A 45374-nucleotide genomic window follows, 5' to 3' on the forward strand; every position below is an offset into this window, starting at 1 on the left:
ACCCGGTGCGAGGTGATCGACACGGCGGTTTCGGTGGGGCCGTATAGATTGAACAACGTTGCGCCGCTGCGGCTTGCGAACTGCCGCGCCGTCGACTGCGGCAGCGCCTCACCGATCGCGAGAACCGCTCGCAGTGTCTGCGGCAGGGCGGTCTCGTCGGCCAGCAGCATGCCCAGCAGCGAGGGCACCGTGAACAGCACGCTGATCCGATGCCGCCGCATGAGCTCGCGCAGGTGGTCGGGATCGCGTTCGCTGCCCGGCTCGCTGATCACCAGGGCTCCGCCGCTGACCAGCACGGACCAGAACTCCCAGACCGAGAGGTCGAAGGTCGCGGGCGTCTTGAGCAGCGTTCGATCGGCACCGTCGATACCGAATTCGGCACGCAGCCAGAGCAATTGGTTGACGATAGCGCCGTGCGAGACCGCCACGCCCTTGGGGCGTCCGGTGGATCCGGAGGTGAACACGACATACGCGGTGTTCGACGGCCGCAGCGGCGCGAGCCGATCGGCAGCGGTGACCGGCGTTCCCGGCTGGTCCGACAGATCCGTACCGGGATCCACCACCGCGATGTCGTCGCCTACCCCCGGCACCGCACCGCTGCCCAGCACGCACACCGGCCGCGCGGTCTCGACGATATGCGCGATCCGGTCGGCCGGATGGTCGGGATCGATCGGCACGTAGGCGCCGCCGGCCTTGGCGACCGCGAACATGGCGATCACCAGCTCGGCCGAACGGCTCAGCGCCAGCACCACATTCGTCTCCGGGCGCACACCGAGGCCGATGAGGTGGCGGGCCAGCCGGTTGACCCGGGCGTCGAAATCTCGATAACTCAGTTCGGCGCCGCCCTCGTCGATCAGCGCCACCGCCGCGGGGTTCGCGGCGACCCGGGCGTCGACCAGATCCACCAGCGTCGCCTCGGGAACCTCCCGCGCCGTCCGGTTGCAGTCCTCGATCAGGAACCGGTACTGCTGCTCGCCGAGCAGATCCAGATCGCGGATCCGGGTCGCGGGGGCGGCGGCCACCGCGTGCAGGACGCGGCTCACCTGGGCGGCGATCCGCTCGGCGGTCTCGGCGGTGAACAGATCGGTCGCGTAGCCGAGTGCCAGCTCGATGCCCGCCGGTGTCCCGGTCTCGGTGTGGTGGTCGACGGCGAACAGGTGCAGATCGAATTGCGCGATCTCGCTGTCGGATTCGACCTCGGTGACGGCCAGGCCCGGTAGTCGCAGGGTGGCGCGATCGTGGTTCTGGAACGACAGGCCCACCTGCACCAGCGGATGCCGGGCGGTCGAGCGGCGCGGATTCAACACCTCGACGAGGCGTTCGAACGGCACATCGGTATGCGAGAGGGCGGCGATATCGGCCGCCCGCACGGCGTCGAGCAGGGTGTCGAAGGAGGCGTCCACGTCGACCGCGGTCCGCAACACGACGGTATTGACGAACATGCCGATGACCTCGTCCAGTGCGGCGTCGTTGCGTCCCGCGACGGGCGTGCCCACCGCGATGTCGCCGGTGTCGCACAGCCGGGCCAGCACCGCCGCGAAGGCCGCGTGCACGACCATGAACACCGTGGCGCCGGCGCCACGGCCCAATCCGGCCAGCCGCCGGTGCAATTCGGCGTCGACGGCGAATGCGACGCGGCGGCCGCGCAGGCTCTGGCGGGCCGGACGGGGCCGGTCGGTCGGCAGATCGAGCTGATCGGGCAGGCCGGCCAAGGTTGCGCGCCAGAACGCGAGCTGCCGGGCGGCCACCGATTCGGCATCGTCCTCGGCCCCCAGCAGGCGCTTCTGCCACAGGGCGTAATCGGCGTACTGCACCGGCAGCGGCGACCAGCCGGGCCGGTCGCAGCGGACCCGGGCCTCGTAGGCGCGCATCAGATCGGCGGCGAACGGCACGATCGAGGAGCCGTCGGCGCAGATGTGATGCAGTACCGCCGCCAGCACATGCTCGTCCGGGGCGAGTTCGAAGACCCGAACCCGCACGGGCACGTCGGCGGTGACGTCGAATCCGGTGCCGAACAACTCCCGGATGCGTTGCGGCAGAGCGTCTTCGGTGACCGGTTCGGCCGTCGCGTCGATGTGGACCCGTTCCGCCGGCAGGATCACCTGGGCCGGTTCGCCGCCGATCTCGGGGTAGACGGTACGCAGCGATTCGTGCCGCGCCACCACATCGTGCAGCGCCGCGCCGAGAGCCTGCCGGTCGAGGTCGCCGGACAGGCGCAGTGCCAGCGGAATGTTGTAGGCGGCCGACGTGCGGTCGAACCGGTTGAGGAACCACATCCGCTGCTGGGCCGGCGAGAGCGGCAGCCGGGCCGGACGCTCACCGGCGGCCAGGGCGGGCCGGGCGCCGCCGGACAGCGCCGCCACCGCGAGGTCGGCGACCCGCGGATTCTCGAACAGCGTGCGTACCGGGACGCTCACGCCGAGCGCCGCGCCGATGCGGGCGACGGCCTTGGCCGCCGAGAGCGAGCTACCGCCGAGGGCGAAGAAGTCGTCGTCGGCACCCACCGCGCGCTCGGTGTCGAGATCGCCGAGCACCTCGGTGAACACATCGGCCACGATCTGCTCGGCGGCGCTCGCCGGCCGGCGGTAACCCACCGTCTCGAACACCGGCGCCGGCAGGGCGCGCACATCGAGTTTCCCGTTGACGGTCAACGGAATTCGATCCACCGCGACCACCGCCGCGGGAACCATGTGCTCGGGCAGCCGCTCGGCCACCGTGCGGCGCACCGCCGGCACGTCGAGGCCGGCACCGACCACATATCCGACGATCCGGGCTTCGGCCCCGTCGTCCGCGCGCACCACCACCGCGGCCTGGGCCACCGAATCCGCGGCCAGCAGGGCGGCCTCGATCTCGCCGAGTTCCACCCGGAAGCCACGCAGGTTCACCTGCTGGTCGGCGCGACCCAGATATTCGAGGTCACCGGTCGCGGTCCACCGCGCCAGGTCGCCGGAGCGGTAGGCGAGCGAACCCGCCGTCCCGTAGGGGTCGGCCACGAATCGCCCGGCGGTCAGGCCGGGCCGCCGCAGATATCCGCGGGCGAGCTGTCCACCGGAGACGTAGATCTCGCCCGGCACGCCCACCGGAACCGGCCGCAGCCGCGAATCCAGCAGTCGCACGGTCAAACCCGGTAGGGCGCCACCGATCACGCCGGCCGCGCCGGTGCGCGCGTCGATCGGCCGGAACGACACATGCACCGTGGTCTCGGTGATGCCGTACATGTTGATCAGCCGCGGTGTGTGCGGATACCGCGCGAGCCAGTCCCGCAGCCGCGCCGGCTCCAGCGCTTCGCCGCCGAAGATCACACAGCGCAGCCGGTAGTCGGCCGGAGCGTCGGCGAGATCCGCGCTCATCAGCTGGTAGAACGCCGAAGGGGTCTGGTTGAGGACCGTCACGCCCTCGGCGATCAACAGCTCCCGGAACTGCTGCGGCGACCGGGAGGTGAAGTAGTCGACGACGACGATCCGGCCGCCGTGCAGCAGCGCACCCCACAGCTCCCACACCGAGAAGTCGAAAGCGTAGGAGTGGAACAGCGTCCACACGTCGGAGCGGTCGAAGTCGAAGCGCTCGCGGGTATTGTCCAGCAGCCGAATCACATTGGCGTGCGGCACCTGCACGCCCTTGGGACGGCCGGTGGAACCGGAAGTGTAGATGACGTAGGCGGTGTTGTCCGGGCGCAGCGGCGAGCGGCGCTCGGCATCGGTGATCGGCGCGGTGTCCAGCTCCTCCCAGGACACGGTGCCCAGGTCGATCACCGGTCCGTCGAACCAGCCCCGGGCCGCGCCGTCCACATCGGTGATCGCGCACACCGGCCGGGCGTCGGCGAGGATGTACTCGATCCGGTCGGCGGGGTAATCGGGATCGATGGGCAGATAACCGGCGCCGGATTCGACGACCGCGAGGAGTGCGACGATCAGGTCCGCCGAACGCGGAAGCGCCACGGCCACCAGCGTTTCCGGGCCGGCGCCGGCCGCGATCAGCCGCCGGGCGAGGCCGCGGGCCCGATCCGCGAGTTCGCCGTAGGTGAGGGTGGCATCGCCGGCGCGCACCGCGACCGCCGTGCGGTCCGCGTGCGCGGCCGCCGCGAAACGCTCGGCGATGGTGGTCGTTTCGGCGCGGCCGGCGCCGCTGACGGACCATTCGTACAGCGCGCGCTGCTGTTCCTCGGCACTGAGCAACTGGATGTCGCCGACCACGACGGTGTGATCGTGGCTGACCGCCGCCAGCACCTGCTCGAAGCGCCGCGCCAGCTCCGCGATCGTGGACGCGTCGAAAAGGTCGGTGGCATAGGTGATCTCGACCGACATTCCGCCCGCGCGGCCGTCGTCGTCGATGGACTCGACCAGCGTGAACTGCAGGTCGAACGCGACCGCCGCCGCGTCGACCGCCTCCGGCGTGACATGCAGTCCCGGCAGCTCGACCTCGGGCAGGGTGAAATTCTGGAAGGTCAGCGCCACCTGGAACAGCGGATGGCGGCTCGCGGTGCGGGCCGGCGCCAGCATCTCCACCACCTGCTCGAACGGCACGTCGACCTGCGATAGAGCTGAAATGTCTTGGGCGCGAACGGTATCGAGCACGGTGTGGAAGTGCTCGCGACTGTCGATCTCGCTGCGCAACACGATGGTGTTGACGAACATGCCGACCATCGGGTCCAGCGCGGCCTCGCCGCGCCCGGCCACCGGGGTGCCGATCGCGATGTCGGAGGTGCCCGACATGCGCGACAGCAGCACCGCCAGCGCGGCATGCACCGTGCTGAACAGGGTGGTCTCGTGTTTGCGGGCGAGCTCACCCAGTTCGCTGTGCAGATCGGAGTCGATCTGGAAGCGGTGGCTGCCGCCGCGATACGACGGCGTCGCCGGACGCGGACGGTCGGTGGGCAGTTCCAGCTGTTCCGGCAGTCCGGCGAGGCGGGTGCGCCAGAATTCGCGCTGGCGGGACAGTTCGGATTCCGGATCGGCCGGATCGCCGAGAACCTCCGCCTGCCACAGCGTGTAGTCGCGGTACCGCACCGGCAGGTCCCGCCAGTCGGGTGCGTGCCCGGCGCGGCGTGCGGCGTATGCGGTCGTCACATCGGCGGCCAGCGGACCGAGGGACATGCCGTCTGCGCAGATGTGGTGCAGGACCAGCAGCAGCACGTGGTGCTCGCCGGACAGCGCGAAAAGCTCAGCGCGCAAGCCGGTCTCGGCGGTGAGGTCGTATTCGGTGGCGCAGATCCCGGCGATGCGCTCGGCCAGCGTCTGCTCGCTCACCGCGGCCACGCGCAGCGCCGGGATGTGCGCCGCGGCGGGCTCGACGACCTGCACCGGTCCGTCCGCGGTATCGGGGTAGCGGGTGCGCAGCGTCTCGTGCCGCTCGACGACATCGGCCAGGGCCGCGCGCAGGGCATCGACATCCAGATCGCCGCGCAACCGCAGTGCCAGCGGGATGACGTCGACCGCGGCCGCCGTCCGTTCATCGGCGCGATAGCGATTGAGGAACCAGATCCGCCGCTGCGCCGCCGAGAGCGGCACCTGCTCCGGGAGAGCGCGCGCGGTCAGCGGGGCGCGTGCCCCGGTACCGGCGCGCAGCTCGGCGCGCGCCGCCAGCTCGGCCACCGTGGTGGCCTCGAACAGCAGGCGCACCGGCAGCTGGGTGTCCAGGGCGGCGCCGATGCGGGCCAGCACCTGGGTGGCGAGCAGCGAATTGCCGCCGAGCTCGAAGAAATCGTCGTCGCGGCCCACCCGCTCGGCGCCGAGCACCTCCGCGAAGACCTCGGCGACCACGGCTTCGGCCGCCGTCGCCGGGGCGTGGTATTCGCGCGCCTGCCAGACCGGATCGGGCAGGGCGCCGCGGTCCAGCTTGCCGGAGCCGTTGAGCGGGAACGCGTCGAGGACGACGTACGCCGCCGGGAGCATATAGGCCGGTAGTCGCCGCGCCAGTGCGGCTTTCACCGCGTCGACATCGATTCCGGCACCGTCGGCGGGCAGCAGGTACGCGACCAGCCGATCGCCGATCTGCGGGTCGTGGCGGACGACCACCACGGCCCGATCGACCTCGGGCACGGCGGTGAGCGCCGCTTCGATCTCCCCCAGTTCGATGCGCAGGCCGCGCACCTTGATCTGAAAGTCCGTGCGGCCCAGATACTCCAGTTCACCGCGAGCGTTCCACGCGACCAGGTCGCCGGTGCGGTACAGCCGCTCCCCGGCGCCGAACGGATCGGCCACGAAACGTTGCGCGGTGATGTCGGGGCGGCCGAGATATCCCTCGGCCAGTTGCGTACCGGCCAGGTACAGCTCTCCGGCGACGCCGACCGGCACCGGACGCAACCGCCCGTCCAGCACGTACAGCCTCGTGTTGAACACCGGGCGGCCGATCGGCACGGTCGTGGTGTCGGTGTCGACGACCTCGTGGTGGGTGACGTCGACCGCGGCCTCGGTCGGCCCGTAGAGATTGTGCAGTCGCGCACCGGTGGCAGCCCGCACGCGCTGCGCGACCTCCGCCGGCAGCGCCTCACCGGAGGCGAACACCGTCCGCAGCGAACCCGGCCGCGCGTGCGCGAGGAATACCGCGAGCATCGAGGGGACGAAATGCGCCACCGAAACGTGTTCGGCGCGAATCACTTCGGCGAGGTAGGCGGGGTCGCGATGACCGTCGGGCCGGGCCACCACGAGCCGGGCGCCGACCTGCAACGGCCAGAAGAACTCCCACACCGACACGTCGAAGGTCGCCGGAGTCTTCTGCAGGACGACATCGCCGGCGCCCAGTTCGTATTCGGATTGCATCCACACCAGCCGGTTGACGATCGCCCGGTGGCTCACCGCCACACCCTTGGGCCGGCCCGTCGACCCGGAGGTGAACAGGACATAGGCGGGATGTCCCGGCAGTAGCGGTCGCAGCCGGTCGGCGTCGGTGAGCGGCGCCGACGAGTAGTCACCGGTATCGAACAGGTCGATGTCGAGGACGGCGCAGTGACTGACCAGACCGCTCGTATCGAGGTCGAGTCCGTCGGTGGAGCGGGTCAGGACGCACACCGGCCGCGCGGTGCGCAGCACGTCACCGGTGCGGCGGGCCGGGTGGTCGGGATCGAGCGGCACGTAGGCCGCACCCGCCGCGACCACCGCGTACATGGCGACGACCAGGTCGTCGCTGCGGCGGATACCCAGTGCCACGCTGCGCCCGGGGCCGACGCCGATGGACACCAGCAGCCGCGCCAGTCGATTCACCCGCGCCGCGATCTCGGCATAGGTCCATTCGGCGCCCTCGAAACGCAGCGCGACGGCGTCGGGGCTGCGGCGTGCCTGCTCGGCGAACAGATCGGCCAGCGTGGTCGCGGGCACCTCGTGTCCGGTGTCGTTCCACGTCACCAGGGTCTGTTCGCGTTCGGCGGCCGACATCGGTTCGATATCGCCGACCGGCCGTTCCGGCTGCGCGACCAGGGCTTCGAGTACCAGGCGGAACCGCCGCGCGAATCCCGCGATCGTGGGTTCGTCGAACAGGTCCGTCGCGTATTCGAAGACCGCGGTCAGGCTGCCGTCCGCCTGTTCCTCGGCGGTCAGTTGCAGGTCGAATTTGGCTGTGCCGGAATCGAGTTCGAGCGTCGTCGCGCGCAGACCCGGCAGCCGTGGTGCCCCGGCGGCGGCTTGGCGCAGATCCAGCATCACCTGGAACAGCGGATGCCGGGCCGCCGAGCGGATCGGGTTCAGCACCTCGACCAGACGCTCGAACGGGACGTCGCGGTGGGCGAAGGCGCGCAGGTCGCCGTCGCGCACGGAGTCGAGCAGCGCGGTGAACGAGGACTCGGGCGCGACGTCGGCGCGCAGCACCAGCGTATTGACGAACATGCCGACCAGATCGTCGAGCGCGGCCTCACCCCGGCCGGCGATCGGCGTACCGATCGCGATATCGCGCTGCCCGGACAGTTTCGCCAGTACCACCGCGAAGGCGGCGTGCAGCGCCATGAAGAAGGTGGCGCCGGTCCGCTCGGCGTGGGTACGCAGCGCGGAGACGGTCTCGGCGGGCAGCGCGAAGCGGTACCGGGCACCGCGGCCCGTCGCCGTCGCCGGCCGCGGCCGATCGCCGGGCAGGGCCAGCACATCGGGCAGGCCCGCCAGCTCGCCTGCCCAGAACCGGATCTGTTCGGCGATGGGCGAATGCGGATCGTCTTCGGAGCCCAGCACGGCCCGCTGCCAGAGCGCGTAGTCGGCGTACTGCACCGGCAGCGGCAGCCACTGCGGCGCGCGACCGGCCGTCCGCGCGGCATAGGCCTGCATCAGGTCTCGCGTCAGCGGCGCGATCGACCAGCCGTCCGCCGCGATGTGGTGAACAGAAACAACGAGCACGTGCACGTCGGGGGCGCAGCGCAGCAGTGCCGTCCGGATCGGCGCCTGGTCGCGCACCACGAAGGCGACGGCCGCCTCGGCCCGCAGCCGCCGCGGCAGTTCGTCCTCGTGCACCGGTCGCGGCGTCAGGTCGACCACCACGTCCGCCGGATCGAGCACGTCCTGGTAGGGCACCCCGTCGACGGCGGGATAGCGGGTTCGCAGGGCCTCGTGCCGTGCCAGCACATCGCGGACCGCCGCGGCGAGGGCGGTGATGTCCAGCGCCCCCTGCAGCCGGATGGCGGTGGTCAGATTGTCGACCGCGGACTCGGTGTCGAACTGGTTGCGGAACCACATCCGCTGCTGTGCGTAGGACAGCGGCAGCGATTGCGGCCGCGGCCCGGCGGTCAGCGCACGGTGGCGGCGCGGGGCCGAATCACCCAGTCGCCGGGCGAGATTCGCGACGCCGGAATTCTCGAACAGCAGGCGCACCGGAACCTCGCGGTCCAGCGCCTCGGCCAGCCGTGCCGAAACCTGGGTCGCCACCAGCGAATTGCCGCCGAGGGCGAAGAAGTCGTCGTCGAGTCCGACCTGTTCGACACCCAGTACACCGGCGAAGACCGCCGCGACCGCCTTCTCCTCGGCGCTCTCCGGCGCCCGGAACCGTTCGGCGGCCCACACGGGGTCGGGCAGCGCCGCGCGATCGAGTTTGCCGGAGGCCGTGAGCGGCATGGCCGCCAGCGCGACGTACGCGCTCGGCACCATGTACGAGGGCAGCCGATCCCGCAGCCGGCTCTCGGCGAGGGTCTGCGGATCTCCGTCGCACACCACATACGCCACCAGCAGATCACCGGCCCGATGCCGGTACACCCGCACCGCGGCGGCGTCGATGCCCGGCGTGGCGAGCAGTGCCGCCTCGATCTCACCCAGTTCGATGCGCTGGCCCCGCACCTTCACCTGGAAGTCGCTGCGCCCCAGGTATTCCAGATCGCCGTTACGCAAGCGGCGTACGAGGTCGCCGGTGCGGTACATGCGCGCGCCGGCGGCACCGAACGGATCGGCCACGAATCGCTGGGCGGTCGCGCCGGTCCGCCCCTGGTAACCGCGGGCGATCTGCGCTCCGGACAGGTACAGCTCGCCGACCACCAGATCGGGGACCGGCCGCAGCTGCCGGTCGAGCACCAGAACATGACTGTCGCGCACCGGTTTACCGATCGGCGCCGGGCCGGCGTGGTCGGGCGCGATCGGTGCGTGGGTGGCGTGCACGGTGAATTCCGTGGGCCCGTACAGATTGTGCACCGCGGCATCGCTCACCGCGGCGAACGCGCGCACCGCCGCACCGTTGAGCGCCTCGCCGGCGACGAGAACACAACGCAGCGTGTGGATATCGGCCGGTGCCACGCTGTTCGCGAAGGTCGCCAGCATCGACGGTACGAACGAGGTCATGGTCACGGCGTGCCGGGCGATCGTCGCGGCCAGATAGGCGGTGTCGCGGTGCCCGTCCGGGGTGGCCACCACGAGCCGCGCTCCGCTGGTCAGCGGCGCGAACAGCTCCCATACCGAGACGTCGAAGGTGGCCGGGGTCTTGAACAGCACCACGTCCCGCTCGTCGATCCCGTACTCGCCGGTGATCCAGGCGATCTGGTTGTCGAGCGACGCACGCTGGACGGCAACACCTTTCGGCGTGCCGGTCGATCCGGAGGTGAAGATGACGTACGCGGTGCCGGCCGGGCGCACCGGGGCGAGCCGGTCGGCGTCGGTGAGCGGGCGTCCGGACAGGCCGTCCAAGTCGAGCGCATCGATCGCGATCTGCCGGACGTCGAGATCGGGCGCGTCCCCGGCGGTCAGCATGCACACCGGCGCGGCGGTGTCGGCCATCTGCCGCAATCGGGCGGTGGGCTGATCCGGGTCGACCGGCACGTACGCACCACCGGCGGCCAGTACGGCGTAGGCGCCGATCACCAGCTCGGCGGAGCGGCGCATACCCAGGACGACCAGCGATTCCGGGCCGACGCCCGCGCCGACGAGATGCCGCGCCAGGCGGTTGATCCGGGCCGACAGCTCGGCATAGGTGTAGTGCCGCTCGCCGTCGACCACGGCGACCGCGCCGGGCCGCAGCAGCACCTGCCGCTCGAACGCGGCGAGCACGCCGGGGGCGGATTCCTCGGCGGCGCGACGGCCGGATTCGATCGCGCGCCGCAGCTCGGCCGCATCGAGCAGCGGCAGCTGCCCCACCGCGCGGGTGGGCTCGGCGACCACATGGGCGAGCAGTTGCCGCCACCACCGCGCATAGCCCGCGATGGTGTCCGGCTCGAAAAGATCTGTGGCGTAGGTGAATTCCGCCGTGATCCCCGCCGGTGCCGGACCTTCCCCGGGACCGGCACCGGCGAAGCTTTCGGTGACCGTCAGTTGAAGGTCGAACTTGGTCACCGCCGTGTCCAGGGTACTCGTCCGCACGGACAATCCGGGTAACTCGACGGCGATGTCCTGAGTGTCGGCCACACCCAGCATCACCTGGAACAACGGATGCCGGGCCTGCGATCGGACCGGGTTGAGCGCCTCCACCAACTGTTCGAAGGGCAGATCGGCGTGGGCGAAGGCACCCAGATCCGCAGCCCGGACCCGTTGCAGCAGAGCGGTGAACGGTTCGTCGGCCGCCACTCGGGTGCGCAGCACCAGCGTGTTGACGAACATGCCGATCAGATCGTCGAGTTCGCGGTGGCCGCGACCGGCGACCGGGGTGCCGATCACGATGTCCTCGCCACCCGAGATGCGCGCGAGCAGTGCGGCCAGCGCGCCGTGCAGCACCATGAAGGTCGAAACACCCTGGGCGCGCGCGAGTTCGGCGATCGCCGTGTGCAGGTGCGCGGGAAGGTCGAAGCGGTAGGTGGCGCCCCGGCCGGCGGCCACCGCGGGCCGCGGCCGATCGGCGGGCAGGTCCAGTTGGTCGGGAATTCCCGCCAGCGTGTGCGACCAGTAGCCGAGCTGCTGCGCGGCCAGGGAATCGGGATCTTCGGAATTGCCCAGCCGATCCCGTTGCCACAGCGCGTAATCGGCGTACTGCACCGCCGGCGGCGCCTCGACGGCGTCGACTCCCGATCGGCGCAGGGTGTAGGCCGCGGCCACATCCCGTGCCAGCACCGGCAGCGACAGTCCGTCCGCGGCGATGTGGTGCAGCACGATCGCCAACGCGACATCGTCGGCAGCGAGCTCGAAAATGACCGCGCGCAACGGGATTTCGGCGGTCACGTCGAAGCCACGTGCGGCCAGCCGGGCCAGCTCGGCGTCGAGTCCCTCCGCGGCAACGGTTTCCACCGCGAAGGTTTCCGGACCCACCTGCTCGGCGGGAAGAATCTGCTGGCGCGCCACGAGGTCGTCGTCCGCGGGGAAGACCGTGCGCAGCACCTCGTGCCGGGCCACCACATCGGCGAGGGCCGAGCGCAGGGCGTCGGTATCGACCGCACCGGTCATCCGGACCACGAACGGCATGTTGTAGCCGGCGCTGTCCTGCTCGAAGCGGTTGAGGAACCAGATGCGCTGCTGCGTGGGCGACAGCGGCAGCACCCGCGGACGCGGCCCCGCGACCGGACCCGCGCTCTCGTGCATGTCCTCGGTTTCGAAGGCGCGGTCGATCAGCTCGGCCAGCGCCTCGACCGTGGTGGCCTCGAACAGTTCCCGCACCCCGAGCGCGCAGCCGAGATCGGCGTTCAGTCGCGCCGCCACCTGCGTCGCGACCAGCGAATTGCCGCCCAGGGCGAAGAAGTCGTCGTCGAGTCCGATGCGCTGACGGCCGAGCACCTCACCGAACACCTCGGCGACGGCCCGCTCCGAGACCGACTGCGGCCGACGGTACCGTCCGGCGGTCCGTTCGGGCGCGGGCAGCGCGGCCCGATCGAGTTTGCCGGAGGCGTTGACCGGCAGCGATGCGAGCAGCACGTAGGCCGCCGGCGCCATATAACCGGGCAGCTCGCGCGCGGCCGCGCTGCGCACCCGCGCCACGTCGACCGCGCCGGCGGTGGTTTCGACCAGATAGGCGACCAGTTGCGCACCGGTCCCGGCATCGTCGCGCACCACGACCACCGCGCGCGCGACCCCGGGCACCGCGCCGAGCACCGCTTCGATCTCGCCGAGTTCGATCCGCAGTCCCCGCAGCTTGACCTGGAAATCGGTGCGGCCCAGATAGTCGATCTCGCCGTCGGCCGTCCAGCGGACCAGGTCCCCGGTGCGATACATCCGCGCCCCGGGGCCGGCCTCCGATTCACTGTCCGCGAACGGATCGGCGACGAACCGTTCGGCGGTCAGCTCCGGCCTCCCGACGTAGCCCCGGGCGAGCTGAACCCCCGACAGATACAGCTCACCCGGAACGCCGACGGGCACCGGCCGTAACCGTGCGTCGAGCACGTACAGCCGGGTGTTGAAGACCGGTGCGCCGATCGGCACACCGGTGGTATCGAGCGGGCCCACCTGATGCGCGGTGACATCGACCGCCGCCTCGGTGGGACCGTACAGATTGTGCAGCCGCGCGCGCGGCGCGACGGCGAGCAGTCGCTGCGCCAGCGGCCCGGGCAACGCCTCACCCGATGCGAACACCGCGCGCAGCGAACCCAACGCGGAGCCGTCGACCACACCGCCGAGGAATGCGGCGAGCATCGAGGGCACGAAATGCGCGACGGTGACCCCGAATTCGGCGATCACCGCACGCAGATAGGCCGGATCGCGATGCCCGTCGGGCGTGGCCAGCACCAGGCTCGCACCGGCCTGCAACGGCCAGAAGAACTCCCACACCGATACGTCGAAGGTGGCGGGGGTCTTCTGCAACACGACGTCGGCGGCGGTGAGCCGGTAGGCGCTCTGCATCCAGACCAGCCGGTTGACGATCGCGGCATGCGTGACCGCGACGCCCTTCGGCCGCCCGGTGGAGCCCGAGGTGAAGAGGACGTAGGCGGGATGCCCCGGCCGCAACGGCGAGATGCGCTCGGCATCGGCGACCGGCCGATCGGACAGTGCCGACAGGTCCAGTTCATCGATATCGATCCATCGGGTGTCGCCGTCACCGTGATCGGCGACGGTGGTCAGCACGCAGACCGGCTTCGCGGTCTCGAGCACGTACCCGGTGCGTTCGGCGGGATGGTCGGGGTCCAGCGGCACATACGCCGCACCGGCCGCCAGCACCGCGTACATCGCGACGACGAGTTCCGGCGAACGCCGAATATGCAGTGCCACCGTGGTTTCCGGCCCGGCGCCGAGCGCGATCAGGTGGCGCGCGAGCCGGTTGACCTCGGCCGCGAATCCGGCGTAGCCGAGGGTCCGCGAGCCGCGCAGTGCGACGGCCTCCGGAGTACGCGCGACCTGACGCTCGAACATCGACACCAGGGTCGCGTCCGCCCCCGCCAGCTCGGCGATGTCCACCTCGGTGGCATTCCAGATCCGGAGGCTGACCTCGCGCTCCAGATCGGTGGTGACCGCCACCGAGGACAGCGGCCGCTCGGGATCGAGGTCGACCAGCCGCTCGAGGAACCGGACGAAACGCGCGTGATGGCGGGCGATGTCGTCGGCGCCGTACAGATTCGGGTTGGCCTCGAAGTCCACGTGCACCCGGTCGCTGTCGCCGTAGTAGACATTGAGGCTCATATCCTCGACCGGACCGGTCGAGAGCACGTGATAGCGGCCGACGGTATCGCCCAGGGTCAGATCGCTGCGGAACAGCATGATGTTGGCCAGCGGCCCGAACAGCGCGCGCCGGGTGGCCCGGCCTTCCATGCCGGCGTCGCGGCGGATGTCCTCGTGCCGATAGCGCTGATGCCGCAAGGCCCCGGCGACCTCGACCCGGGTCTGCTGCAGTAGTTGCGCCCAGGTGGCGTCACCGACCCGCAGTCGCAGCGGGACGATATTGGAGAGCATGCCGGCCGAGCGCCGCATCACGGCGGTCGTGCGGGCGGTGACCGGCAGGCTCAGCACCGCCTCGTCGCGACCGGTGAGCCGGGCCAGATAGGTCGCGAAGGCGGCGAGCAACACCACCGCGGCACTCGAATCATGCGCCGCCGCAAGGTCGTTCATCCGGGTGACGACCTTGTCCGGCAGGCGGCGGCCGTGCACCAGATTTCCGGCCGCACGGGGTGCGGTGCGGCCGTTGAGGGTGGTCGCGCCGTCCAGGTCGCATACCCGCTCACCCCAGTACTGCCGGTCCGAGCCGAATCGGGTGCTGTCGCGGTAGCCGCGTTCGCCCTCCACCAGCGCTTCGAGGCTGCCCGCCTTGGCCGGTTCGGGTTCGCTGCCGCGCAGCTCGGCGGTGTAGCGCTCGGCGACGCGCATGGTGTTGGTCAGGGCGCCGAATCCGTCGAGAACGATGTGGTGGGCGCGCAGATACCAGAACCATCGCCGCTCGCCGACCCGCAGCACGGCCCCGGCGAACAGCCGGTCCGTCAGCAGATCCACCGGACGCGTGTAGTCCGCGCGCATCCACTCGTGGGCGGCGGCGACCGGATCGGGAGCATCCCGCAGATCGACCGGCACGATGTCGACGGGGAGGCGCGGGTCCACGCACTGATACGGCTCGCCGTCGGTTTCGCCGAGCCGCACCACCGTGGACCCGAACTCGCGCGCCGCGTCGACCGAGACCTTTTGCAGGACTTCGACATCGAGGTCGCCGTGCACGTCGACGTACTGGGCGATATTGATCGGAGTCCCGGGGTCGAGCAGCTGGGCGTACCAGACTCCGAGCTGCGCCGGTGTCAACGGGAACGGCGACGGATCCGACGTGGTCTCGGCACCGTGACATTCCCCCGGACCGAATCCGCTCAACTCCGAACCCTGCACCAGAGCCTCCTCGATTGACGAAATACCCAGCGACCGAACGCTTTTCGGGCAGCACGAACTAAGCCCCGGGCACCGCGCGACGACGCGGACCCTGGCTTTGCCACGGTTGGTTCGGCGAATACACCTCACGCGATCGCGAAGGCGTGAAAGAGCGAAATGGTTTGTGTCTCAGTAATTTCGGTGAACCGGCGCGGTCACCAACTCATCCTCGAACTCGACTTCCTCCAACATCGCGGCCCCGAGCTCCCGCGGCCTCTCTCCTGCATCGGCCGGTGGCGACTCGCGCCACCGATGCAGCGAACACTAGGCCGAAGACTAATAAAAAGGAACGAGATCCTTCAAAAAAACTCGGACTAGCGTCCAATTCGGTCGATATCCGGGCAGAGATGTGCCCGAAACCACACTGTGACCTGTTTGTGTGAGTCAGGACACTTTCAGACGCGGAGCCTACGAGCCGAAACGTTGCATCTGCGTTGCATCGGCGCCCATCCGCCGGTCGAGCACCCGAATTTTGGCTTCGATCTGGGCATACAGAGCGGAATCGCGATCCGCGGTGGCTCGATAGGCCACCCACGCGGCGGCATCGTCACGGCCCTCGGCGCCCGAGGTCCACCGGCTCAGCACGGCGGCGTCACCGGAACGTAACACCGCGGTCCGCAGCCGCACCCGCAATTCATCGCGGATGTCTATAACTCCGGGAGCGGTCGAACGGGGCAGCACCGGCCCGGTGTAATGGCGGACCGCACTGTGCACATCCCCCGAATCCAGCGCCGCGCGCAGCGCCTCCACATCCGTGGACACCGGCACCCGCAGCCGATACGGCCGCGAGCCGAAGACGTCCGGGCCGACCACCGAACGCAGCCGCGACATGGCGGCCCGGATGGTCGCGTTGTCGAGATCGGTGTCGTCGAGCAGCAGCGCGAGATGATCGGCCGACAGACCTTCGGCGTGTTCGGCCAGCAACAGCAGGATCTCGGCATGCCGCTGCGACAACGCGATGCGCTCCCCGTCGACCGACAGCTGCGGCTGGCCCAGCCCCAGCACCTCGAGCGCCAGCCGGCCGGCGGTCCGCGGCGGCGACGAATGATCCACGGGCGCACGACGATCCGCGCCGCGCTGTTCCGTGCGCACGGCCGCGAGCACCAGGTCCATCTCCGCCGCGGTCGCGGCAGCCTTCACCAGCGCCAGAATCTCCGGACGGGCGACGCGCACGCCGCCGGCGATCATCAGCACGCCGACCAACCGGCCGTCCGGATCGTGCACGGGCGCGGCCGCCCCCGTGAGCTGATGCATCCGGTGCAGGAAATGTTCCGGGCCGTGGATCCAGGTGGCGCGGCCGGTGCGGACCACCAGTCCGACCGCATTCGTACCGATCCGGCGTTCGGACAGATCGTCGCCCTCGCGCAGGCCGACCTCGGCGGCGGCCTCGACCCGGTCGGGATTGCCGTGTACCGAGAGCACCCGGCCGAACTGGTCGGCGACGACCACGATCAGCCCGATGCCGGTGGCGTCCTGCAGCAGCAACTTGTCGACCAGTGGCATCACCGCGGCAATCGGATGGTTGTCGCGGTAGCGCTGCAGATCGGCGCCGCGCAGACCGCGGCCGTCGAGTACGTCCATGGGATCGACCCCGCCGCGCACACTGCGCAGCCAGGACTCCAGAACCAGCGGACGCAGCAATCCGGGCAGCTGATTGAGCTGATCGCCCCCGACACTGAGGTAACCGTGGGCCTGAGCGGCATAGGCTTCCAGCGCACCGAGCTGTGTCCCGGGTTCGACCCTGCCCTCGGGACGGTTATCGCCTGTGAGATTGCTGACCATTTGCCTTTCTTTCCCGTCCCACACTGTACCGGCGGGTCAGGAAGGGCATGGGCGAAGCATACGGTTTGTCCGACAGGTCACATCAGCACCGGATCGCGGCGAAATGTGAGGTAGACGGCATATCGGGGCCACATGTGACCCCCGCCATCAATGCCGCGGAACGGCCGGGCGCAGCGCGGCCACATTGCGCGCGCGCAGCGCACCCGACCACAGACCGGTCCCGTAGGCGAGGTCGTCGAGTCGCTTGCACATCAGATATCGCACCGGATCCAGGCCGCCGGTATCGCGGTGGGTGAACCAGTCGGCCAGTCCGTCGGCGACCGCCAGCGCCAGCGCCAGCCGGCGGATGCGCCGGGAGGCGATCATCGCCAGCACCGTCACCGGCCAGTAGTGCCGGCACAGCGCCGAGACGATCCGCCACACCCCGGCGGAGAAACCGCGGGCCAGATGGATGGCCGCCACCCGCGTCGGATTGTCGAGTTCGGCGAACACCCGCCGCAGCCGGATCAGCGCGGCGAGCAGCGTGGCGAGGCCGCCCAGGATTCCGGCGCGCGACGCGGTGGCCAGCAGCGCGGTCGCGGCGATCGTCCAGAACGGCACCGACAGCGGAGCGACCATCCCGGCATGGCGGCGGGCCAGCGGCGCCGCCCCGGCACCGTGAGAGACCTTGCGGCCGAACCACTTACCGAAGGAGGCCGGTTGATCGCAGGCGACGTGCGCGGCCGGCTCGTACCGCAACCGCCAGCCGGCGCGCTCGAGCCGCCAGCACAGATCGACGTCGGCGGCCGAGCGCATCTGCTCGTCGAATCCCCCCTCGGCCAGCAGTGCGTGGCGCCGCACCAGCAGCGCCGCGCCCGGCGCGTACGACACCGAGCCGCGCGAACTGACCGCGGTTTCCCGGCGGCCGAAATCCAGGGACGACCGCGCGCTCTCGTAGCGGCCCAGCACACTCGCATCCGGCTCACGCGCCACGATGCGCGGAGCGACCAGAGCGACCTCGGGATCGCTGAAATGTCCGAGCATCACCTCCAGCCAGCCCGCGCGCGGAACCACATCGGAATCGAGGAATGCGACGAATTCCGTTGTCGCCGCCTGCAGTCCGGCATTGCGCGCGGCGACCATGCCCTGCGGCGAATCGTGGCGCAGCACGGTGACGCGGCAACGCCCCCGGGTGCGCGGAATGCGGACCGGCCGGTCGGAACCGTCGTCCACGACCACCACACTGTGCCCGCGCAGGGTCGACAGCAGCCGCTGCAGCCCGGCGGCGTCGTTGTAATGCGGCACCACGACCGTGACCTCTTCGGGCGAGGGCAGCAGGCGCGGACGCGGGTTGGCCACCCCGGAGTCGAGCAGCCGTCTGGCAACCACCGCGGACTGGGGATCCGTCACTTCGAGATACCCGTCACCGATCAGGGCGGCCGCTTCCGGAGCAAGTTTCAGCAACCTCGTCGGCGAGCCACCGACCAAGAGCCGTCCACCGGAATAGGTGCGCACCCGAGGATCGATTCGCACCCCGAACCCATCGGGCAGTCGATCATGGCGCATTCCAAGAATGCTATGCGCTGAGCGCCCGCCGGGCATCCCGTGTCGAAAAAACGGACCGAATTCGATACGAAACCGGCGGCAACGCACCGGCTCCGGCGTTGCGCGGTTGTCAATGACCATCGACGCTATCTAGCTATCACACGGCAACATTCACTTCATGATCAACGAGATACCGCGCGGGACGCCGTAGTTCATCTCCGGCTACTACCGCGTGACGTGCGGCGTCGCGGTGTGCGCCGATCTCCTCCACGTACCGGGCCGCGACCACGAACGCGCACTCTAGACTGCGGAAGGCAAGCAGGTTGAACAGCAGATGACGGGTGGCCGTCGGGCGGGCTGCGCAGGTCTAGAGGTGGCATGGGAGTCGGACGGATGCAGACGAGCGGGGGCGGCAACACACTCTCGGAAGCCGAGATAGTCGAGGCCGCATTGCGTGTGGTGCGCGCCGACGGCGTGGAGAAGCTGTCGATGCGCCGGCTCTCCCGCGAACTCGGCGTTTCGCCGATGGCGCCCTACTACTACGTCGCCGACAAGCGCGAACTACTGGATCTGGTGGCCAGCGCGGCCCTCACCGGAGTGCGCACCCCACCGCCGGAATTCGGCACCTGGCAGCAGCGTTTGCGCGAACTGATCGATCAGATCGACGAGAAGCTCCGCAAACATCCGGGCCTGGGCGATGTGCTGATCGAACAGACGCTGGGCAAACAGCTCGACCTGATCGCCGCTGTGATGGAAATCCTGTCCGATGCGGGCTTCGAGGATCGCAATGTGCTCGCCGCCTATGCCACCATTCACACGTATCTGTTCGGCCGCGCCCGGGTCAATCCGCGGGACCGATCCGCGCTGGTCGACATGCCGCTTCCCGAAGCCGTCGAGCGGGCCGTCAAGCACATGGGCGACCTGCGCGGCAAATACTCCTACGACTTCGGCATGGATGTGCTGATCGCGGGGCTCGAGGCCCAGCTTGTCCGGCAGCGGGACGGCCACGTATCATAAATTAGAACACGTTCTAGTTTGCCTGCCCGGCCCCGAGAGGACACCATGACCACCGCCGATCCCGTCGTACCGCACAGCTCACGATCGGCCGTGCTGCGGGTCGCCGCTGTCGTCAACGAGACGGCCGACGCCTGTTCGCTGGTCTTCGACGTGCCCGAAGATCTGCGCGAGCGCTTCGCCTATCAGCCCGGCCAGTTCCTGACCCTGCGCATCCCGAGCGAGCGCACCGGTTCGGTCGCGCGCTGCTATTCGCTGGCCAGCTCGCCGCATACCGATGTGCAGCCGAAGGTCACCGTGAAGCGCACGATCGACGGATACGCGTCGAACTGGGTGTGCGACAACGTCAAAGCCGGTGACGAGATCGAAGTCCTGCCCCCCTCCGGCGTCTTCACGCCGAAGGATCTGGACGAGGATCTGCTGCTGTTCGCGGCCGGCAGCGGTGTCACCCCGGTGATGTCGATCCTGAAATCGGCACTCGCCCGCGGCAGCGGCCGGATCGTGCTGGTCTACGCCAACCGCGACCCGGAATCGGTCATCTTCGCCGACGAACTGCGCGAACTCACCGACAAGAATCCGCAGCGGCTGGTGGTGGTGCACTGGCTGGAGACGCTGCAGGGTCTGCCCACCGCCGACGGACTGGCCGCGCTGTGCACCCCGTACACCGGTTTCCGCGCCTTCATGTGCGGGCCGAAGGCGTTCATGGACCGGGTGCACGACGCACTGGCCCAGCTGGAGGTGCCGCGCAACCGCACCCACGCCGAGGTCTTCAACTCACTGTCCGGCGATCCGTTCGCCGCCGGCGCGCCGGTCGAGGTCAGCGAGGAGGACGCCGCCGACGCGGCCACCGTGGAGGTCGAACTCGACGGCGAGACCCATTCCATGCAGTGGCCGCGCCGCCAGACCCTGGTCGACATCATGCTCGCCAAGGGTCTGGACGTGCCGTACTCCTGCCAGGAGGGCGAGTGCGGATCCTGCGCCTGCACGGTGCTGGAAGGCAAAGTGGAGATGGACAATTCGGAGATTCTCGATCCGGAGGACATCGAAGCCGGATACATCCTCGGCTGCCAGGCGCATCCGGTCACCGATCATCTGAAGATCCAGTTCTGAGGACCGTCGCCGCCGTGGCCGGCCTGCGGACCGGGCACGGCGAGCCGGCCTACGGCGACTGCCGTTGCGCCCGATAGGCCGCGCGCGCCTCGGGTTCCAGATGTTCGGTGGCGTAGCTGAGCGCCGTGCGGCCCATATCGTGTGCACGACGGTCCAGGAAATCGGTGAGCAGCGCGCGATCCACCCGTTTGCCGACTTCCCGCAGCATCCAGCCGACCGCCTTCTGAATCAGGTCACGCCGATCGTCGAGCAGCCGTTCGCACAGTTCGAACGTGGTCGAGGCGTCGCCGGCCTTGATGAACGCGAAGGTCGTCAGCAGCGCGACCCGGCGTTCCCACAGCGAATCCGACTGTGCCAATTCGTCGAGCAGATCGCGCGGCCGTCCCGACAGCCACGGACCCAGGATGTTCTCGGCCGATACGTCGACCAGATCCCAATTGTTCACGCGCCCGCCGCGCACCGCCGCCAGATACATGTCGACGATTTCCTGTTGTGCCGCAGCGTCGTACGTGCGCGGTTTCCCCGCCTTCGCCATCGCATTGTTCGCGATCACCAGCGCCGCGAGGCGATGCTCGTGCACCGGACTCCGCAAAAGTTCAGCTATCTCCGAAATCGGCAGGGCGGAAAATGCTTTCGCCACCTTGCGGGTCTGCGGCACGGGAACCCCGATGAAGACATCGCCCTCGCCGTAGTCCCCGGGCCCGGTTTTGAAGAACCGCCGCAACTCGACGGCGCGCGCGGGATCACCCAGTTCGTCCATGGCACGTGCCACATCGGCGGCGGTCGGCGCGGATGTCATGTACGGCAGTATCGCTCACCGCGCACCCGATCCTCGATGACATCGCGTCCGGCCGGTCCGCGCCGGGCATCACCTGGCGAAGGTGCGCTCCGCCCGCGCCGGGGCGTGTGCGGCCACCGCTCCCGCGGGAATGACGATGCGCCAGCTCGGTTGTTTGCGCGCCGGGAACGGCGGGAGCTCGGCGGCGCTCGGTGCGGGCTCGTGCCGCTCGGCGGTGATATCCGCGAATTCGACGACAGGCGCCGGTGGGGTCGCTTCGTCCGGTGCGGCGTGGGCAGCACTCGGCGCGAGTTGCCCTGCGGCCGGGGCCGGGTGAGATGCGGCCGGCGTGTCCGGCACCAGCTGCGGTGCCGCCGAGATCGGCTGGGGCGCGAGCGGGACCACGCGAGCGGCGGCCGACACCGAGAGTGGTGCGGTCGGCACCGGTTGCGGTGCCGCCGGGTGGGACGGGGTCGGTGCCGGCTGCTGCGCGATCGACGCCGGCTGGGGTGCGGCCGCTGCCACGCCGGTTGCGGCCGGGGCCGGGTGAGATGCGGCCGGTGCCAGGTGAGGTGCGGCCGGTATCGGGTGGGGCGCAATGGGCGGGGCAGGCGGTGTGTGCATCCGTTGCTGGGGCCGGGCGGTCGGCGCCGAGATACGCGCGGCTTCGACGAGAGTGGTCATCGGCCGGGAGACGGTGCGGGCAATCGGCGTTTCGCGCAGATGGTTGGTCAGCAGGCATGCCGCGGCGCCGAATGCGGTGATTCCGGCGAGCATCGCGGCGATGTCGAGGTGGGCACCCGCCAGCTGGTGCGCGACGTGGGCACCGCCGAAGAGACCGCGGAGGATGCCGGAGAAACTGCTGTCGTCCGCGACCGCCGCCCGCAGCTCGGCTTCCTTGTTGTCGAGGTACAGCACGTCCGCGAGGACGAACAGCGCCACGCCACTCCCCGCGACCGCGGCGGCCGTGGAGAAGATCGCGGCGCGAGTCCGCAGATATGCCGCCGCGGCGAAGATCGTCGAAAGGATCGCGACACAGGTCAACACCGCCCATGTGCCGCTGATCTCGGTGTTGCGCAGACCCGCGCCTCCCCAGTCCTGCTGGGATTCGGTGCCGGCCAGCCGGCCGAAGGCATCCGACCGGATCGACCCACCCGGCCCCGAGGCGGACAGCCAGGGCTGGAACAACAGAACGAGAGTCGTGGCACTCAACCCGGCACCGCAGAGGTATCCCCACACCGGACGTCGACCACTCGGCGGCGGTAGTGGGCGGTACGACGATTCGGTGTCGCCGGTTCCGGGATGAACATCGCTCCAAGGCGTTCGGGTAGCCATAACTCCGGGTCTGTCTGTTACCGATGCGCCGGCGCCGTGGCGGCCGGCCCGGTAGGGGGTGGGTGCGGAAATGCGTCGACGACCGCGCTGTACGTCTGCGGAAATTCACGGTAGAACCGCGCCCGGTCCCGGACCACCAGACCTCCCACGAGTGGCTGGGGCGCAGGTCACAGCCTCTTCTCCGGTTCCGCGCGGCGGTGGCGCGGAGGCGTCGAAAGAAGATGTCCCGGAACAGGATTCGTCCGGCACCACCGGCTTCGGCACGGCGCGGCCGACGGGAGACACAGGCGGAATCGTGACCGGTTCAACACGGTCCGCTCGGTGCCCTCGCGAAACTAGACCGTGGGGCAGGCGGTATCGACCGCCCCGAGCACCCGGCCCGATTCGAAGGCCGCCGCACTCGCGGGCAGTTCACCGGCGCGGCCGCTGTTGTAGACGGTCACCGTGCCGGTTCCTGCGGTCGGCCGGCCCAGCGCGTCGATGCGTCGAAGTGTCTGGCCCGCAACGGCTTCCGCGCTGTCGAACAGCCGGACGCCGGGGGGCAGTGCGGCCACGATGGACTCGAGGACCAGCGGATAGTGGGTGCAGCCCAGCACGATCGCCTCGGTGCCGGCGGGGGTCTGCTCGGCGGCGCGGGCGATGGCGTGCTCGACGGCCGGGAGATCCCCGCGGTCGATGGCGTCCGCGAGGCCGTGGCACGCCACACCCGTCACATCTGCCTCACCGCCGAAGCGGGCGATGAGATCGGCCTGGTAGCGGCTCGCGGTGGTGGCCGCGGTCGCCCACACGGCGACCGACGCGCAGGCCGCGGCGGCGGGTTTGATCGCGGGGACGGTACCGATCACCGGCACCTCGGGCCCGACCTCGGCCCGCACCTGCTCGAGCGCGGTGACGCTGGCGGTATTGCACGGCAGCACAATGGCCTCCGCGCCGAGCCGCAACGATCGGCGGGCCGCATCGAGCACCCGATCGATCACCCACTGCTCGGGTTTGGGACCCCACGGCGCACCATCGGGATCCAGTTGCAGCAGCAGATCGAGGTCGGGACGCAACTTGCGCAGCCACGCCCCCGTCGGCAGCAACCCCAGTCCCGAATCGATGAGCGCAACGATCACGCAGCCACTGTATTAGCGTCGCCACGCACCCTTGCGCCCGACCGGGATATCGGTCGCCGCTGTTCCGCGCACCGGTGGCTTACCGCCCACACCCGGCGTACAGGGGCACCGGCAGCATCCGCCCCACCGTGGCGTGAAAGCACCGTTGGGACCGAAAGCACCGCAAGCCGGCAGCACCGCGGGCCGACGGGACCGGCAGCACCGCAGCAGCGCGAGTACCGCCGGCAGCGCGAGCAGCGCGGGCACCGCCCGCCGCGCGAGCACCGCAGGCACCACAGACACCGGCAGCACCGCAGACAGCGCGGGCACCGCAGGCACCGGCAGCACCGCAGCAGCGCGAGCAGCGCGCACCGGCAGCAGCGCGAGCATCGCAGGCACACTGCAGGCACCACAGGCACCGGCAGCACCGCAGGCACCGAGCATGCGCCTTTTCGGTCCGACCCGGACCTGAGCGTTCAGCTCAGGGGTGCGGCGGACCGGGCGTTGGCGGCGAGTTCGGCGCGCATCTTCATGACCTGCGCGGTGCGTCCGCCACCGACCACGGCGGTCAGGACCCCGCCGTCGAAGTAGTGCGCCAGGAATTTGCGGCCGTCGTCTTCGATCACCCGGATCTCGTCGGCGCCCGCCGGCGTGCCGAGCACCTGAATCTTCAGGTCGTACTGGTCACTCCACACGTACGGCACCCGGGCGGCTGCGGGGACGTCACCACCGAGCAGGGCGGTCGTCAGGAGTCTGGCCTGTTCACCGGCGTTGGTCCAGTGCTCCACACGCTTGTGCCGGCCGTTGTCGTGGCGCCACGCCGCGACGTCGCCGACCGCCCACACGCCCTCGACCGAGGTGCGCCCCACCTCGTCGGCGAGGACACCTCCGCCCGCCTGCGGTTCCGCCAGCGGGATGCCGGATCCGGCCAGCCACTCCGTTATCGGCGCGGAGCCGACGCCGATGACGACCAGATCGGCGGCGACCGTACTGCCGTCGGCGAGCGTGGCCCCGGTGACCGCGCCGTCTTCGACCTGCAGCGAGCTCAGTCCGACACCGCAGCGCAGGTCCACGCCCTCGTCGCGGTGCATCCGGCCGACCAGGCGCCCGACCGTCTCACCCAGCGCGGCGGCCAGCGGAGTGGGCTGCGGTTCCACCAGCACGACGTCGACGCCGCGGGAACGGAAGCTCGCCGCCAGCTCGCAGCCGATGAAGCCCGCGCCGACCACCAGCGCCCGTCGTGCGGTGGCCAGGCCGTCGCGCAGTGCCGCGGCATCCTCGTGCCGGCGCAGGACGTGGACGCCGGCGGCCTCGGGCAAACCCGGAATCCGCTTGGGACGCAGGCCCGTTGCGATGATCAGCTGTCCGTACTCGAGCACGGAACCGTCGTCGAAGGTCACGGTGCGCGCCGCGGTGTCGACTCCGGTCGCGGCCAGTCCGAGTCGCAGCTCGATGTTCTTCTCCGCGAAGAATTCGGCCGGGCGCAGGGTCGTATCCTCGGTCTCGCCGCGCACGAACTGCTTGGACAGCGGCGGCCGATCATAGGGCAGGCGCTGTTCGTCACCCACGAGGATCAGTCCGCCCTCGTATCCGGCGCGGCGCAATTCCTCCGCGGTGCGCAGGCCTGCCAGACCGGCGCCGATGATCACGATCGGGGCTGTCATCGCCGCCCTCCTGGCTCGGTTCCCACTGCCGGCACGTATTGCTGCACCAATTCACCATAAACTAGAACACGTTCTAGAATGTCGTGACGGGCGCCATATCCGACGTAAGTGAAGGAATTTTCCGGGCGAAGTATTGATCGGGCGGTCAATCAGAGTTATACCGAGATCAGAACACAATTCCGCCCCCGAGGAGGCCTCCATGCTCACCGAAAACCGCACCCTGAGTTTCGTGGCCGTGGCACTGGGCGTCTACACCGCCCTGTCCCCCATCTGGACCGACCACAGCAACCGCGCCATGTGGACCCTGATCGTGCTCGGCGTGCTGATCGCCCTGACCGGCGTAGTCCAGTTCACCCGTCCGGGAATCGCCGGAACCGATTACGCCATGGGCCTGTTCGGCGTTCTGCTGTTCATCTCACCGTGGGTGATGAATTACAGCGGCTTCAGCGCGGCGTCGTGGACGGCGTGGATCGTCGGTGTGCTGACCGTCGTGGTGGCCCTCGCCGCCCTTCCGCAGGTCTCGGCACGGATGCATACTGCTCACTGATGCAGAGGCCCACACCCCATCGAGCGGGGCGCCGCCGCAGCCGGAAGGTCGACGGCGACGCCCGTGCTCTGATTCTGGATGCCGCCGAAAGCCTGTTCGCGGCACACGGATTCGACGCGACCGCGACGGCTGCCATAGCCGCCGCGGCCGGCGTTCCGAAGGGACTGGTCTTCTACTACTTCCCCACCAAGGACTCGATCCTCTCGGCGCTGATGGCCGAGCGGGTTCCTGCACCTCCGATCGACGACATCGCCGCGGTGGTCAGGCCCGGCGATCCGGCGACCAGCCTGGTGAACCTCGACGCGGCGCTGAATCTGCGCGACCACCACTCCTCGGTGCTGCGGGTGATCATGTGGCGCGAGGCCGATACGCATCCTGATGTGCGGAAACAGGTGCGCCGCATGCGCGATCAACTCCTCGACGTCACCGCCCGGGTACTGCAGGCGAGCGCGCCCGGGCAGGTCCAGCCCGGGACCCTGCGCGCCTGCGCGGCCGCATGGGTATCGGCCATGCTCACCATCGCGAGCACCGACCGATTGCACGCACTCGACGGATTGACTCTCGCCGGCGCCGAGGAGATCACGAATCTCTCCCGGGTCGTCGCGGCCGGTATGAGCAGCCTGGGCTGAGCCGGCGTCGCCCGCTCAGCGATCCGGCAGCAGGCCGTCGACCAGCGCCCGCAATCCCTGTTCGTAGGTATCCGCCGCGGTGAGCGCGCCCCACCGGTCGGCCACGGCCGCCAGGCGCGGGAACTGCTCGGGATCGATATCGGCGAAGACGCGCTCCCGGAACACCGGCCGGTCGTCGTCGCGACGCCGCCGCGCGGCGGCGCGAATGAGAATTTCCCCAGCCGTGTAGTACCAGACGGTCCGGTAGGCGTGCACCGCCCGGTCGGCATCCAGCCCGGCGTCCATCGCCGCGTCCAGAATCGCCTCGGGATACCAGAGTGCGGCCGGGGAGAGCAGGTCGTCGGCGGTCAGCACCTCGGTGATCCACGGAACGGGCGCCAGGACGTCGTGCATCGCGCGGGCCGCGACGATCAGGCGTTCCCGCGGATCCTGCGGTAGTCGCGGACGTACCGCAGCCGCGGCCACCTCGTCGAGCAGGAGCAGCAGTAACGCGTCCTTGTCCGGTACGTGATGGTAGAGCGCCATCGGCGTCGCGCCGAGTTCGGTGGCCAGGCGCCGCATGGTCAGCGCCTGCACGCCGTGGGTCTCGATCAGTTCGCGCGCGGCGGCCACGATCTGCGCGCGCGACAGCCGCGGCGGACGTCCGGTTCGGGTGCTCACCCGGCCATCTTGGCACGAGGTCTCGACAGCGAGCAGTGCGGTCGGTTACTTTTTATACATGTATAGAAAGTACTCGCCGACCCTCGCTCTGGCGGCGATCACGATGGCGCAGTTGATGATTGCGCTGGATATGGCGGTGGTGAACGTGGCGCTGCCCGCCGTTCGCCGTGAGCTGGGCTTCGCACCGATCGATCTGTCGTGGGTGGTGCACGTCTACGCCCTGACCTTCGGCGGATTCCTCCTCCTGGGCGGGCGGGCCGGCGATCTGTTCGGCCGCCGGCTACTGTTCACGCTCGGGCTCTGCGGATTCGCCCTCGCCTCGCTGGCCGGCGGGCTGGCCCAGCATCCGTGGCAACTGATCGCCGCGCGCGCGGTCCAGGGTGTGGCGGCCGCGGCCGTCGCACCGGCCACCCTCGCGATGCTGACCGTCCTGTTCCCGCACGGCCCGGCACGGGTGCGCGCCTTCGGACTGTGGAGTGCGGCGAACGGCGCCGGTGGCGCGCTGGGCGTACTGCTGGGCGGCGTCCTCACCGAGTACGCCGGATGGCGGTGGGTGATGCTCGTCAATCTGCCGATCGCCGCGCTCGTGCTGGGACTCGGCCTCTTCGGCATCCCCGCCGACCGCCGCGACGGGATGCGCCCGCCGCTCGACATCGCCGGGGCGCTCACCGCGACCGGCGGCGCCGGATTGCTCGTTCTCGCCGTCGTCCGTACCGATCGCTACGGGTGGTTCTCGACGGCGACCGTGGGGACGGTCGTCGCCGCACTGCTACTCCTGGCGGCCTTCGTATGGTTCGAACGGCGGGCCTCGGTGCCGCTGATACGGCTGTCGCTGCTGCGCAACCGGTGGGTCGCCGGGGCGGATCTGTTCGTCGCTCTGGCCGCGGCGGGACAGTTCGCGGCCTTCTACTTCGTCTCGCTCTACATGCAGCAGTCGCTCGGAATGTCCGCGGCGGCAACCGGTCTGGCCTTCGTCCCGTTCTCCGCCGGGGTCGTCGCCGGGACCGTGGTCGCGACTCGGCTCGGCCACCGGCGTTCGCCGCGCACCCTGCTGATCTCCGGATCGCTGTTCGCCGCCGCCGGCCTCGGATGGTTCGCGCTGCTGGACGCCGATGGCGACTTCGCCACCGCGGTACTGGGTCCCTCGCTCGTCACCAGTATCGGTTTCGGCCTGTGCCTGGCGCCGCTCGCCGCCGCGGCGACCACCGGCGTCGCCCCCGCGGAGGCCGGCATGGCGTCCGGGTTGATGAACAGTGCCCGCCAGATCGGCGGTGCGATCGGATTGGCCGCCCTCGCCTCGGTGGCCGCACAACGCACCGGATCGGCGCAGACGCCCGAGGCCGTCACCGCGGGATATGCGACCGGGCTGGCGATCGGCGCGGTCCTGCTCCTCGGTGCCGGGGTCGTCGCTGCGGTCGTCATGCCGCGCCGGACCGCCGGCCGATCCACCTCCACACCCCTGCCCGCCCCGGCTCCGGTCGTGGCCGAATGAAAGGAAACACCATGTCACTCGCACCCGTCGATCTGTTCGCACGCGGCATCCGAATGCTGCCCGACGGCAGGGTTTTCGATGAACAACGCCGCATGTCCGGAGAGGTGGAGGGATGGACCCTGGCCGCCTTCCGGGTGGCCACCGACGCCGACGTCCACGGTGATCACTGGGAAATGCATCCGAGCGGAGAGGAACTGGTCGCGGTGCTCTCGGGCGGGATACGGATATATCTGCGCGAGAGCGGCGCCCCGGCGGCCTCGGTATCCCTGCGCACCGGACAGGCGTTCATCGTGCCGCGCGGGCGCTGGCATCGAATCGAAGTGGACGAGCCGAGCGAACTGATGTCGCTCACCCTGCGCCGCGGCACCGAACTCGAGAAACGGACGGATTGAGCTGCGGCGCAACGGTGGCGGGAGCCCTCGCACACCCCGCGAACTCGCACCCGGAAAGGCGAGCGATAAGAATGGGGTGTATGACGGATCCCGCCAATGCCCGTTTCGGAGAACCCCATACTGCACGAGAGGGGCACCGACTGACCCGCTCCGAGGAGGAGCCGGGTCAGCAGGGGGGCAGCGGCGGACCCGCGCACGGCGGCGCCGAGAAGTTCGGACTGCGCTGGGACAGTGCCGAATTCGGTGACTCCGGATCGGGCGAGAGCGTGTTCGGGCCGCCCCCGGGATCCTCGCCGACCGACGTGCCGTCCTATTCACCCGACTACCTCAGCGGCAGCGCGGTTCCCACCCCTCCTGCCGCACCGCCGCTGCCGGTCCGCGACACGTCGGCCCGCACCGCCATCCCGCCGCTGCCCACCCGGGAACCCGCGCTGCCCGCCCGGGAACCCGCGCAGCGCAGTATGTTCGCCTCGCCGTTCGATGCGGATTACGAGCGGGGTGCGGGGCAGGACCATCCCGCCGCGGACACCGACGAATCAGCTCCGACTTCCAGCTTCGCGGTGAGCGCGGCGGAGACGCCCCCGGTGGATCCGAGATCCGGGGTCCTGGGTTCGTCCACCCCACCCGGCGGCATCGAGCGAGCGGCGCCGGAAAAGGCAAGGTGGGCAGACGAACTCGATGCCGGATCTCAGGATCCGGAGGACACGGTCCGCCGCATCGCGGAGAGTCTGGGCATCGATCCCGGGCGGCAGAGTCGCTCCCGGAGCGCCGAGCCCCAGCCCGCCGAGGCGTCTCCTGCCGAGGCGTCTCCTGCCGAGGCGCCGGAGCCGCGTCGGGCCGATGCGGCCGGATCGGATGCCTTGTCCACCGCATCCGTCGCGGCTCCGCCGAAACTGCCGACGCGACTCCCCACTCCCGCCCACGGCATCGCCCGGGCCGAATCGGCGGATGCCGGAACGGAATCCGCTGCGGCATCGGCGAGCCCGGAAGCCACCCGCCGCCCCATTCCTCGGGCGGCCCGGCGGGCACGCGACAACGAGCAGCCCGCCGCGAATACCACCGCATCCCGGCTCTCCGGTGAGATCACCGCATCCCCGGCAGCCGAGCCCGCGGGCGAGGGGCAGCACGGCACCGCACGCCCCGCGAGCACGGAGCCGCCGGCCACCACGGCCACGCCGGCCGACGCCGAGGCCCGCGGCACCACGACGAACGATGGCGCATCGGCGACCGGGCGCGCGACATCACCCGGCGGCGACGCCGATCCCGCGCCCGCGCTCCCCGCAGCGACACCGCCGGCCGGACAGCCGGGTGACCACGCCCGTCGGTCCGCCACCGCGACGGAATCGGTGACCGACGGCGACCACACCCCACCCGGCACGCGCGCCGACAGCGCGCGAATCGCCGCCGAACATCCTGTCGCCGAAACGAATCCGACAACGAACGCCACGACCGAGGAGGACGAGAAGTCGCCTGCCGCGGCGCGGCTTCCGCATCGGCATTCGAACGAGCCGGCCCGGACCGACCACGCCGAACCAACCGGCCCGGCCCATTCCGGCCCGGCAGACGGTACGGACCGACCCGACTCCGAAGACCCGCAATCCTGGCAGAACACCGACACGCTGCCGGCGATTCGCGGCCGCGCGGAGAGCACCGACGCCACGTCGCGCCCGCTCCCCACCCGCAACGGGGCGACGGTGGGACTGCGCTCCGCCTCGGCGAGCACCCTCCTCGAACAGTCCGATACCGACATCCTTCGACGACGCGCAGCGCAGGCCCCCGCGGCGGAATACGTTCCGACCAGCCGGCACCGGTCGCCCGCGGAGGAAACCGGAACCGACGACCAGCCGGCGACCGAGTCGGCGGAAGCGGTTGCCACATCGCACGATTCGGCAAACGACGCCGCTCACGCCGAACCGGCAGCGGGTACCGGCGGCCGCCGAAATCGTCGCGCCACCGACGATCACCACTCCGGTGACACACCGACCGACATCGCGTCCCGCACCGGAGTGCCCCCGACCTCCCGGCGCGCGGCCCGCCGCCGAGCCGAAACCACCGGCGAACCCCCGGCCATCGACGTCGGCCTGGTGATGCAGCTACTGCTGGCCAGCCACACCCTGGAGAACGTGGCTCGCAACGCCGAGGCCGGCGACGTCGACCTCAACGGACTCATCACCGCCGCCCACCGAACCCGCACCGCCGCAGTCGAACTCGTCACCACCTGGTTCGGCGGCGCCGATCAGATGCGCGAATTCGCCGAAGCCCTCCTGGCCGCCACCGAGAACTGAGAACGCGAAAAGGGCCGTCCCCCAAGGGGAACGGCCCTTTTCATGCTGTCACGTGTCGTGACGGCGTTGCCTCACAGGGTCACTTGATGACCTTGGTGACGCGGCCGGCGCCGACGGTGCGGCCACCCTCGCGGATCGCGAAACGCAGGCCCTCTTCCATGGCGACCGGCTGGATCAGCTTGACGCTCATCTCGGTGTTGTCGCCCGGCATGACCATCTCGGTGCCCTCGGGGAGGGTCACGACGCCGGTCACGTCGGTGGTGCGGAAGTAGAACTGCGGGCGGTAGTTGTTGAAGAACGGGGTGTGACGGCCACCCTCGTCCTTCGACAGGATGTACGCCTGGCCCTCGAACTCGGTGTGCGGGGTGGTGGTGCCCGGCTTGACGACGACCTGACCACGCTCGACGTCGTCACGCTTCAGACCGCGAACCAGCAGACCGACGTTGTCGCCCGCCTGGCCCTGGTCCAGCAGCTTGCGGAACATCTCGATGCCGGTGATGGTGGTCTTCTGGGTCTTCTCGCGGATACCCACGATCTCGACCTCTTCGTTGACGTTGATCACGCCACGCTCGACACGACCGGTGACCACGGTGCCACGACCGGTGATGGTGAAAACATCCTCGATCGGCATCAGGAACGGCTTGTCGGTCTCACGAACCGGGTCCGGGATGGACTCGTCGACAGCGTTCATCAGCTCGACGACCGACTCGACCCACTTCTCGTCACCCTCGAGGGCCTTCAGGCCGGAGACGCGGACGACGGGGGCGTCCTCGTCGAACTCCTGGGCGGCCAGCAGCTCGCGGACCTCCATCTCGACGAGCTCGAGGATTTCCTCGTCGTCGACCATGTCCGACTTGTTCAGCGCGACCAGGATGTAGGGCACACCGACCTGACGGGCGAGCAGCACGTGCTCACGGGTCTGCGGCATCGGGCCGTCGGTGGCGGCGACCACGAGGATCGCGCCGTCCATCTGGGCCGCACCGGTGATCATGTTCTTGATGTAGTCGGCGTGGCCGGGGGCGTCGACGTGCGCGTAGTGACGCTTCTCGGTCTGGTACTCGACGTGGGAGATGTTGATCGTGATACCACGAGCCTTCTCCTCCGGAGCCTTGTCGATCTGGTCGAACGCAAAGCTCTGGTTCAGGTCCGGGTACTTGTCAGCCAGCACCTTGGTGATCGCCGCGGTCAGCGTGGTCTTGCCGTGGTCGACGTGACCGATGGTGCCGATGTTGACGTGGGGCTTCGTCCGCTCGAACTTCGCCTTCGCCACTGTTGTCCTCCTGGACTAGTTAGTGCGTGCTTTTGTGCAGCAGTGCGGTTTGTACTTACAGGGGGTCGTACGCGACCGAACGGGGCGGATTCTCGCAAACCCGCCCCGACTGCGATTACTCGCCGGTCGCCTTGGCGATGATCTCCTTCGCCACGTTGGCCGGAACCTCCGCGTACGAATCGAACACCATGGAGTAGTTCGCCCGGCCCTGGGTCTTCGACCGCAGGTCACCGATGTAACCGAACATCTCCGAGAGCGGAACCAGCGCCTTGACGACACGGGCACCACTGCGTTCCTCCATGGCCTGGATCTGGCCACGGCGGGAGTTCAGGTCGCCGATCACATCGCCCATGTAGTCCTCGGGCGTGATGACCTCGACAGCCATGAGCGGCTCGAGGATCACCGGACCGGCCTTACGGGCCGCTTCCTTCAGCGCCATCGAACCCGCGATCTTGAACGCCATTTCCGAGGAGTCGACCTCGTGGTAGGCGCCGTCGAGCAGGGTGGCCTTCAGGTTGACCAGCGGGTAACCGGCGAGGACACCGTACTGCATGGAGTCCTGGATGCCGGCGTCCACCGACGGGATGTACTCGCGCGGAACGCGGCCACCGGTGACCTTGTTCTCGAACTCGTAGGTCGCGCCGTCCTCGCCGGTGAAGGGCTCCAGGCCGATGATGACGCGGGCGAACTGGCCCGAACCACCGGTCTGCTTCTTGTGCGTGTACTCGAGCTTCTCGACCGGCTTGGTGATCGTCTCGCGGTACGCGACCTGCGGCTTACCGACGTTGGCCTCGACCTTGAACTCGCGCTTCATCCGGTCGACGAGGATGTCGAGGTGCAGCTCGCCCATACCGCCGATGACGGTCTGGCCGGTTTCGGCATCCAGCTTCACGGAGAAGGTCGGGTCCTCTTCGGCCAGCTTCTGGATCGCGGTGCCCAGCTTCTCCTGGTCGGACTTGGTCTTGGGCTCGATCGAGACCTCGATGACCGGGTCCGGGAAGGTCATGGACTCCAGCACGATCTGGTTCTGCGGATCGCACAGGGTGTCACCCGTGGTGGTGTCCTTCAGGCCGATGACCGCGTAGATGTGGCCGGCCGACGCCGAGGGAACCGGGTTCTCCTTGTTGGAGTGCATCTGGAACAGCTTGCCCAGACGCTCCTTCTTGCTCTTGGTCGAGTTGATGACCTGAGCGCCGGAGTCGACCTTGCCCGAGTACACGCGGACGTAGGTCAGCTTGCCGAAGAACGGGTGCACGGCGATCTTGAACGCCAGCGCGGCGAAGGGCTCGTCGGCACTCGGCTTACGAGTGATGACCTCGTCTTCCTTGCCGGGCACGTGGCCTTCCACGTTCTCGACGTCCAGCGGCGAGGGCAGGTAGTCGACGACGGCGTCGAGCATGGGCTGCACGCCCTTGTTCTTGAACGCCGAACCACACAGCACCGGGTACAGCTCCGAGGCGACGGTCAGCTTCCGGATGGCGCCCTTGATCTCGTCGATCGAGAGCTCCTCGCCACCGAAGAACTTCTCCAGCAGCGCCTCGTCCGACTCGGCGACGGTCTCGAGCAGCTCCTGGCGGTACTGCTCGGCCTTCTCCTTCAGGTCGGCCGGGATCTCGGTGACCTCGTACTTCTCACCGAGCTTGGTCTCGCCGGTCCACACCTTGGCGTTCATCTCGACCAGGTCGACGATGCCCTCGAAGGTGTCCTCCGCGCCGATCGGCAGCTGGATGACCAGCGGCTTCGCACCGAGACGGTCCTTGATGGTCTGGACGGTGAAGTAGAAGTCGGCGCCCAGCTTGTCCATCTTGTTGACGAAGCAGATGCGCGGCACGTCGTACTTGTCGGCCTGACGCCAGACCTGCTCCGACTGCGGCTCGACGCCCTCTTTACCGTCGAACACCGCGACGGCACCGTCGAGCACACGCAGCGAACGCTCCACCTCGACGGTGAAGTCGACGTGGCCGGGGGTGTCGATGATGTTGATCTGGTTCTGGTTCCAGAAACACGTCACCGCCGCGGAGGTGATGGTGATGCCGCGTTCCTGCTCCTGCTCCATCCAGTCGGTGGTCGACGCACCGTCGTGGGTCTCACCGATCTTGTAGTTCACACCGGTGTAGAACAGGATTCGTTCGGTCGTGGTCGTCTTGCCGGCATCGATGTGCGCCATGATGCCGATATTGCGGACCTTGTTGAGGTCGGTGAGCACGTCCTGTGCCACGGAAATCTTCCCCGCTCTGCTCTGTTAGCGATCAGCTAGTCGGTATTTTCGGGAACGGCCCGGGCGGTTCCGCCGCGATGCGGGCCCCTGGCCTTCACTATGTCAACGTCGGGTGCGGCTGATAAGTGCCCTGCTGAGAGCACGTGCCGCACCCGACTGTGACTCGCCTCCCGGCGCCGTTCCTTCACCGGCGGACCGGGTGACCAATCACCAGCGGTAGTGCGCGAACGCCCGGTTGGACTCGGCCATCTTGTGGGTGTCCTCGCGACGCTTCACCGAAGCGCCCAGACCGTTGCTCGCATCCAGCAGCTCGTTGGCCAGACGCTCGATCATGGTCTTCTCACGACGCGCGCGCGAGTAGTTGACCAGCCAGCGCAGCGCCAGGGTGTTGGCGCGACCCGGACGAACCTCGACCGGAACCTGGTAGGTGGCGCCACCGACACGACGCGGCTTCACCTCGAGGGCGGGCTTCACGTTGTCGAGCGCGCGCTTGAGGGTCACGACCGGATCGGTGCCGGTCTTCTCGCGCGCCTGCTCGAGGGCACCGTAGACGATGCGCTCGGCGGTCGACTTCTTGCCGTCCAGCAGGATCTTGTTGACCAGCTGAGTGACCAGCGGCGATCCGTAGACCGGATCGTTGATCAGCGGACGCTTGGGTGCGGGGCCCTTGCGTGGCATATCAGCTCTTCTCCTTCTTGGCGCCGTAGCGGCTGCGGGCCTGCTTGCGGTTCTTCACACCCTGGGTGTCGAGCGAGCCGCGGATGATCTTGTAGCGCACACCGGGGAGGTCCTTCACACGACCACCGCGAACGAGCACCATCGAGTGCTCCTGCAGGTTGTGGCCCTCGCCCGGGATGTAAGCCGTGACCTCGACCGCGCTGGTCAGGCGAACACGCGCGACCTTACGCAGCGCGGAGTTCGGCTTCTTCGGGGTCGTGGTGTACACGCGGGTGCACACGCCACGACGCTGCGGGCTCCCCTTCAGGGCCGCAGTCTTGGTCTTGGCGACCTTGTCGCGACGACCCTTGCGGACCAGCTGGTTGATGGTTGGCATATACCGGCTTTCCTTATTCAGTAACCAGGTGTCTGGAACTCTTCGATGTCTGTTTGTCGGCGGCGTTGCCCCGATTTCCCGGAGTTCACGCCGCCGTCATAGAGCTGTCACCACTTGCCCGGATCGCGTTTCCACGCGCCCCGAGGTCGGGCGTGTCGCGCGCAGTACATGCCTACTTTTCCGGGCACGCTGAAACGGTCGGCCGCTCTCGCTGGCTTACGTTCTACGCACAAACCTGCCCGCACGCTTCCGGGCACAGCGATCCACGATACCCGTCGGCGCGGCGGGGAGCAAAAGTGGGGTCCGCGGGCCCCGGCCCACCACCGACTATGCGATTTCACTATCTCTCGAGGTCCGCCGGCCGGCGCATCCGGGGTGCGCTCGCCTCAGCGCGCCAGATTCAGGGTCAACTCGGCCAGCTTCTTCGCCCCGGCACACGGATCGGGATGACCACCCGGCCGGTAGTTCACCCACCAGCCGATGATCCCGGTGTCCGCGGCCGGCGCCATCACGCCGCACGAATCCGGATCGCCCGGCCGCTGCACCTGCAGCGAGCGCCGGCCCTGCACGTTCACATCCGTGGTGGTGTAGCCGAGCCGATCGTTGTTGGCCTTCTCGTTCGGCAGCGAACCCATCTCGTACCAGTTCAGCGTGGCCATACCGTTGCCGCCGGCCGTCCCCGACAGATCCCACATGCACACCGCGCCGTTGAACGACCCCTGTGCGTCCTGGGCGCCGGTCGCCTTGGCGATGTCGTCCTGCTTGACGACCTCGCATTCGCGCAGCAACTTGTCGAAATTCATGTTGACCCCGCCGCCGCTACCCGCCGGCAACGCGGTCCCCGACACCGTGCGGCCGCAGCCGCCGACCGTCACCCCGACCGTGAGCGCGAGGACCGCGATTCCGCCCGCCCGCACACCGCGGCGCACGCGGCCCCGATCACGCATGCCGTTGCTCATTTCAGCCGCCCTCACTTCAGACGCTGCACGGTCAGTTCGGCCAGTTTGCGGTTCTTGTCGCACGGCGTCGCCGACATCTGCCCGAACGCGCCGGCCGAGGTCGACCATTCGAAGAAGTCGTCGCCGAGCTGCACGGCGAAATCACAGATGGTGCCGTCCTGGCTCGCGTCCTGGAAACCCTGATGGCCACCGACCTCGATCGACTCCGGATTGCGGCCCTGCGCGGTGACCCACGCCTTCTCCCGCCCGATCGGACTGCCCCGATAGGACGCGAACGTCACACTCGGACCGCCGATTCCGCCCGCCTGCCAATTGCAGCCGACCGAATTCTTGAACACCTGCGAGATCTGACCGAGCCCACCCAGATTCCGGACCTCGTCATCGGTGACATGCCCGCACTCCCCCACAAACGGACCCAGCGCCGCCACCTTCGCGGGCGGGCGGACCGACGGAGAGTCGCTGCCCGAATCATCCCCCGACCCGCAGCCCGCCAGCAGCGCCGCGAGAGCCGTCCCGGTGACAATCGCCGCCGTCAATCGCATGATGGGCACTCTATGTTATCGGCGGCGCGGGTGCTGTCCGCTGCGCCGACCCGGCTACTCGGCGGTCGGGTCGGCCAGGCCGTGACGGTAGCCGTAGCGGACGGCGTCGGCGCGGTTGCGGGCGCCGATCTTGGCGAAGGCGTTGTTGATGTGGGTCTTCACCGTCGCCGGCGACACGAACAGGTGGGCGGCTATCTCGGCGTTGCTCAGTCCGCGTGCGATCAGCGCGACGACCTCCGTCTCGCGCGCGGTGAGGCCGTCGGGATTCGGCGTAGCGGGGGCGGACACCGCCTCGGATCGGGGAGATTCACCGATCAACGCGTCCACCAGCCGCTGGGACACCGTGGCGTCGAAGGTGGACTGCCCGGCCGCCGCGGCGCGGAGGGCGGCGACGATCTCCACCCGGCCGGCGTCCTTGGTGAGGTAGCCGCGCGCGCCCGCGCGCAGCGCGCTCACGATCGAGGCGTCGTCGGCGTAGGTGGTCAGCACCAGCACCGCGGTCCCGGGATGGTCGGCCGCGATCCGGCGGGTCGCCTCGACGCCGTCCAGCACGGGCATCCGCAGATCCATGAGCACCACATCCGGATCGGTCTCCGCCACCGCCCGCAGTGCCTGTTCCCCGTCCGCCGCGGCGCCGACCACGCTCACCTCGTCGACCAGTCCCAGCAGTGCGACCAGACCCTCACGCATCACCTGCTGGTCGTCGACCACCAGCACCCGCAGCGGCTCCCGGCGCTCACTCAATCGGAACCTCCGCCGTCACAACCCATTCGCCGTCGGCCACACCGGACGACAGTGCGCCCCCGGCCAATGCGATCCGCTCACGCATCCCGGTCAGACCGTACCCGCCGGGCAGCGGATCTCGAGTTCGCCTTTCCGCGAGCGTGTTTCGCACCGACAGTCGGACATCACCGGCCGTGAAGACGAGCGCGACGCGCACCGGCCGTCCCGGTGCGTGCTTGGCGGCGTTCGTCAGCGCCTCGCGCAGAGTGCGCACCAGCGAGACCGCGGCACCCGAATCCACCGGCCGGGCGGGACCGTCGCAGCGCAGCTCCACCGTCATCCGGTGATCGCGGCGATAGCTCTCGACCAGTTCACGCACGGCATCGGGCAGCGGTGGTACGTCGCCGCGCAGCGCGGCCACCGCACCGCGCGCCTCGATCAATCCGTCGCGGGCGAGCCGGTGCGAGCGCCGCACATGCGCCAATGCGCCCGGTATATCGCCTCTTTCGGCGAGCAGCAGCTCCGCGACCTCCAACTGCATACTCAGCGCACCGAGCGAATGCGCCAGGACATCGTGCAACTCTCGCGCGATCCGCGCGCGTTCGTCCAGCGCGGCCGCCCGGGCGTGTTCGTCCTGCGCGCGCCGCGTCTGTTCGAGCAGCAGCCGGGTCTGGCGGACGCGCAGTCGATGCAGGCGCCGATACAACCCGAGCAGCAACAGAATGACGAGCACGCCGACATAGGTGAGCGTATCGCCGATGTCCTTGCCTGCCACCGCGCAACCGATGATAAGGACCGCGACCTCGGCCGCGAAGCCCAGCAGGATGATTCGCGTGCCGGTCCGGAACTGCTGGGCGAGCACACTGGCCGCCGCGCACAGCATGATGAACGCGGAGATGTCGGGGGCCGGTCCGACGACCGCCGCGCTCAGCAGCGCGCACCAGGTCAACGCGAGCGTGGCCATCCGCGGATACCGGGATTCGACCACCGCGAACACGAGCCACCCGGCGTAGGCGGCCACCAGCACCGCCCACAGCCACGCCGGCACCGGATCGCGATGGTCGAACACCAGATTGGCGGCCAGCAACGTCGCGCCGATGACACGCATCAGCGGGCTGGCGTCGGGATCGTTGCCGACCAGCCTTCGCCCGAACTCCCGCAACCCCTCTCGCATGACCCTCCTGGTGACATTCCGCCGGTACCACAACGGTAGGCGCGGCCGGATCGTCGCCGGAAGGATCGCCGGGCCGAGATGCGGCCGCGGTCGCTCCACCCGTAGGTGGAGATCCCGCGCTCCATCTTCCGGCCGAGGCGCGCGCCGGCCCGAAATCCCTAGCGTGGCAACGACGTAACGTCCAGTACTCGCAGGGGAGATTTCGATGACCGACACCGCCACATGCACTCTCGACGGCACCGGGAGCCGCTTACGCCGGGCGCGGCGGATGCTGGGACTCGCAGCCGATATCGGGCTGTCGCCCGCGACCTACTATCTGCTGATCGCGGCAGGCTGCACCAGCTATCGCGCGCTGGTGTGTTCGACGGTCGTCGCGGGCATTTGGGCGCTCGGGATCGCCGCGGCGCGCCGCCGGGCCGACGGCGTCGCCGTATTCGTCTTCTTGCTCAACGCGCTGGGTCTCGTCCTGGCCGTACTGGGCGGTGACGAGCGGATGATGCTGGCCAAAGATCCGATCACCTCGGCGGTGATCAGCGTGCTGCTGGCGGGCAGTTGCGTGCTGGGCCGGCCGGCGATGTTCGCGGTCTCGCAGCGCATGCACGCACTCGGGCCGGATTCCGCCGCACGCTGGGAAGTGTTGTGGCACAACGACTCCGACGTCCGTCGCACGTTCACGGCCGCCACGGCGGTGTGGAGCGCCGGACTCGCGGTCGACGCGGTGGTGCGGCTCCTGCTGATCTATTCCCTGCCGGTATCGGCATCCGTGGCGCTGATGAACCCGGTGCAATGGGCGATCATAGCCGCGCTGGGGTTGTACACGGTGCGGTCACGACGGCGCCTCGACGTCAAGGCGCGGCTGCGCGCACTGCCCGACGCCGCGTGAGGAGGTTCGGTCACAGATTTCCGCGCGCGTGCTGCTCCCGCTCGATCGCCTGGAACAGGGCCCGGAAATTCCCCTTTCCGAAGCCCAGCGAGCCGTGCCGCTCGATCAATTCGAAGAATACGGTCGGGCGGTCGGTGAGGGGTTTGCAGAAGATCTGCAGCAGGTAGCCGTCCTCGTCGCGGTCGACGAGAATGCCGCGCGACTGCAGGTGCCGCACCGGCACCCGGACGTGGCCGATGCGGGCGCGCAGTTCGGGATCCTCGTAATAGGCGTCCGGGGTGTCGAGGAATTCGATGCCTTCGCGACGCAGGGCATCGACGGTGCTCAGGATGTCGCCGGTGGCCAGGGCGATGTGCTGGACACCCGGGCCGCCGTAGAACTCCAGATATTCGTCGATCTGTGAGCGTTTGCGCCCGGCCGCCGGTTCGTTCAGCGGGAATTTCACGCGGTGGTTGCCGTTGGCCACGACCTTGCTCATCAGCGCCGAATATTCGGTCGCGATATCGTCGCCGACGAATTCGGCCATATCGGTGAAGCCCATGACGCGGCGATAGAACTCCACCCACTCGTCCATCCGCCCGAGCTCCACATTGCCCACGACATGGTCCACGGCCTGGAACAGCCGATGCGGCGCCCGCGGCTGATAACCCGACCGGCGTGCGATATATCCCGGCAGATACGGACCGTGATAGCGCGACCGGTCGACGAGGGTGTGGCGGGTTTCGCCGTAGGTGGCCAGGGCAGCCGTGCGGACCGCGCCGAATTCGTCCGATGTGTCGTGCGGCTCGACCAGGATCCGCGCGCCGTGGCGACGGGCGTGGGCGATGCAGCGGTCCACATCGGGCACCTCGAGCGCTATGTCGACGATGCCGTCGCCGTGCCGGTCGTGGTGGGCGACCAGCGGACTGGCCGGATCCACCGCCCCGCAGACCACGAATCGCGCACTGCCGCTGCGCAATACGAAGGACTTGTGGTCGCGATTGCCGGTCTCCGGTCCGGAATAGGCCTCCAGCACCATCCCGAACGCCTGCAGATAGTGCGTGAACTGGGTCGCGTTGCCGACCACCCACACCAGCGCGTCCCAGCCGAGGACGGGGAAGGGATCGGCACCGGGATCGTGGTCGACCAGACCGACCAGCCGGCACAGCTCCGCATCGCCCGGCACCGCGGGCCGGGTGTCGCGGTAGAGGTCCTCGATCGTCATGCGTCCAGATAATCTCCGCGCCGTGGTTCTGGGCAATATCGAGGTTTTCCGGTAGACACCCTGGCGCAATTGGTCACCATAAAGCGACGAGTGCTGGACAATTTGAATAGCTGCGCCACGGCCCTGCCCGTGGGCCGCCGGGCCGAGTACAGGAGACGACGATGACGCGCACCCACGCCAAACTGGACGAACTGGATCTGGCGATCCTCACCGCCATGCACGACTACCAGAAGGCGGGCGTCCTCGAATTGTCACGACGCACCCGGGTGGCCCGGGCGACCGTCCAGTCGCGCATCGCGCGTATGGAGGAGGCCGGCGTCATCGCCTCCTACGATCCGCAGGTCGACGTCACCGCCGCAGGATTCGACGTACAGGCCTTCGTGAGTCTGGAGATCGCTCAGGGCGCACTCGATGCGGTGACCACCGATCTGGAGGCCATCCCCGGCGTGCTCGAGGCCTATGCGACCACCGGTTCCAGCGATGTCCTGTGCCGCATCGGCGCCGATTCGCATGCGGGCCTGCAGGCGGTGCTGCTGAGTATCGACCGCAGTGCCGCGGTGGTGCGGTCGCACAGTGTGATCGTGCTGTCGACGGTGGTCGCCCAGCGCACGCTGCCGCTGCTGCGCACGCTCACTCCGGCGGGGACGAGCAAGGCTCCGGCATACCGGAATTCGACGCACTGAGCGCGCACCGGCGGCGCGTGGCTACTTCCCGGTTTTGAGATTCGCTCCGGGCGCGAGGATTTCGACTTCGGGTTGGGCGTTCGGTTCCAGGAAACCCAGCAGGGCGCGGGCTTCCGCTTCGACCTCGGCCGCTTCCCGCGCCGACCATTCCCGGCTCGGGGCGATGCGCAACCGGGCCACCGACTTGTCGGCGAAGATCTTGTAGACGCCGGCGTGAAACCCGTCGACCAGCACCGGACACACCTGGGTGGCCATATGGTGCAGGGGCAGCGGGGCGTTCCCGGGAATGATCCGGCTGCGATCCCGATGTGACAGCAGCACATTGTCGTACCAGCCCAGCAGCCGGACGGGTGCGGGCAGATCGGGATCGGCGAGTTCGGCGTCGGCGGCGTCGTAGAGAACACGGCCGCGTTCGTCGGCATAGGTGCGCACCCGGTCGCCCAGTGCCGCCAGTATTTCCTTGATACCGAGCAGCCGCGACCAGGTCTGCACATCCATCGTGGTCGCCGGGCCGAAGGCGCGCAGATAGCGAACGACCAACTCCTGCACCGGATATGCGTCGTCGAGGGGTGCGTCCAGCCACGGTTCGATGCGCGACCACACCGGACGGCTGTTGTTCCGCCACAACCCGCGCGGCGGGGTCTGCAGCACCGGAAGCTGATAGAGCCAGGTCTGCGTCACGGCCGTGGGCTCGCGGTCCGGGTATTCCTCGACGGCGCGGGCCCGCAACTCTGCCGACGACATCGGCTGCGCCCCCAGCACCTTCTCGCCCCGGGCGCGAACCTCCTCGGGGTCGAGCCCGACCATCGCGCCGTAGAAGAAGCCCTTGCGGAACGGGATCTTCTCCAGTTCCGGCTGGATATGCGGCGCGATGCGCAGTGCGTCCGCCGCCGTGACCAGGTGAATAGTCGCGCGCATCAACGTGATTCGCACCAGCGAACGATCTTCGAGGCCGGCGGAGACCGCCGCCGGGTCGAAATCGCTGATCCGGCTCCACAATCCGACGTACGGCGGCGTCACGTCCTGGGCCTGCAGCCCGACCAGATGTTCACACAGCTGCGGGACCGGCACCGGCGACCGCCGCAGCAGGTGCTGCCGGGCCAGCAGGGTGCGATTCAGAATCCGATCGGACAGTTTCATGATGCGCTCACCCTACGGCCCGGCACCGACATCGAACGCCTGCCGGACGAGGGCCGCTCAGCGCACGGTGACGACGACTTTGCCCTTCGCCGAACGGTTGTCGAGCGCGGCGACGGCGGCCGCGGTCTCCGTCAGCGGATACAGCACGGGCTGCGGCGCCGCGATCTTGCCCGATTCCAGCAGCGGTGCCACCTCGTCCCACTGCTCCTGCAGATAGCCCGGATGGGTCATCACCCATTCGCCCCAGGCCGCGCCGATCACCTCGACGTTCTTGAGCAGCAAGCGATTCACCTTGACGGTGGGGATTTCGCCGGCGGTGAAGCCGACCACGAGCAACCGCCCGGCCGGAGCCAGCGAGCGAATGCTGTCGGTGAACCGGTCGCCGCCGACCGGATCGAGCACGATGTCGACGCCCCGCCCGCCGGTCAGTTCCTTCACCGCGGCCAGCCAGCCCTGCTGATCGCGGCCTTCGCGGGTCCCTCCGTGGTTACGCAGGCTGCCGCCTCCGGGCCCGTCGCTACGGCCGTCGGTGAGTACCACATCGGACGCGCCGTTGGCACGCGCGACCTCGGCCTTCTCCTCGGTACTCACCACGGCGATCACCCGGCCCGCGCCCAGCGCCTTCGCCATGCGCAGGGTGGAGGTGCCGATACCGCCGGCGGCGCCGTGCACGAGCACGGTCTCGCCCTCGGCCAACCGGCCCCGGTTGCGCAGGCAGAAGTGCACGGTCAGATCGTTGAACAGGATGCCCGCACCCGCTTCGAGGGAGATGTTGTCCGGCAGCCGGAACACCATCTCCTTGGCGGTCACCGCGGTTTCGGCGACCGCGTTACCCAGCATGGTCAGCGCCACCACCCGGTCGCCCGCCCGAACCCGGGCATCCTCGGGCGCCGAGCGCACGACCCCGGCCACCTCGCCGCCGACCACGAACGGCAGTTCGGGTTTCATCTGATAGAGACCCCGGGTCATCAGCACATCCGGGAACGCCACCCCGGCGGCATGGACGTCGATCACCACTCCACCGGGGAATTCCGCCGGTTCGGGGATGTCCACGACCTCGATGGATTCGGGCCCCTCGAGCTTGCTCACCTGGGCTGCGCGCATGAAACGACCTCTCTGTCCGCGGCTGCTTTCCCACAAGTTAACCGGTCTTCGCACACCCCTGTCCACAGGTCCCCGATTTGCTACGCTTGGGCCCGCTGAACTGAGCGAAGAGGGGGATTTCTCATGGCCGGTCCCAACGATCCACCCGCGAACGCGATGAAGATCGATCCCGCGGCCCTGCAAAGTTTCGCGAAAACCCTGCGTGACGAGTCCGACGCCATCGGCAAACTCGACTCCGGTCTGGCCGGCGCCGCCGGTGCGCTCCCGGGCACCGGCTGGGACGCGGCCTGCACCGGCGCCAAGGATTCGGTCGAGAACGCGTTGAAGCGAATCGGTTCGCGCGTAACGCATATCGCCGACACCGTCGAACAGGCCGGCAAGGTCATCATCGATACCGACCAGCAGCTGCGCGACGATCTGAACAAGATCGGTATCCGCGCATGAGCGGCGCGGCATTGACCATCCCCGACGTCGAGAAATGGGACCCGGACAAGCTGGGCACCGCCGCGACCGCCGTCGGCAAACTCTCCGGGGACCTCGATCAGGCCGTCGTCGCCGCCGTGAACAGCACACAGAAACTCGGTCAGGACCAGAAATGGGGCGGCGGCGCCGCCCAGGCCGCCGACGGCCGGATGCAGGTGGAGAAAAGCCGGGCTTCCACGGTGAGCCAGGCGGTTCTGGGATTGCAGACGGCGCTGAACCAGCAGGTCGAGAATCTGAAGAACGCCAAGCTCGCGGTGCTGCAGATGCGCGATCAGGCGACCTTCGTACCCGCCCCCAGCGTGATGCCGGCGTTCGAAGTGAATCCCGACGGCACGGTGAATCCGCAGAAGCGGCTCGACTGGCTCGACCAGCACCGCGACAAACTCAACGACATCGAGTACACGGCGAAGACCACCGAGATCAAGACGGATGCCGCCGCGCACGAGTGGGCGATCGTCAACGCCCTTAAAAACGCGCAGACG

General features: G+C 69.1%; 30 protein-coding genes and 1 pseudogene. 11 read left to right on the plus strand and 20 right to left on the minus strand.

Going from position 1 to position 45374, the window contains the following annotated elements; genetic code table 11:
* The 3 genes from ON23_RS24345 to mftF form a co-directional block, all read right to left on the minus strand.
* On the minus strand, window positions 1-15110 hold a 15110-nt coding region (locus ON23_RS24345), incomplete at its 3' end, for a non-ribosomal peptide synthase/polyketide synthase (RefSeq protein ID WP_051043256.1).
* 447 nt (window positions 15111-15557) lie between these two features.
* Window positions 15558-16931, minus strand: a complete 1374-nt coding sequence (locus tag ON23_RS24350; protein ID WP_039781038.1) for a GAF domain-containing protein — start codon at window positions 16929-16931, stop codon at window positions 15558-15560.
* Between the two features lie 147 nt (window positions 16932-17078).
* The gene (gene mftF / locus ON23_RS24355; protein WP_039781040.1) at window positions 17079-18476 is read right to left on the minus strand and encodes a mycofactocin biosynthesis glycosyltransferase MftF; all 1398 of its coding nucleotides are present in this window, start codon (window positions 18474-18476) and stop codon (window positions 17079-17081) included.
* A 372-nt stretch (window positions 18477-18848) separates the two neighbouring features.
* Between mftF and mftR2 the strand changes: the two genes are divergently transcribed.
* Both mftR2 and ON23_RS24365 read left to right on the plus strand, forming a co-directional pair.
* Window positions 18849-19472 (plus strand): mycofactocin system transcriptional regulator MftR2, encoded by a 624-nt coding sequence (gene mftR2 / locus ON23_RS24360; protein ID WP_051043258.1) that lies wholly within the window; start codon window positions 18849-18851, stop codon window positions 19470-19472.
* 45 nt (window positions 19473-19517) lie between these two features.
* A complete protein-coding gene (locus tag ON23_RS24365) occupies window positions 19518-20579 on the plus strand; it encodes a ferredoxin--NADP reductase (protein WP_039781041.1) in 1062 nt (353 codons plus the stop codon).
* Between the two features lie 49 nt (window positions 20580-20628).
* Here the strand turns inward: ON23_RS24365 and ON23_RS24370 are convergent, their stop codons facing one another.
* The 5 genes from ON23_RS24370 to ON23_RS24385 all read right to left on the minus strand — a co-directional run bounded on the left by ON23_RS24370 (window position 20629) and on the right by ON23_RS24385 (window position 25450).
* Window positions 20629-21378: a DNA alkylation repair protein gene (locus ON23_RS24370; RefSeq protein ID WP_039781042.1), complete on the minus strand. Its 750-nt coding sequence runs from the start codon at window positions 21376-21378 to the stop codon at window positions 20629-20631.
* Window positions 21379-21447: 69 nt separating this feature from the next.
* Window positions 21448-22569 carry a hypothetical protein gene (locus ON23_RS24375; protein ID WP_157170282.1) on the minus strand — a complete coding sequence of 374 codons (1122 nt, stop codon included), beginning with the start codon at window positions 22567-22569 and terminating at the stop codon, window positions 21448-21450.
* A 458-nt stretch (window positions 22570-23027) separates the two neighbouring features.
* Window positions 23028-23807, minus strand: coding sequence for a glutamate racemase (locus tag ON23_RS24380; protein WP_039781044.1), 780 nt, complete (start codon window positions 23805-23807; stop codon window positions 23028-23030).
* Between the two features lie 12 nt (window positions 23808-23819).
* Window positions 23820-24185: a hypothetical protein gene (locus tag ON23_RS38075; RefSeq protein ID WP_157170283.1), complete on the minus strand. Its 366-nt coding sequence runs from the start codon at window positions 24183-24185 to the stop codon at window positions 23820-23822.
* Window positions 24186-24262: 77 nt separating this feature from the next.
* Window positions 24263-25450: an NAD(P)/FAD-dependent oxidoreductase gene (locus ON23_RS24385; protein WP_039781045.1), complete on the minus strand. Its 1188-nt coding sequence runs from the start codon at window positions 25448-25450 to the stop codon at window positions 24263-24265.
* A gap of 199 nt (window positions 25451-25649) precedes the next feature.
* Between ON23_RS24385 and ON23_RS24390 the strand changes: the two genes are divergently transcribed.
* Both ON23_RS24390 and ON23_RS24395 read left to right on the plus strand, forming a co-directional pair.
* Window positions 25650-25997, plus strand: a complete 348-nt coding sequence (locus tag ON23_RS24390) for an SPW repeat protein (protein WP_039781046.1) — start codon at window positions 25650-25652, stop codon at window positions 25995-25997.
* On the plus strand, window positions 25997-26626 hold the full coding sequence (locus ON23_RS24395; protein WP_039781047.1) for a TetR/AcrR family transcriptional regulator: 630 nt from the start codon (window positions 25997-25999) through the stop codon (window positions 26624-26626). The genes ON23_RS24390 and ON23_RS24395 overlap by 1 nt, the downstream gene beginning before the upstream one ends.
* Window positions 26627-26641: 15 nt before the next feature.
* Here the strand turns inward: ON23_RS24395 and ON23_RS24400 are convergent, their stop codons facing one another.
* The gene (locus tag ON23_RS24400) at window positions 26642-27286 is read right to left on the minus strand and encodes a TetR/AcrR family transcriptional regulator (protein WP_039781048.1); all 645 of its coding nucleotides are present in this window, start codon (window positions 27284-27286) and stop codon (window positions 26642-26644) included.
* A 58-nt stretch (window positions 27287-27344) separates the two neighbouring features.
* On the opposite strand from ON23_RS24400, the gene ON23_RS24405 reads away from it, so the two are divergent.
* The 3 genes from ON23_RS24405 to ON23_RS24415 all read left to right on the plus strand — a co-directional run bounded on the left by ON23_RS24405 (window position 27345) and on the right by ON23_RS24415 (window position 31455).
* Window positions 27345-28778, plus strand: a complete 1434-nt coding sequence (locus ON23_RS24405; RefSeq protein ID WP_039781049.1) for an MFS transporter — start codon at window positions 27345-27347, stop codon at window positions 28776-28778.
* Window positions 28779-28789: 11 nt separating this feature from the next.
* Complete coding sequence (locus ON23_RS24410; protein ID WP_039781050.1) at window positions 28790-29170, plus strand: cupin domain-containing protein; 381 nt, start codon at window positions 28790-28792, stop codon at window positions 29168-29170.
* Window positions 29171-29250: 80 nt separating this feature from the next.
* Window positions 29251-31455, plus strand: a complete 2205-nt coding sequence (locus ON23_RS24415; protein ID WP_039781051.1) for a hypothetical protein — start codon at window positions 29251-29253, stop codon at window positions 31453-31455.
* A gap of 79 nt (window positions 31456-31534) precedes the next feature.
* On the opposite strand, the gene tuf is transcribed toward ON23_RS24415, so the two are convergent.
* The 8 genes from tuf to ON23_RS24455 all read right to left on the minus strand — a co-directional run bounded on the left by tuf (window position 31535) and on the right by ON23_RS24455 (window position 39395).
* Entirely contained in the window at window positions 31535-32725 is a 1191-nt protein-coding gene (gene tuf / locus ON23_RS24420) for an elongation factor Tu (protein ID WP_036505815.1), read from the minus strand.
* 115 nt (window positions 32726-32840) lie between these two features.
* Window positions 32841-34943, minus strand: coding sequence for an elongation factor G (fusA, locus tag ON23_RS24425; RefSeq protein ID WP_039781052.1), 2103 nt, complete (start codon window positions 34941-34943; stop codon window positions 32841-32843).
* Window positions 34944-35150: 207 nt separating this feature from the next.
* Window positions 35151-35621: a 30S ribosomal protein S7 gene (gene rpsG / locus ON23_RS24430; protein WP_030517120.1), complete on the minus strand. Its 471-nt coding sequence runs from the start codon at window positions 35619-35621 to the stop codon at window positions 35151-35153.
* A gap of 1 nt (window position 35622) precedes the next feature.
* Window positions 35623-35997, minus strand: a complete 375-nt coding sequence (gene rpsL / locus ON23_RS24435; protein ID WP_014353064.1) for a 30S ribosomal protein S12 — start codon at window positions 35995-35997, stop codon at window positions 35623-35625.
* A 386-nt stretch (window positions 35998-36383) separates the two neighbouring features.
* Entirely contained in the window at window positions 36384-36944 is a 561-nt protein-coding gene (locus ON23_RS24440; protein ID WP_051043264.1) for a DUF3558 domain-containing protein, read from the minus strand.
* A 23-nt stretch (window positions 36945-36967) separates the two neighbouring features.
* Window positions 36968-37498: a DUF3558 domain-containing protein gene (locus tag ON23_RS24445; RefSeq protein ID WP_039781054.1), complete on the minus strand. Its 531-nt coding sequence runs from the start codon at window positions 37496-37498 to the stop codon at window positions 36968-36970.
* 54 nt (window positions 37499-37552) lie between these two features.
* Complete coding sequence (locus ON23_RS24450; protein WP_083904211.1) at window positions 37553-38242, minus strand: response regulator transcription factor; 690 nt, start codon at window positions 38240-38242, stop codon at window positions 37553-37555.
* Entirely contained in the window at window positions 38235-39395 is a 1161-nt protein-coding gene (locus tag ON23_RS24455; protein ID WP_051043260.1) for a sensor histidine kinase, read from the minus strand. The genes ON23_RS24450 and ON23_RS24455 overlap by 8 nt, the downstream gene beginning before the upstream one ends.
* 205 nt (window positions 39396-39600) lie before the next feature.
* Here ON23_RS24455 and ON23_RS24460 point away from each other — a divergent pair, with 205 nt between their 5' ends.
* Window positions 39601-40278, plus strand: coding sequence for a VC0807 family protein (locus tag ON23_RS24460; RefSeq protein WP_157170284.1), 678 nt, complete (start codon window positions 39601-39603; stop codon window positions 40276-40278).
* Window positions 40279-40288: 10 nt separating this feature from the next.
* On the opposite strand, the gene hppD is transcribed toward ON23_RS24460, so the two are convergent.
* On the minus strand, window positions 40289-41482 hold the full coding sequence (hppD, locus tag ON23_RS24465; RefSeq protein ID WP_039781057.1) for a 4-hydroxyphenylpyruvate dioxygenase: 1194 nt from the start codon (window positions 41480-41482) through the stop codon (window positions 40289-40291).
* A 161-nt stretch (window positions 41483-41643) separates the two neighbouring features.
* Between hppD and ON23_RS24470 the strand changes: the two genes are divergently transcribed.
* Window positions 41644-42165, plus strand: a complete 522-nt coding sequence (locus ON23_RS24470; protein ID WP_039781058.1) for an Lrp/AsnC family transcriptional regulator — start codon at window positions 41644-41646, stop codon at window positions 42163-42165.
* A 21-nt stretch (window positions 42166-42186) separates the two neighbouring features.
* Here ON23_RS24470 and ON23_RS24475 read toward each other — a convergent pair whose 3' ends face one another.
* Both ON23_RS24475 and ON23_RS24480 read right to left on the minus strand, forming a co-directional pair.
* The gene (locus tag ON23_RS24475) at window positions 42187-43305 is read right to left on the minus strand and encodes a winged helix DNA-binding domain-containing protein (RefSeq protein WP_039781060.1); all 1119 of its coding nucleotides are present in this window, start codon (window positions 43303-43305) and stop codon (window positions 42187-42189) included.
* Window positions 43306-43362: 57 nt separating this feature from the next.
* Entirely contained in the window at window positions 43363-44409 is a 1047-nt protein-coding gene (locus ON23_RS24480; protein WP_039781062.1) for an NADPH:quinone oxidoreductase family protein, read from the minus strand.
* Between the two features lie 123 nt (window positions 44410-44532).
* Here ON23_RS24480 and ON23_RS24485 point away from each other — a divergent pair, with 123 nt between their 5' ends.
* Together ON23_RS24485 and ON23_RS24490 are read left to right on the plus strand one after the other, a co-directional pair.
* Complete coding sequence (locus ON23_RS24485; RefSeq protein WP_051043262.1) at window positions 44533-44853, plus strand: hypothetical protein; 321 nt, start codon at window positions 44533-44535, stop codon at window positions 44851-44853.
* Window positions 44850-45374: pseudogene (locus tag ON23_RS24490) on the plus strand (transglycosylase SLT domain-containing protein); the annotation flags it as partial. The gene ON23_RS24485 and the pseudogene ON23_RS24490, both read left to right, overlap by 4 nt.

It is taken from the genome of Nocardia cerradoensis NBRC 101014, from assembly GCF_000308535.1.
GTDB classification, from domain to species: Bacteria; Actinomycetota; Actinomycetes; order Mycobacteriales; family Mycobacteriaceae; genus Nocardia; species Nocardia cerradoensis.

What these genes read in the sequence shown, in the direction of transcription:
- ON23_RS24395 (WP_039781047.1), top strand. Translation starts at nt 25,997, where the DNA reads ATGCAGAGGCCCACACCCCATCGAGCGGGGCGCCGCCGCAGCCGGAAG.
- ON23_RS24480 (WP_039781062.1), bottom strand. Translation starts at nt 44,409, where the DNA reads ATGCGCGCAGCCCAGGTGAGCAAGCTCGAGGGGCCCGAATCCATCGAG.
- ON23_RS24455 (WP_051043260.1), bottom strand. Translation starts at nt 39,395, where the DNA reads ATGCGAGAGGGGTTGCGGGAGTTCGGGCGAAGGCTGGTCGGCAACGAT.
- ON23_RS24445 (WP_039781054.1), bottom strand. Translation starts at nt 37,498, where the DNA reads ATGCGATTGACGGCGGCGATTGTCACCGGGACGGCTCTCGCGGCGCTG.
- ON23_RS24350 (WP_039781038.1), bottom strand. Translation starts at nt 16,931, where the DNA reads ATGGTCAGCAATCTCACAGGCGATAACCGTCCCGAGGGCAGGGTCGAA.
- ON23_RS24460 (WP_157170284.1), top strand. Translation starts at nt 39,601, where the DNA reads ATGACCGACACCGCCACATGCACTCTCGACGGCACCGGGAGCCGCTTA.
- ON23_RS24365 (WP_039781041.1), top strand. Translation starts at nt 19,518, where the DNA reads ATGACCACCGCCGATCCCGTCGTACCGCACAGCTCACGATCGGCCGTG.
- ON23_RS24415 (WP_039781051.1), top strand. Translation starts at nt 29,251, where the DNA reads ATGACGGATCCCGCCAATGCCCGTTTCGGAGAACCCCATACTGCACGA.
- ON23_RS24470 (WP_039781058.1), top strand. Translation starts at nt 41,644, where the DNA reads ATGACGCGCACCCACGCCAAACTGGACGAACTGGATCTGGCGATCCTC.
- ON23_RS24475 (WP_039781060.1), bottom strand. Translation starts at nt 43,305, where the DNA reads ATGAAACTGTCCGATCGGATTCTGAATCGCACCCTGCTGGCCCGGCAG.
- ON23_RS24370 (WP_039781042.1), bottom strand. Translation starts at nt 21,378, where the DNA reads ATGACATCCGCGCCGACCGCCGCCGATGTGGCACGTGCCATGGACGAA.
- ON23_RS24485 (WP_051043262.1), top strand. Translation starts at nt 44,533, where the DNA reads ATGGCCGGTCCCAACGATCCACCCGCGAACGCGATGAAGATCGATCCC.
- rpsG (WP_030517120.1), bottom strand. Translation starts at nt 35,621, where the DNA reads ATGCCACGCAAGGGCCCCGCACCCAAGCGTCCGCTGATCAACGATCCG.
- mftR2 (WP_051043258.1), top strand. Translation starts at nt 18,849, where the DNA reads ATGCAGACGAGCGGGGGCGGCAACACACTCTCGGAAGCCGAGATAGTC.
- ON23_RS24410 (WP_039781050.1), top strand. Translation starts at nt 28,790, where the DNA reads ATGTCACTCGCACCCGTCGATCTGTTCGCACGCGGCATCCGAATGCTG.
- hppD (WP_039781057.1), bottom strand. Translation starts at nt 41,482, where the DNA reads ATGACGATCGAGGACCTCTACCGCGACACCCGGCCCGCGGTGCCGGGC.
- ON23_RS24440 (WP_051043264.1), bottom strand. Translation starts at nt 36,944, where the DNA reads ATGCGTGATCGGGGCCGCGTGCGCCGCGGTGTGCGGGCGGGCGGAATC.
- mftF (WP_039781040.1), bottom strand. Translation starts at nt 18,476, where the DNA reads ATGCGCCATGATCGACTGCCCGATGGGTTCGGGGTGCGAATCGATCCT.
- ON23_RS24385 (WP_039781045.1), bottom strand. Translation starts at nt 25,450, where the DNA reads ATGACAGCCCCGATCGTGATCATCGGCGCCGGTCTGGCAGGCCTGCGC.
- ON23_RS24390 (WP_039781046.1), top strand. Translation starts at nt 25,650, where the DNA reads ATGCTCACCGAAAACCGCACCCTGAGTTTCGTGGCCGTGGCACTGGGC.
- rpsL (WP_014353064.1), bottom strand. Translation starts at nt 35,997, where the DNA reads ATGCCAACCATCAACCAGCTGGTCCGCAAGGGTCGTCGCGACAAGGTC.
- ON23_RS24405 (WP_039781049.1), top strand. Translation starts at nt 27,345, where the DNA reads ATGTATAGAAAGTACTCGCCGACCCTCGCTCTGGCGGCGATCACGATG.